This is a genomic window from Legionella waltersii, assembly GCF_001468085.1.
Lineage (GTDB): Bacteria > Pseudomonadota > Gammaproteobacteria > Legionellales > Legionellaceae > Legionella > Legionella waltersii.
The window spans coordinates 151,601-209,271 of sequence record NZ_LNZB01000060.1; the positions used below are offsets into that span (position 1 = coordinate 151,601).

Consider the following 57,671-nt stretch of genomic DNA (forward strand, 5'->3'; position numbering starts at 1 on the left):
AGCTAATGATGCACCTGTGATTATTTCTAGTGCAACAGTTTCTGTACCAGAAAACACCACTGGGGTGACAACGGTGGTGGCTACGGATCCTGATGCTGGTAGTGTCCTAACTTATTCGATAGTAGGTGGTGCCGATTTAGGTAAATTTTCAATTAATTCTTCTACAGGAGCTTTAAGTTTTATTGCTGCTCCAAATTTTGAAATCCCAACTGATGTTGGAGCCAATAACATCTATGATGTGATTGTTCAAGCCAGTGATGGCACCTTAACCACGAGCCAAGCCATTGCTGTAAGAGTAACAAACGTTAATGAGGCACCTGTGAACACTGTTCCTGGGGCACAAACTACGAATGAAGATATATCGAAAGTAATTACTGGACTGAGTATTTCTGATGTTGATGCGTTAGCTGGTATTATGACCGTCACTTTAGGTGTGACCAATGGTACTTTAGCGGTGAGTGGTGGTAGTGCGGCTATTTCTGGTAGTGGTACTAGTACAGTGACTTTAACTGGAACTGTAGCACAGATTAATTCAACTCTGAGTGCAGCAAATTCAGTTACCTATGTACCAACAAATAATTACAGTGGTACGGCTACTTTGACCATGACTACTAATGACAATGGCAATACTGGTAGTGGTGGTGCACAATCTGATACTGACACCGTAACAATAAATATTACAGCTGTTGCAGATACACCAATTTTATCACTTCCAGCCTCAGTTTCAGTGGTTAATCCAGGTAATTTTACTATAAGTAATACTGCAGCGATTTCTCAAGCAGGTTTAGAGACTGATTTAGGGTTAAGTTCTGGCTTTTTAGATGGTTTTGATCCACTTGCGGGATCTGTAGCGAGTAGTGATCCTGGTAATGTAAATGTAATTGATGGTGCACTAGCCAATTCAAGTTACCGTTTAAGCAATGGAGCGCAAATAGCATTTGATTGGCAATTTACAAATGCTGAAAATATTCAATCTGAAATTAATGGCGGTTATAACGACATGGTTTTCTTGGTGGTCACTTTACCAAATGGTACGCAGCAAACGTTTCAGATTACATCTTCTGAACAAGCAGGTGCTGGAGTAAACACCACCGGCACTTACACTTATACTGCAAGTCAGTCTGGTAATTATCAATTTTCTTGGTTGGTTGTTAACGGGCTTGATAATCAAAAGGATTCCTCGCTCTCAATAACTAATACAAAGACTATTATTAGTTCCACAAATTATGGTAAGCCAATTTCTATCCCAGTAATAAATGCTGCTCTTAAAGATACAGATGGTTCAGAATCCTTAAAAGTTAGAATTAGCGGAGTACCCTCAGGTGGAATATTATCAGCAGGAACCGCTATAGGAGGAGGGGTATGGGAATTCACAAATATTTCGGATCTAACAGGACTTATCTATTATCCCCCCACATCATTTACTACTGGAAACATCAATTTAACAGTGACAGCCACTGCGACAGAGGCTTCTAACGGCAGTACCGCAACTACCTCTTCAACATTGACCATAAGTGTTGACCAAGCAAGCACTGTGACGTATGGCGCAGAAACTGGTACTACGACTACAGGTACAGCTGGTAATGATTGGATTCATGCACTTCCAGGAAATGATACAGTTAATGCTGCAGGGGGTAATGATTTAGTATATGGAGGAGCTGGTGATGATACCTCCTTAAGTGGTGGAGCAGGTAATGATACTATTTATGGAGGACTAGGTAATGATACGATCTCTGGTGGAGATGGTAATGATTTACTCTTTGGTGAAGCTGGTGATGATAATATAACCGGTGGAACAGGTAATGATATGCTTTATGGAGGTGTTGGGGACGACAAATTAGATGGTGAATTAGGAAATGATATTTTAGTAGGTGGTCAAGGTTCTGATACATTGACTGGCGGTGGCGGTATAGATACTTTTGTTTGGTTAAGTGGTGATAATACTGGTGGAACACTTGCAAATCCAATACAGGATAAAATCACTGATTTTAAGGCCAATCCCGTAGGTGGGCCTTCTCCAGATGTGAGTATATTAAATTTATCTGCATTATTAGGTGGTGAGCATTTAAATGCTGATAGTTTGGATAATTATTTGAATATATCTAAATCAGGCACTGGTGATACGCTTATAAAAATTGATCCGTCTGGAACTGATCCTGTTACAAACGCCACTCAAACAATCCTTTTGCAAGGAGTTGATTTAACAAATGTCTTTGCAACAACAAATTCGCATGAGATTATTACTAATTTAATTGCTAACGGTAACCTGATTACTGATGCATAATTGAGGCCTGGTTTAAGTGAATCAGGCTTAGTTCAGCTGTTCAAGAATAAAATCTTCTAGCTATTGTGGTGATTTATTTGCAATAATCAATCCGGTTATTAATAAGCTCTGATCTGTACGCTGTGCACAAAATGCAGCGGGTAAATGCGGAGTAATTTATTAGAATCCCCAATATTTAATACCTATCTGAAGGAGCAAAGCCAATGAGAGATCCTTATGTGCTGGTTTTATATTATTCCCGTTCTGGTGCTACAGCACAGTTAGCGCAGTACATTGCTCGAGGGGTCGAGAGTATTTCAGGACTTGAAGCAAAATTGCGAACAGTTCCCCCTGTGTCAACGACTATTGAGGCGGTTGATAAGCCAGTGCCCGATGAAGGTGCTCCTTATGCCACTTTAGATGACTTGCGGCATTGCAGTGGTTTGGCTTTAGGTAGCCCGACACGTTTTGGTAACATGGCTGCTCCCATGAAATATTTTTTAGACGGAACATCGTCTTTATGGTTAGGTGGTGATCTAGCGAATAAGCCGGCATGTGTGTTTTCTTCTTCAGCGAGTATGCACGGTGGTCAGGAAACGACCTTGATTTCCATGATGTTGCCTTTGTTGCATCATGGAATGCTTTTATTGGGAGTTCCATACACGGAGCCTGCGCTAACTACGACGGTTTCTGGGGGCACTCCTTATGGGGTCACTCATGTGGCCGGACCATCCAGTGATAAGCCATTGACTGAGGATGAGATAACTCTAGCTAAGCGTATGGGTGAGCGATTGGGTAGGGTTGTTAGAGGATTGAGTTTATAAGATGAGAGTCATTACTTTTAATGCGAATGGCATTCGTGCTTCTGCACGTAATGGATTTTATGATTGGTTGGCTCTTCAAGATGCGGATTTTGTTTGCATCCAGGAGACAAAATCGCAAGTGGATCAGTTGCTACCAGAAGAGCTGTATTATCCACGTGATTACTTCTGTGATTATTATGATGCTCAGAAAAAAGGCTATAGTGGAGTCGCGATTTATTCACGCAAAAAACCTCAGCGCATCGTGAAAGGCCTTGGTTTTGGTTATTGTGATGATGAAGGTCGTTATATTCAATTTGATTATCCAAAATTAAGCGTGGTTTCTTTATACTTGCCTTCAGGCACAAGCGGAGATGGTCGCCAGGAAGTGAAGTATGAGTTCTTGGAGCGCTTTGCAAAGCATTTAATGCAATTAAAGCAAGAGGGTAGAGAGCTGATAATCTGTGGCGACTATAACATCGCCCATAAAACCATTGATTTAAAAAACTGGAAGGGCAACCAGAAAAACTCTGGATTTTTACCTGAAGAACGTGCATGGATGGATGAGCTATTCGGCAACATGGGCTTCGTGGATGCATTTCGAGTGCATAACCAAGCTGAAGAGCAATACACTTGGTGGTCTTACCGTGCTCGAGCTTGGGAGAAAAATGTAGGGTGGAGAATCGATTATCAGGTCATAACACCAGGATTGCGGGATGCAGTTTCTAACACACAAATCTTTCGCGAACCTAGATTTTCTGACCATGCGCCATTATTGATTGAATATACCGGAGACTGGAGTGTTTAAACTTGCTAGTTGGAATGTCAATTCTTTAAAAGTTCGTTTAGACCAAGTATTGCAATGGCTCGACACCAGTCAAGTTGATGTGTTGGCGATGCAAGAGACGAAGTTAACGGATGAGAATTTTCCAAGCGCTGTATTTACTGAGCTGGGTTATCACGTCGTCTATTCCGGACAAAAAACATACAATGGTGTTGCTGTTGTTAGCAAACACCCAATCTCTGATGTGTTAACTGATATTCCAAATCTTGATGATCCCCAGAGAAGAATCCTTGGCGTTACAATTAATGGGTTAAGGTTGATTGATCTCTATGTGCCAAATGGCAGTGAGCCTAGTTCGGATAAATATCAATACAAGCTGGACTGGTTGCAAAAAGTAACTCAATTTCTAAAGCAGCAGTTAAGTCAATATTCAAAGGTGGCCGTTGTAGGTGATTTTAACATTGCACCTGAGGACAGAGATGTGCATGATCCAAAGGAATGGGAGGGTTGTGTTTTAGTGAGCCAGCCTGAAAGAGATGCATTTTCCTCGATATTGCAGTTGGGTTTTCATGATAGTTTTCGAAATTTTGAACAGGAAGCGAAGAGCTATAGCTGGTGGGATTATCGGGAAGCCGCATTCAGACGTAATAGAGGTTTGAGAATTGATCATGTGTTATTAAGTCATGAGCTGAACCAGTTATGTAAGCAATCAGTGATTGATAGAGAGCCCCGCAAAACTGAAAGACCATCTGATCATGCCCCTGTTTGGGTAGAGTTGGATTTATGAATTGCAAAGTATTCATAAATCTGGTATTGTTTTGCCTCATTTGGGTAGAGTATGGTGCTTGACAAAGAGTTCAGGTGGCGATGCTCAGTTAAACTATAGAGAGCCGTAATATGAAAGAGTCAGTTCATCCAGAGTATAAAACAATAAAAGTAACTTGTAGTTGTGGTGAAGTGTTTGAAACACGTTCTTCAATATGCAAGGACTTAAGCATTGAAGTTTGTTCACAATGCCATCCATTTTATACGGGTAAACAAAAATTAGTGGATACTGGAGGACGAGTTCAGAAATTCCGTGATAGATACGGCAAGCGAACCGCTTAATATTTATCCATTTTGGATTATAAAAGTTAATTAAAGGCACAAAAATTTTGTGCCTTTTCTATAATGGTGTTGTAAATTTCATATAACTAAAACAGAGCTTACAAAAAACGCCAAGGTCTAGGCAAAAGCAGAGTTCATGAGAGGAACTTTACACATTGAACTCTGACAAGAATTACAAAATAGGGGTTTTGTGTGATTACTGTTGAATATAGAGAGCGAACACATTGGACAATGAAGTTATAAATCAGCAGGCATTGGATTATCACGAATTTCCAGCCCCCGGGAAATTAAGTGTTCACCTCACAAAACCGACCAATTCACAATACGATCTTTCTTTAGCTTATACCCCTGGAGTTGCTGCTCCCGTTGTGGCCATTGATGAAGATGCTGAGAACGTATACCGTTACACAAATAAAGGAAATTTAGTCGCTGTCATTACAAACGGTACGGCTGTTTTGGGCTTAGGAGATGTAGGCCCATTAGCGAGTAAACCAGTCATGGAAGGCAAAGCTGTATTATTTAAGCGGTTTGCTGATTTAGATGTGTTTGATATAGAAATCGACGCGGATGAACCACAAGCATTTATATCCACGGTTAAGCGCATAGCGCCTACCTTTGGTGGTATCAATCTTGAGGACATTAAAGCACCTGAATGTTTTGAAGTAGAGCAGGCTCTTATCGAGCAATTAAATATCCCTGTTTTTCATGATGATCAGCATGGCACAGCCATTGTGGTGGCTGCTGGCTTATTAAATGCACTGGATTTACAGCAAAAAAAATTGTCTGAAGTAAAAATCGTTTGTATAGGTGCTGGTGCAGCTGGCATTGCTTCGATGAGGCTTTTAGTTGCATTAGGGGCTGATAAAAAGAATTTGTTATTGTTAGATACCAAGGGTGTTATTCACTCTGGAAGAGATGATTTAAACCCTTATAAGTTTGCTTTTGCAAGAACTACAGATTGCCGTACTTTAGAAGATGCTTTGGTTGGTGCTGATGTTTTTATAGGTGTGGCGAAACCTGATTTGTTAGACGCACGTTTATTGAAATTAATGGCGCCTAAACCAGTTATTTTTGCTTTATCAAATCCCGATCCAGAAATACGACCTGAGCTTGCTCATAAGGTTCGAGATGATTTAGTCATAGCAACTGGGCGAAGTGATTACCCCAATCAGGTCAACAATGTGTTGTGCTTCCCCTATATATTTCGAGGCGCGCTGGATGTGCGTGCTCAGTGTATTAATCAAGCCATGCAAATTGCTGCTGTTGAAGCAATTCGTAAGCTTGTTCATGAAGAAGTCCCACAGGTAGTAAAGGATAATTACCCAGGAGTAGTACATTGGGAGTTTGGTCCTGACTACATCATTCCAAAACCCATAGATCCTCGCTTACGGGAGCGTGTATCTAAAGCAGTGGCTTATGCAGCTATAGCTAGTGGTGTTAGTCAGTTTAAACATTTGAAGTAGTAATAAAAGGTTTAACTCACTGAATTTCAAAGTGGTTAATTGTACCTCACCTTATTTTTGAGGAGATGATCTTGCGTGCAGAAAAACGTTCTAATTATGCATTACTTGGGTGGCTGTTTTGTGGATTAGGAGCCATTTTTTATAGCTACGAATACTTGTTACGAATCGCACCAAGTGTGATGGAAAACTCGTTGCGAACGCACTTTAATTTGTCTGCTACTGGATTTGGAAACTTATCTTCAATTTATTATCTTGCTTATGTGCCAATGCAATTGCCAGTAGGTGTCCTATTGGACAGATATGGCCCCAAGCGCTTATTGACTATAGCCTGCCTAATTTGTGTTATTGGAACATACATGTTTACGGGAACTAATCTTTTCGCGGTGGCTGCAGCAGGACGATTTTTAGTCGGTTTTGGATCAGCATTCGCATTTGTTGGCGTACTAAAGCTTGCAACATTATGGTTGCCTGAGAATCGGCTAGCTATGATCTCTGGTATGACTTCAGCTCTAGGACCAATTGGAGCCATGATTGGTGATAATTTTCTAGAGCATTTCATTAATAACTATGGCTGGATACACACCTTAAATTCAACAGCAATATTTGGAATTATTTTAACCTTAATTTTGTATTTTGGAATCCAAGATGTAAAAGGTCATCCAGAGGAACATGGAACTGTACAGAGCCTTAAGAGAGGATTGGTTGATTTGGGTATTATTATAACCAATCGACAAATATGGGTTAATGGAATGTATGGGTGCTTAGTCTATTTACCAACATCGGTGTTTGCCGAGTTATGGGGGATTCCTTATTTGCATCATGCGCATGGACTATCAATACAAGCCGCAGGATTAGCCAACTCAATACTCTTTCTAGGCTTTATTTTAGGGGCTCCATTAATGGGATATATTTCCGATAAAATATATCGTCGAAAATTCCCAATGTTCTTTGGAGCTGGAGGCGCAGCCATCGTGATGACGATGATTCTCTATCTTCCAGGGTTAAAAGAGTCGAATATACAAGCACTAATGTTTTTGTTAGGTTTGTTCTATAGCGCTCAAGCGATAGTGTTTGCTGTTGGTAGGGAAGTAAGTCCTGGTGAAGCCGCAGGGACTGCAATGGCAGTAACAAACATGATCGTGATGTTAGGAGCCATGTTTTTACAACCTTTGGTGGGTCATTTATTAGACTATAGTCTATCGACTCATAGCACTGCTGCTGTGGCTGTAACGGGTACGGTTGTTGAAAATGTACAAAAATTATATACTGTTGATGACTATCAGTTTGCGCTAGCGATTATACCTATAGGTATCTTAATTGCAGCTTTATTAACGTTCTTTTTAAAAGAAACTCATGCCAATGCGCCTAAATAATATGATTACTAGAAAACAAATTTTATATGGGATGCTCGTCTGTTTCGTAGGGGCTGTATTTTATTGCTACGAATTCATATTGAGAATTGTTCCTGGGGCTCTACAAACTGAGCTAAGTACAGCTCTGGGCCATATTTCAGCAACGACTTTTGGGCAAATTTCTGCATTGTACTATTTTGCTTATTCACCAATGCAAATGCCTGTAGGAATGTTGATGGATAGGTTTGGCCCCAGGCGACTGCTGACATTCGCTTGTTTATGTTGCACGTTGGGGTCCTGGATGTTTACTTTAACATGGTCCATGCCTTTAGTGTGTGTGGGTCGTTTTTTGATGGGTTTTGGTTCATCATTCGCATTTGTCGGAGTATTGTCTCTTGCCTTGCATTGGTTGCCACGTAGGTACTTCTCATTAGTGGCTGGCCTAATAACAACGCTTGGTATGTTAGGCCTGATATACGGTGAAGTTAAAATCACTGAATGGTCTGAAGTTGTTGGTTGGGATCATGTGCTCCTGTTTATTGCTGTGATTGGATCGGCTTTGTGCATTCTCATGTTCTTTGTGGTTAGAGATGGCCCAGAAGGGTACCAACCCAATAAATACCCACTTCCAGAGTTTTTTCACAATGTTCTCAAAGTACTAATGTCTCATGAAGTATGGTTAATCGGGATTGTTGGTGCTTGTTTATACACTTCATTGTCGGTTTTTGGTGAGCTTTGGGGTAAAACTTACCTAGAGCAAGCACATCATCTAACAAAAGTAGAGGCAGCAAAAACGGTGTCGGCAGTATTTCTTGGATGGGCTGTTGGTGCACCTGTTGCAGGTTACATATCAGATACAACAGGACGAAGATTAATGCTCTTAGTCATTGGAGCAATCTTGTCGTTGGCTTGTATTAGCATAGTCATCTATTGTCCTGGGTTGTCCTATGTCAGTTTAAATGTATTACTCTTTCTTTATGGCCTATTTAGTGCAACTGAAATTATTGTGTTTATTATGGCAAAAGAATACAGTGGCGCGAAATTATCAGGAACCGTATTCGCTGCAACAAACATGATTGTTTGTTTGGGCGGTGTTGTATTCCAGCCTCTGGTAGGTAAATTACTGGATACCTTTGGTGATAGCGGTATAGTAGGCGGTGAACATATCTACACGGTAGACGATTACCAAGTTGCTTTGGCAATACTTCCCATTTCACTGTTATTAGTGACTATTTTGGCCTTCTTTATAAAGGACAATCCAGGGAGTCAGTCGTAAAAACAGCAATCAGCTCATTCACTGGCTGCCTCTTACTCGAAAGGCAGCTAATCCAACGAGATACTGGAAAGCTTCTTATTAGGGCTTTTCGATAGTGATATCGAGTAAATTCAGTATCATGATTTGATATAATAACAGGAATCCCTTTTTTAGCAGCCTTCAGAGCGAGTTCGACCAACTCTATTTGATCTAAGTTGGTAAAGGACTTCTGGTTGTATCGAATTGAACCAGACGTTTGTAACAAGGGAACATAAGGTGGATCACAGTAGATGACATCACCTGGCCTTGCAAGCGCAAAAGTTTTTCTGAAATCTTGATGTACAAATTGAGTATTTTTGCTCTTTTGGTGAAACATCTGCATTTCTTGACCAGGAAAATAAGGATTAGCGTATAATCCAAAAGGAACGTTGTATTTACCCTTTGAGTTGTATCTACATAGGCCATTATATCCATGTCGATTCAGATAGAGAAATATCGCTGATTTCTTCTTCGAATTTGGCATGCTATTAAATTCATTTCTTAATTCGTAATAGGTGTCTTTGCGATTGTTCTCCTTCTGAAAATACTGCCGGCAGTATTCAATGAATGAATCTCCATGGTTTTGTAATTTTGTATAGATATTAATTAAGTCCAAATTGCTTTCAGCAAGTAGATACGAGGAGTAATTAGTATTCATGAAAACGACTCCCGAGCCAGTAAAGGGTTCGAGCAGTCTCTGGCCTTGAGGAAGAGATTGCAGTATTTCCTGGATGCAATTGTATTTACTACCTGCCCATTTGAGAAAGGGCCTTATTTTTGTCATGTGGATTTTTAGTTTGGTTTTGGAGCGAGTATCGCTTATTTTAGTCTTAAAATACAATAGTTGTTAAGTAGAACTATGGGGTGGTAATAGGGCAATCCCTAATACAATTATACTGTGGTCGGACGTTCTAAAAAAAGTCATGTCAGGCAGGACAATTAGCCTTGGAAATTTTGTTAGTAAATTAGGGGGAAGGGAGGTGTTTGCCCAGCTATCCAAATCCCAGGCATAATTGTGTCCTTTATCCCAAATAAATAAGCCGCCATGACGATTTAACGATGACTCATGAATCCATGGACTGCTGGTTTGACTCCAGTTTAAATAAGGCAATGGTTTATCGGTGATGTAGGGCGTCACTCCCGAAACCAAATAATTTGATCCGGCTAAAAAATGAAGTTTAGTGTGATAGTGGTCATGCCATAGTTTTGTAATGAATTGAGCAATATCTTGATTAGGAAGATAAGCATCGCTGGATACTCTAGGGAGTAAACTCATTGAGATCATTCTTGTTGAGAAGAGAAACAGGCTAAATAAAATCAAGGTTAGGGAAAACTGTTTCAATTGGCTGACAGTGATCCTGGGATTAATCCAAGCAATGATCAAGATTCCTAGGGCAAAAAAATAAGGAGTTGCCCAGCGTGGCGGAAAATAATCACCTGTTAACGCATTTATCAGTAAGGTTAAAATTGCTGGTCCTAGACCAATTAAAAGAACAAACTGCTTATTAAAATCATTTAATGAATGAGCATTGGATTTTGACTTATACAATGGCCATAGCAGGAACAAGAGCCCTATACTACTTATAAAGTAATTGATGAACATGCGTAGTGGAAAGACAATATGGTTTAAGGTATTTTTAGTTTGGGTGTAGAATTCAGAGACGTGTTCTGCGTATTTCAGGGTAATAAATTGGTGATTAAACAACCAAATCAAATGGGGCAATATAAGAAGGAAAAAGACAATCGCAGCAATATATAGTCCTGGTTTCCTAAAACTGGATCTTGCAGTAGGATTGATGCAGCAAAACACAATCATGGAGCAGAATAAAATCATGATTTGGTATTTTGTTAGAAAACCTAAAGCTGCAAATAGGCCTGTTAAAATCCAGTAGTTGATTCGTTGCGTTAGGAGTGCTTTGTAAAAAAATAAGCTTAGCAATGCCCATAGTGGGGATTGAAGAGTATCGGGAGTCAGGTTAAAGGAGTTAATGTTATAAAAAAGCACTCCCTCCAACGCTAATGAAGCTAATAAAGCTTGAACAGGCGAAAGAAATTGTTTAGCTAACTGCCAAGCAGCAATAAACGTTATTGAAACAACGACCTGAGCCAATAAATAAACGGGCCAACCAACTGTTCCGAAAAGACTTGTCACGCCAGCGCATAACCAAGCGGTTAAGAAGGGGTGTTTATTGTATCCAAGTTGCCATTGCATACCCCAGGTAATTCCCTCTAGGGTATCGTGTGGGAGCGTATTTCTGAACATTGCTGGACCGATAGTCCAAATTAAGGTGTGAATAATAATGAATAGCCAAAAATAGCGGCTTAAACTTGAAGGTGTTGGAAGTGAGACAGAGATTGTTGAAGACATTTGAGTTAATCTTGGTATTTCATGTTTGGCTAATTATTGAACTTTTTGTATTATCTGATAATTTATACAGGGTTTCAAGGGGTAGGGTAGAGATATAGGAACTGGATTAAACCCAGATAGTTCCTTATCCGCTTTCACGAATAACGCTGCTTAAGGCAGCGCTATTGGGCGAAGCGCCGGACCTACGCTTACTGACCATCAGAGAAGAGATTAGCCGAGGGACTATAAAATGAGTCGATACCTCAGCCCTGACGGTCATTGGCTCGTATTGATCGGGAAAAACCGAGTCGCGATTATGAGGAAGCGGAGAAACTACTCACGATTAATACCTAATTGCAATATACAACAACCCAATAGCGATCACACTAATAAGGGTCAATGTAGGGTTTCCTCCTGGCACAAGATGTGATTCATTCGTGATCAATTGGCCTAATTTTCGACTTTGCCATGCCATCACTGAAGGTAATAAAAGCAATAAGATAACACAGCATACCCCTGCATAACTGAGTGCGTGAAGGTAAATTCCAGGCTTAAATAAGACTACTGCTAGTGGTGGTAGGAAGGTTAACGCTAAGGTGTAGTTTCCTTGCTTACCTGTTTTTTTAAGGTTCAAACCATCTGCTAGAAAATCAAACAGTCCTAAGGATACGCCCAAAAACGCTGTTACCATGCATATAGAAGTAAAAAAGCCGAAGAAACCGCTAATCCACTGATTTTGAACGGATTGGTTAAGGGCATCGGTTAAACCACTGGTTGCATGTTCTGAATTCATCAATGCCAGCAGACCATTACTCCCTTCTCTGGAAATTACACCCATGATGACTGCATCCCAGACTATATAGCAAACCAATGGAATTAAAGAGCCAAATAAAATCACTTTACGCAAGGTCTGGATATCGTCTTCGAAATAATCACGGAGGCTAGGAACTATGGATGCAAATCCGAATGATGTCACTAGAATCATTAAAGTCCCTGTAAATGCTTTTGCGGATCCGCCTACTAAGCCCGTTGAAGAGACATGTGGACTAATGATAACAACCAATAAAATGTAAACGCCCAATTTACCAAACATAAGTCCACGATTGACGTAATCGACCGAGCGGATCCCGTTGTAAACAATCAGGCTAAAAATAGCAGTAAATATAACTGCTGTAATTGAATTAGGTAAGTCTATGTTAACTTTAGCTAATAAGCTGTTAAATACATCGCTTCCACCAGAAATGTATGCGGCTAATAGGTTATATAACAAAAAGAGATAAGTTATCCAAGCTATGATTTGGCCTGGAAGACCAAGCGTTGATTTGGCCATTGAAATCATGTTGCTACCAATCGGGAGCCGCATATTGACTTCTAGTATTAATAACGCTCCAGAAGTCATGATAAACCAACAAAACACTAGAAAAAATAGTGAGTTAGTGAAACCCACTTCTGCAGTAGATACTGGTAGAGCAAGCATCCCTCCGCCAATTGAAGTTCCTACAATAAGTAGGATACCACCTATTAGTTTTGAATTTAGCACTTATTTTATCGTCCAAAAAAGTACAAATATAGAGCAAAATGATAAATTGTTCCCCAGGAAAAGTCAATAGTCTTCTATTTCATAAGGTCAAAAAACTCATGGATTAAAAGCCCAATAGACACCAGAATTACAGCATATTGAGATAATCTTCCTCCAGGGACCATAAAACTGGATTTATAATGCTTTCTACCAAAATAACACATTAATGCCGGTAATAGGAGTAATAAAATAATGCAAAAAACACCCGCATATCGCAGTGCGTAGAGATATGCTCCTGGATAATAGATCACGATAAGCAATGGTGGCAAAAAGGTTAATAGGAATAATCCAAAACCATGATGACCTGTTTCGCGCATTTTTAAACCATCTGCCAAGAAGCTAAATAAACAAAGTGATACTCCTAAAAAAGCGGTGAGCATACAAATGGAAGTAAAAAAGTTAAAAAGCGCGCTGATGATTGGGTTTTGGATTTTATCGGTTAATAACCCTGCGAGAGCACTTGTTGTATGTGGGTTTGTCATTAAACTCTTGAGTCCATTATCCCCTGAGGAGGGCAAAGAACCAATGATTACAGCATCCCAAGCAATGTAACAAATTAAAGGAATTAGTGATCCTATAAAAATGACCTTTCTTAGCGTTTTGATGTCATCATCAAAATAATCTCTAAGATTAGGAACTATGATAGCAAATCCAAATGAGGTGATGAGTATCATAATAGCTCCACCTATGTACTGATAATCACCTTGCTGAAAATAATGAACATCAATGTGTGGGGTTATTAATACAACTAAAATCAAATACACAGCTAGTTTGCCAAACATCAGGGCGCGATTTGCCATGTCTACCCAATGGATTCCACCATAAACAACAAGACCAAATAACAAGGTAAATAGAGAGCTGGCTTGCCAATCTGCTAAGTGAAGGTTGATCTTAGACAACAAACCGTTTAAAACATCTGCTCCACCAGATATGTATGCAGAAAGTAAGGTATATAATAGAAACAGGTAACTAATCCAGGCGGCGAGTAAACCATAATCACCAAGAGTGGCTTTAGCCATCGATACCATGTGTTTGCCGCGAGGCAGGTACAAATTAGCCTCGAGTATAAAAAATGCCCCAAAAGTCATAAATGCCCAGCAAACTAATAGGAATAAGCTAGATTGCCAAAATCCTGTAGCAGCATTTGCTACAGGCAATGCAAGCATTCCTCCACCGATGGAGGTTCCAACGATTAATAAAATTCCGCCAATGACTCTTGATAACATTTCAACACCTTATTTCACATAGGCAACTTCCGTTTGTCTTGGTTTAGGAGGGCTATTAAACCACTCGATTTCAATGCGACGATTTTGTGCACTACCATGAATAATGGAATTGTCAGATATGGGATTCTTATCACCGTATCCTTCAGCTTTTAACCGGGTATCAGCAATTCCATTAGACCATAAATACGTCATAATAGTTTCAGCTTGTGCTTGAGATATTTTATTTTTATGACGTTTAGAGCCTACATTATCAGTAAACCCTGCAACATAAATAGTACTGTAAGGATAGAATTTTAGCAATCTGACTATATTTGTTAATCCTGGGTAACACAGTTCATTAAGACGAGGGCTTAAAAACATGAAGTATTTGTCGGTGGGGATAATCAACAGATTGGTGTCACCGTATTGGACGTATTGGATGTCTTGTTTTTTAAGTTCTTTAACAATATGTTTTTTGCTGTCTCTGCTGAAGCTAGCCGCTAGACCAACAGTGCCACCAATTCCTCCACCCAGTAAAGTCCCAACTGTAGTGCCTGCAATCACTGCTCCAGCGACTGCACCTACTCCAGAATCTACTGCTACCCGTTTACCTGCTCTGTTGTATGTTTTGAAGTTATTATAGGGTGGGCGAAAACAACTCGCGAGCAAACAAATGATGAATGTATAACTCAGAATTTTTGCAATCGTCAATTTGAGTGACATGTTCATTCCTTTAATCAATGATTTACTCATTATTAAGCATCTGGTTGAATTTCGCAATCCGGTCTCAGATTAACTGCAGAGCTTTGGAAGGATTTTGTAGCTAAAGGGACTAAATACAGTTCGTCCTCAAATTGTTTCTTATTGATCGGGTTTTGTAAGATGCCTATGTATTTATCGGGTCTTACTAGAACCAGAGAGGGCTTTTTGAAACCAAAATCCTCCTGGATAGTATGAGAGTCTACCCAGGTAGTGAGGTGATTGTTGCTATGCTGTAGCTGTTTTTGATTAAGAACTAAATGAATCTGTAGCAAATTTCCATATTTGTGTTGAAGTGCATTGGCATAAGTCATTAATTCAGAATAGTCATTGGTTTTTGTACCAGCAAATAGAAACAAATGATGAGAAATACCTCGTGTAATTTTAATGCTATCTAAAATCTCTTGGGTATTAGCATTCGTTAACTCAAATGTGGGTAAAAATTTCCCTGCTTTAAGTCCCTTAGCTTTACCTAATTGATTTACTATAGGACTTTTAGCGTAGCTTATTGTTAATTCGGCAATGTCTTTCATGATGGCGCGTTTAATTTTGCTAAAAGAGGTCATCAATTGAATAAAATGATTGCGTAGATTGACCAACACAGGATTTTTTAACAAGATCATCTTCGTCATCACATCAGTCTTTCTCAGGACTTGATGACCTATTGGGTACCTCTCTTCATGATAAGAATCTAGTAAAGAAGGGTTTGCCTTACCCCGCTCAACAAGTGCTATCTTCCAGGCTAAATTATAAGCATCTTGCATTCCTGTGTTTAAGCCTTGGCCACCCATAGGGCTATGAATATGTGCCGCATCACCTGCAAAGAAGATACGTTCATAACGGTACTGCTGAATTTGTCGATGGTGGATAGTGAATTGGCTTAGCCAGATTGGGTCAGATAAAGTGGCTGGATCGGAGCTTCGCTGCTTAAATTCTTTATCAATATCCAAAAGTTGAGGTTCTGTTTGCACATCATCAGGGGCAGTCATCACTAAGCGATAGCGTTTATTTCCCATGGGGAAGCAAGCCAAAGGTCCTCTTTTATTGATGTATATGGCCATTCGATTTTCTGGTACTGACCAGTCAACGTGCAAATCGGCTAACCACCAAGTGTTTTTATAAGGTGATCCTTTAAATTCTGCTCCTAACTCATGGCACACTGTACTGTGAGCGCCATCACAAGCGACAAGCCAATTTACACTAAACAACTCGATCTTATTGTTCGGCTTTTTGATAGTGGCAGTTATGTCTTGTGGGCTTTGATTTAAGTGGGTTAACTCGGTGTCCCATTCGACTTGCACTCCTTTTTTTAGTAGAGCCTCATAAAGAATTGCTTCAGTTTGATTCTGAGGCAAATCAATAATGCAATGCCTGCTGGCTTCTATACCATCTAAGGTCGCATTCACCAGTGTTTTACCACAGGATTTGAAGACAACACCATCAACTTGATGCCCTTGCTTCAATACTTCATCAATTAATCCACAGTCCTCAAGCACGTCTAGAGTGCGAATATGTATACCTAGTGCTTTGGATTTATCACTCAAGGTTGATTTTTTATCGATAATGCGACAAGTTAGCCCATGCCTTGTAAGCTCGTTTGCGCAAAATAATCCAACAGGGCCTGCTCCTATGATCAGTACGTCTATGTTTTTCTGTGCCAAGATAATTATTCCTTTAGTTGTTAACTCAAGCTTCCCGGGGCCTACTAGGGGTTAGTGGTAGCTCAGATACTTCAAGTCGCCCCATACATAGCATGTTGAAGTATCTTTTGTATAAATTAATTCGTGCATCATATTGGTGTTAAAAATTTACTTAAGTTAGGTTTTTGGTTCAAACGATATTGATACACCACGCAAAAAGCCATAATGTTTTTTAAATAGTTTCTTGTTTCTTGCCACGGTAAGGTTTCAACCCAAATATCCATTTCTTTAGGTGGATGATTTTTCATCCAATACACGACCTGTCTTGGCCCAGCATTATAGGCAGCTGCCATCAGTATGGGGTGATCGCTGAAACGCTTGGCAAGTTGCCTTAGGTAAGCGATACCAATATTGATGTTTTTCTGCGAAGTAAATAACTGATTTTTATCCGAATAGGGAATTTTATCGGCTTTCGAAACAACACTAGCTGTAAGAGGCATCACTTGCATTAAGCCCCTAGCACCAGCAACAGAGGTAACGTCCTCTCTAAATCCACTTTCTTGGCGAATAATAGCGTAGACGAATTCTTGAGGTACCCCATATTTTGAAGTGTAGGTTTTAATGGTGTTGTTATAGGCTAATGGGAATCTCAGTGCCAATTGGTTATTAAGATTATCTCTGTTGCTTAGGTAAACTGATTTTCCATGCCATTTTAAATCAGTCGCAATCCAATAGACCAAGGCGCTTGCTTCTTCTTTCGGTAACTCGCTAATAAAGTCATTCAATAAGCGAGAAGCTTGTAGGATTTGTTTAGATTGATAGAGTGTTTTGACTTGATCAATGATGGGTTGGTATGGTTTTAATGCATCAAAATTTGTAGTTGGTTTTTCGTTGGCAAAAGTAGGGGTCTTTTTTAGTCTTATGCTCGCTAAGAAGCCATAATAATGCCTATTTTTTGATAGGGTCTCAAAGATTGCAACTGCTTCTGGCTTTTTGCCTTGAGCCTCTAGGGAGCGAGCAAGCCAGTATTGCCAGCAAGGCTCTTGTTTGCTTTTTGAATGATTGATTAGTTGTTCAACTTGCTTCCAGTGTTTTTTCTTTAACGCTAAACGTATCTGCCAATCGATGAGAACATCAGTATAGTATTTGGGTTTCACTTTGGAGAACCATTGCATGGCATCGTCATGGTTGCGCATCGCTTTGTATAAGGCCACATAGGATATAAAGGCTTGCTGCTCGGGCTCATTCATGATTTTTTTCTTTTTTACTTGTTCCCAAACAACGAGGGCTTTTTCCATGTTCATCGAAACCAATCGTTTTAGGCCATATAAACAAAAATAGTGGTTAAATTTACTGGGGGTTAATTGAGTAACACTGTTCGGATTTTGATACACCTTATTCAAAGCTTCAACGTCATGATCTTTGGATAGATCATGCTGCTTTAACAGATATCTGGCAAGGGATACATTTCTCTTATCCAAAGCCAGCGCCATGCGCTGAATAATTAATGATTGATCCAAATCTTCCTGGCTTAAAAACAAGTTAAATAGTGTGTCGCAGGATTTAGGGCGGGAATCTCCACTTAGCCATATGGGTATTGTTCCTGCCATTGCTTCTATATGCATGCCTAAATTAAATTTGGCAATTTGAGCATAGCAAACTAGGTTGATGTCATTTGTTGTTTGATAATATTCGTTATACTTTGACCAGTCTTTGATGCGCGCTAACTCATACAACCATTTGTCTCGAAGTTTATTGGATAGTGGGGTCGTGCCTTTTACAAACTCCAAAAATTCTGGGGTAGGATTGAGTGGTAACTGAGCATACCAAGCTTGAAAAGTGTTAAACCTATCCATATAGGCTTGCCCGGAGAGGGCATGCACATGGAAAGAACAAATGATCCCACACAAAAGTAACACAATTCGATTTAACATGTTTTTAATTCCATGGTTCCATTATGGTCATTGTTGAATTTTTAAATGGTAGTTAATTGCTCACGCATTTTCTTGATGGTCATATTATAGTCAGTGCTATTGAATATAGCAGATCCTGCAACAAATTGTTTTGCACCTGAACGAGCTAGGGTAGCAATATTGTTTGCAGTCACGCCGCCATCCACGCATATGCCAAGATCAGGGTATAATTGATGTATATCAGATATTTTAGGGATTGCTTCAGGGATGAGTTTCTGGCCACCAAAACCGGGATTAACGGTCATAACAAGTACAAAAGAAAGCCTGTGAGCACACCATTTTAGCACGTCAATTGGTGTGGCTGGGTTAAAAACCAAACCAGCTTCACAACCTAAGTCATTAATCAGTTGTAAACTTCTATCCAAATGAATGGTTGCATCAGGATGAATGCTAATACGTTTTGCTCCAGCTTTAGCAAACGCCTCTATGAGTGAGTCCACTGGTGTTGTCATTAGATGGACGTCAACAGGAAGGTTTGGAATTCGCTTAATCAGAGCTTCGCAAAATGCTGCGCCAAAGGTTAGATTGGGCACATAATGATTATCCATAACATCAAAATGAATGTAGTCTGCACCTGCTTGCATGACTGCTTCAACTTCTTCTCCCAATCGAGTCATATCCGCTGAGAGTAAGGAAGGTAAGATTTGAAAGGTCATGGTGTATTACTTCTTGTTATTGTTAAATATGCTCAAGATACTTCAAAACGCAGTTTTTAGTCCATTGATTTCTTAATAGTAGGCAAAAAATTACCTACAAAGAATTTTTATGAGGTTTTGGCTTATAATGAATATATTAAAGGATTAATTAAGAGGAGTCATTGGATGGCCAAAACATCTAAAATGCTTAATCTTGCGTTGCAAGGAGGCGGAGCGCATGGGGCTCTGGCCTGGGGAATTTTAGATAAACTTCTAGAAGATGGAAGAATCCATATTGACTCGATATCCGCGACCAGTGCTGGAGCAATGAATGCGGTCATTCTTGCTCATGGTTTGGCTACTGGTGGCCATGAAGGTGCCCGTAAGTCCCTGTTTGAGTTTTGGAGAAAGGTGAGTGAGTCTGGAGACATTTTTAGCCCACTCAAACGAAACCCTTTTGAAGAATTGCTTGGTGTGCATCTCGAAAATACGTTGTCCTATCACTTTTTCGGTTTAATGAGTAAATTGTTGTCTCCTTATCAGTTTAATCCATTTAATTTCAACCCATTAAAGGACATTGTTGAACAAATGGTTGACTTTGAGAGCATTCGCTGCTGTAACAGCGTGCAACTGTTTGTTTCTGCAACCAATGTGAAAACAGGCAAAATTAAAGTATTTGATAATAAGAACATGTCTATTGAAGCAGTTATGGCTTCGGCGTGCTTGCCTTTTATGTTTCAAGCTCAGCAAATTGATGATGAATACTTCTGGGATGGGGGCTACATGGGTAATCCAGCCATTTTCCCATTGATTTACAATTCAAATTGTCGGGACATATTAATTGTCCATATCAATCCAATCTATCGTGATGCTGTTCCCGAAACGGCTGCAGATATATTAAACCGAGTGAATGAAATTAGTTTTAATTCCTCTTTAATGCGTGAGATGAGAGCAATAGCATTTGTGACTGACTTGATTGAAAATGGTTGGATTAAAGATGAATATATTCCAAACTTAAGAAAAATGAATCTTCATGCGATTCGAGCTGATACGACAATGGAGTCCTATTCAGTAGCTAGTAAACTGGACCCAAGCTGGGACTTTATCGAACACTTATTCGAAGTTGGGCGTGAAAAGGGTGACGAGTGGTTGAAGTTAAACTTTAAGACTATCGGAAAAAATTCCAGTATCAATATTCGTGAGTATTTGTAAACAAGTGAATAGACTGTAATTGTTCAGGTTCTCACATCAACAATGTATAAACTGCTACAGAGGGAGAGGCAATTCATGGAAAAGAAACATACAGAAAGTACATTTGATTTTTTAAACAATGAGTTTAGCATGCCTGTCCCTAGATGGATTAACACTTATCCAGCAGGCCCTTATCGCTTTATCAATCGAGAGTTTTTCATCGTTACTTATGAAACAGACCCTGATCTTCTAAAATCAATTTTACCACCAGAAATGGAGTTATTAAGACCTGAAGTGAAGTTCGAATTTATTCGTATGCCCGATTCCACCGGATTTGGGGATTACACGGAGTCTGGCCAAGTGATTCCAGTGCGCTATAAAGGAGAAGAGGGTGGCTTTACTATATCCATGTTTCTGGATTGCCACGCGCCCATCGCTGGAGGGCGAGAAATTTGGGGCTTTCCAAAGAAATTAGCTAAACCAAAGTTGTTTGTTGAAGAAGATACTTTAATTGGGTTTTTAGATTATGGAAGTATTCGAATTGCAACTGCAACAATGGGTTATAAACACCATCCATTACCTACTGACAAGGTATTAAATTCTATGAAACAGCCTGTATTTTTGTTAAAGAATATTCCCGATGTTGATGGCAAGCCTCTTGTTAATCAGTTAACTAAAACTTATTTGACGGATATTACTGTCAAAGGCGCTTGGACAGGTCCAGCGAGTATAGAGTTGCATGCCCACGCGTTGGCTCCAATCGCCAAATTGCGGGTTAAAAAAATTGTTTCCGCATCACACTTTATTACCGATTTAACCTTGCCTTACGGGGAAGTAGTGGCGGATTATATGGCTAAAAAATAAACTCCATATTGAGTATTTGTCCATTTTATGAGATAATAAGATATTGCTTCAGAGGTCTGTATTTCATAAAATGGCCTGTCTATTATTGAAGTAAAATCAGTCTTGCTCATGCGTTTACGGAGTTTATTATGAGTCAAAGTTGGCCTACCAGAGAAAAAGATTTGCAAACCGCGCGATTCATTATGGAAGAGTATGCTAATGAACGTGAAAGTGACTCGCTAGGCTTATTTGAAATTGTAGTAGACCAAGTTGAGAAGCGCATGAATTTTCGATTATCCGGATGGGTGGTTATCTTGGCAAAGCATTTTGCATCTTTATATGGTGCGAGCCAAGGAGATTATGTCACTCGTCAAGTGATTAGCCGTTGTATTACTCAGGGCCAAACCCTGCATTAGGGATTTTTGACAATCTAATTGTCAATAACCTCCCAGGCCTATGTTTAGAAGCTAGACAAATACTTCTGATAAGCTTGCTTATAGGAGTCACTATTCTGGAATTTCAATAAAGCTTGGTTGAGTTGGCTTAGCAGGGCGGTGTTTTCGCGATTGACTGCTACACCGAAACCATAGCCATACATAAAGGCATTCCCATACGTTTTAAATGAATTACCTGAATTGGCGGCCCAATAGACTGCTGAAGGGCTATCCATCAAAATAAAATCAATTGAATTGTCTCTAAGTGCTTCAAGCATGCTCTCGTATTTATCGAACTCGACTATCGTAGGATTAGCAATTCCCATGTCTTTAATTTGAGCACTAAATACAGTTTTAGAGGCAATTCCAAATCGCTTATTGTTTAATGCTTCTAGGCTAAAGGGTGTTTTATCTGCTGTTGACTGGAGAGTAAGAAATCTTGAGTAACTGAGTAAATAGGGTAGGCTAAATGCAACTATATTGGCACGCTCAGCTGTTATGGTAATTGAACCGACAGCCATATCTATTCTTTTGCTCGCAACAGCCGGTAAAAGCTCTTCAAACCGTAATATTTCAAAGTTACATTTACGATTCATTATCTTACAAACATTGATCATCATGTCGATGTCGAATCCAAACAACTCATTATTTGCAGTACGCATGACAAAGGGTGGGTTAAAATTCGTTGTGCCAATAGTCAATGGCTCATTCTGGGCATACAGAGTGGAAATCGATATCAAGAGTGTTAACAATAGTCCTTTAATGAATCTCATTAGTTGCCATCATCAAATAAATTAGATAGATAAATTAGATTATATCTATAATAATGAATTTTGTACCAGTTTATTAAAAAATATCTCTACTATGAGTAAAACCTTCCATATCCCTGAACAATTTGAGTCAAAAGCATGGTTTATTGAAAAACACCTTGCTCATTTGCATCATCCGTTACTTCATCATGCAGTACAGTTAGTGCTTGTGAGTGATTATGCGTGTCGGCAAATTCATATATTAGTTGACTTACTGAAGGAGAATGAGCATCTGGAAATTCCTACTCGAGAGGATTATTTTTCAGCTATTACTAAACTAAGTGTTGAGATCCCTCAAGCAAGCTATATGGTTGCTCTTAGGCAGTTTCGTCACCGTCAATTTTTACAGTTATTGGTTTTAGAAATGGCTGGTTTAGCCAGCACGGATCAAGTGATAGCTGCTTGGTCTGATTGTGCTGATTCTATTGTGTTACATACTTTAGAATACATTCGATCTTCTCTTAAACAACGCTATGGATATGCAAGTGATGAAGTGGGTGCTGAAGTTTTTCTTTTCACGTTAGCGATGGGAAAACTAGGAGGTAGAGAGCTCAATTATTCATCGGATATTGACTTAATTTTTACCTATAGTCGTGAAGGGTGTACGAGTGGAGAGGAAAAAATAAGCAACCAACACTATTTTAGCAAGGTGGTTCAGCAATTTATTCATATCCTACAGTCTGTCACCTCAGAAGGTTTGGTGTTTAGAGTGGATCTAAGATTGCGCCCCAATGGAGACAGTGGCCCTCTTGTTTCAAGCTTTGCAGCCATAGAAACGTACTATCAAGAACAGGGTCGGGATTGGGAGCGTTATGCCATGGTCAAAGCTCGAGTCATTTCAAAAGCTATTGATGAACCTCACGAATGGTATAAAAATATAATTATTCCATTTGTTTACCGCAGATATGTCGATTTTAGTGTCATTGAGTCCTTACGTAGTATGAAAGCAATGATTGAACGAGAGGTACAGTTGAATCCTTTGTTGAATGACATTAAACGAGGGCAGGGGGGAATTCGAGAAATTGAGTTCATTATTCAGAGCTTTCAGCTAATACGTGGCGGTCGATTACCTTTATTACAAACTCAAAATGCAATGTCTGCATTGACCGTATTAAAACAAGAGCAACTTATTCCCCGTACTGAAGCGTTAAAGCAAGCTTATCTATTCCTTCGAAAATTAGAAAACACACTTCAGAGTCTTAATGATCAGCAAACACATACGCTGCCTGAAGATACACACAAACAAGCACAAGTTATTTTAGCGATGGGTTTTGCGAATTGGGATCAACTTCTAGAGAAGTTGCATCAATATCAACGTATAGTAGGCCATATGTTTCACTCAGTACTCGGCAAAGCGGATACTTATGAGGATGAGAAAAGACTTCTTGCCAATCAATTATCCAGCCTTTGGCAAGGCCATGTTGAAAGCACAATGGCTATTAATTTGTTAATCAGTTTAGGCTATGAAAATGCGTCTCATTGTTATCAAATGATTCATACCTTCAGGCACAGTCCCAAATGCAGACGATTACCTCATGCGGCAAGAATGCGTCTGGATCGCTTTATGGTTTTGCTGCTGACTGAATTAACCTTGTGCTCAAATACCGATGAAATCCTCTTAAAAGTCATTCACTTGCTTGAGAGCATTGTTGGGCGTAGTGCTTATTTAGCTTTGCTGTCTGAAAACCCTCCTGCTCTTAGAGAGTTATTGTTTTGGTTTGCTAATAGTCCTTTTATTTCTGACTTGTTTGTCAACCAACCGTTTTTGTTGGAAATTTTATTGGATCAAGACACAAAGTGGCATCCAACTTCATTACAAGAGTTAGAAACAATAATCAATGAACAGTTAAGTCACACAGACGACACAGAGCTTCAAGAAGAGTTGCTGCGTCAATTTAAATTGTCCAATTGGGTCATGGCAGCTCGAGCCGAGCTGTATAAATCAAGTAACGCCGTTCGCATTGGACAATTTTTATCGGATGTTGCACAAGTTATTGTGAATCAATTGGTCAAAATCGCCTCTAATCAGTTAATCCCGAGGTACCCTGAAATAGTTAACATTCTTCCTCGATTCGCTATCATTGCTTATGGAAAGTTAGGCAGTAGAGAAATGAATTATGCGTCGGATTTGGATCTGGTGTTTTTGCATACGGCAAAGAAGTCTGAAGAAGGATTAGTGAATCGATTGACCCAAAAAATTCTGCATACGCTAACCACAAGAACACAATCAGGACTGTTGTATCAAGTTGACACTCGATTAAGGCCATCTGGTTCAGCAGGGCTATTAGTGAGTCATTTAGATGCATTTATTCAATACCAACAATCAAGCGCCTGGACCTGGGAGCATCAGGCTTTGTTGAAGGCGAGGATTGTCTCTGGCTCGCCTTCAATTCAGAGTCGTTTTAGAAAGCTAAAACAGAAGATATCAACTATTCAGAGGGATAAACTATCTCTCAGAAAAGATGTTTTGGATATGCGAGCTAAAATAGATCAATATCAAGAGCCGGATCCAATAAAACACAATAAAGGAGGATTATTGGATCTAGAGTTTTTGGTGCAGTATCTAGTATTAAAGAGTGGTAAACCGGAGTTTGCTCGATATACCCATACAATAAGTCAAATAGAGCATTTGTATGTGTTAAACGCATTGACTCACGAGCAATATCTTGTTTTGAAAAAAGCGTATAGATATTTCCATCGAGCGATTCATCAGAACATTTTACGATCTGAAACACAAATGGTTGAGACGCGTATGATAGACGTTGTAAGCGTTTGTGAGGAGCTTTATTTATAAATGCTTTACTCATTTCGCAATGACGCTAATCCTCTTCATACAGGACGAAAAATCATTGATGGAAGTAACAATTAACGTTAAACTTCCAGATCCACGTATAGGGATGTATGGCCACTTGTTAAGTGGTCATCTGTATCCAGAAGATAAGAAAAAAGGACGATTTTCTATGCAAAATAATTTAGCTCAATTTTCATTTTCTGCAAAAGGCCTGTTAGCTCGCTTTATCCTTTGCATCTTTAACTACGAATGCAGGAACTATGGCTGATCCAGCATAACATGATACTGATTGGACAGGGTATTATTTCGGGCTTGATTACATGGTAGGAGGTGAAACAACAAAGAAGAATTTTTCTGGTACTAACATAAACCCTAATACTGGGGCAACAAATGCAATTTTTTCAGGGAGTGTAAATCAGTCGTCTGGTGGATCCCTGGCTAATTTATTCCTTGGTTATAACTTTCAGCCTCAAACTTCAAGATTTGTATATGGGTTGGAACTAGAAGGTGCGATATTCAGGGATTTGCAATTTGCTAATGAAATTTTCATTAATGCTATTCCTGTTAACAATTCCTCTTTTGCTGTTCTAAATGACTCAATAAACTCTCTATTTTCGATTGTGGGACATGTTGGTTTTCTTGTTCAACCTAATACTCAAGTTTATGGGGTAATTGGCGGAACTGGAGCAAGGTTTCTAAATGCAACGTCCAATTCTCCGGTTTATCCTGAAATTCTTGAAGAGAAATGGGTGGCTGGATTAGGTGCTGGAATTGGTGTTGAGCATATGTTTTCTAACAATTGGTCAGTGATTGCTGAATATCGACGTACGAATTTTAATTTTGATCGCATTGCAAATGCAAAAAGGGTCAATATCAATGCGACAACCAATGCGATAACCAACGTAAAGATTGACTTGGATATGGCTAGAGTGGGTATCGCTTATCGTCCATCAGTCGCTTAATGTATTACACTCCCCTTACTTCTCAATGAAGTGAGGGGTTAAGTAAACAAAAACAGCTTTATTTCTGCTGATAGTGTCTTTTTATTTAAACTCCCCATATAAATCATAATCATCGCTGTCCTTAATTATCACTTCAACAAATGCACCAGCTTTAATGTTTTGATTGGGAGGTAAGTACACTAGACCATCAATTTCAGGTGCATCACCTTTACTTCGAGCAATAATTTGTTCATCGTTAACTTCATCAACAAGTACAGTTTGTTCACTACCAATTTTATTTTGAAGTTTCTTACGGCTAATCTCTGCTTGTAATTCCATGAAGCGTGCATACCGTTCTTCTTTTACTTCTTCTGGAATGGGGTTTTCAAGCTCATTGGCTTTGGCCCCTTCAACGGGGGAGTATTTAAAACAACCCACTCTGTCCAATTGAGCCGTTTCCAAAAAGTCGAGTAATTCTTCAAATTCCTCTTCGGTTTCACCTGGAAAACCCACAATAAAGGTGGAGCGAATAGTGATGTCAGGGCAAACTTCTCTCCAAGACGCAATTCGCAACAAGGTGTTTTCACTGCTAGCTGGTCTTTTCATTGCCTTTAATACGCGGGAATTGGCATGCTGGAGGGGTATATCTAAATACGGTAGTATCAATCCATCACGCATTAATGGAATGATGTTATCCACATGAGGATACGGATAAACGTAATGCAATCTCACCCATATTCCTAGTTCCCCTAATTGCTCACATAAATCATAGAATTGGGTCTTGATGGTTTTACCTTGCCATTCAACGGATTGAAACTTGGTATCTACTCCATAGGCACTTGTGTCTTGTGAGATAACCAGAATTTCATTGACGCCTGCTTGCTTCAGCTTTTTAGCCTCAGTGAGTACTTGAGTTATTGGGTAACTTTGAAGTTTGCCACGCATAGTGGGAATGATGCAGAAAGTACATTTCTGATTGCAGCCTTCTGATATTTTGAGATAGGCGTAATGTCGAGGGGTTAGCTTAATTCCTTGTGGCGGGATCAGTTGCGTAAATGGATCGCTAGGAGGAGGTAGATGTTGATGAACAGCGTTAACTACCTCTTCATAGGCATGGGCACCACTGATGTGCAATACATCTGGACATGCTTCTTTAATAATATCTGCTTTTGCTCCAAGACAACCAGTGACTATGACCCGACCATTCTCCGCCATCGCCTCTTGAATAGTATCCAATGATTCTTTCACGGCACTGTCTATAAAACCACAGGTGTTAATCACAACTACGCCAGCGTCTTGATACGTTGGAACTAATTCATAACCTTGTGCTTTAAGTTGGGTGATAATCCGTTCCGAATCAACGAGAGCTTTGGGGCAGCCCAAACTCACAAATCCTACTTTATGATTCATAAAATTCTTACTGTAAAAAAAGTGAGCTAATTATACTCTCTTGGAGGTTGATTTGTCGACTCTTAATCGAGGCCAATTTGGCTTACTGTTTTTAAAAACTCTTCGGCAGATAGGTCTCCAACCAGTTTTAACTCCTTGAGTTCCTGACCTTGGGCGTTATAAAAAACAAAGGTTGGTGGAGCCACCACCTTGAAGTGTTGCATCAATTTCTGATTTGCCTTTGAGTTTTCGGTGACATCGACTTTAATGACTTTTAGCAAATTTAAGATTCTAACAACACGAGGGTCTTTAAACGTCGTATTTTCAATGATTTTGCAGGATGCGCACCAATCCGCGTAAAAATCAAGCATGACAGGTCTACCATAGGCAAGTTTTATGGACTCATCAACGGATTGAACCGTTTGAGATTTGTTGGGTGTAGGTTCGGATATTGCTCTGTTTTCCATCTGTAAGCGTGCTAATGGTTGCAAAGGATTTGTCGCACCCATTGCGGCTCCAACTAGTATTAATAATCCATAACTAAAAAGAACGATTCCAATTCCTTGCATGAATTTTTCTGAATTGCTATTTGTCGCTGTTAAAGCGCCCGCATAGATACCTGAAAAAATGAGTAGGCAAGCCCAAAGTCCCATGCTTAGGCCGATTGGAATAATTCGTTCTAAAAGATAAATGGCCACCGCTAAGAGTAGTATCCCAAAAAATGCTTTGACGGCATTCATCCAACTACCTGATTCAGGAAGCCACTTGCCTGCAGACGTTCCTATTACTAAGAGGGGGGTCCCCATTCCTAAACTTAAAATGAATAAAGTGATACTCCCCATAAGCACGTTGCCAGTTTGTGCTATGTAGGTGAGTACACCGATCAATGGTGCGGTAACACAAGGTGATAGGATCAAGGTGGATAAACAACCCATAATGGCTGCACCTAGATAATGACCGCCTCTTTGTTCACGGCTTGAGCCAGCTATTTTTGTTTGCCAGGAATCTGGCAGTTTGAATTCATAAAAACCAAACATGGAAATAGCGAGTAAGACAAATAACAGGCTAAAGGCACCAATAGCCCATGGAGATTGCATGCTGATTTGTAGATTTGCGCCCAGTAACGCAACGACTGCCCCAATAATGGCATAAGTGACAGACATGCTTAGCACATAGCTTAAGGAAAGAAAGAAAGCGCGTTTGGTTGTGGCATTTTTACCATGCCCGACGATTATTCCAGATAAAACAGGCACCATTGGTAAGATACAAGGCGTGAATGAAAGAAGTAAGCCAAACCCGTAAAAAATCAGGAGGATCATGAGCCAGCCGTGATTGATAAACACATCCGCTATCGATTCGCTTTCCGTTTTGTTTTGAAATGACTCAGGTTCAGCGCTCGGTGTTTCAATACTCACCTGGCTTATCGAGAGTTTGTTGTTAATCGCTACTTTTATTTGTTTGATTTCTGGTGGGTAACAAAAACCATCGTCCGAACATCCTTGAAAGCGTAAATTGAGTAAGGTTTCCCCTGGATCTATTCCAAGAATTCCTACTGGAAGTACTAATTGGTTGCGATAAATGGTATAGGTTTTACCTAATTTATCTGTTTTTGTAAGGGTTGGTGGGAATCTTAAGTTTCCAAGCTGAACATTGCTCTCTGGAGCTGCACTCAGCTTAATTCGATCGCTGTAGAGAAAGTAATTTGGCAAAACATCCCAATGAATGGAAATAGTATTTGGATCAACTTTTTGAACATTGACTTTGAATACTTCTGAGGCTGGTAAAGGGTCTGCCTTAGCAATGAAGGAAAAAAAGCCAAGTAATATTACAAGAAGCCATTGTTTCATTTTAACCCTTTTTACCATTTGCGATCGTTGTATTGTACAGGACTACAAGAAAACTTAAAAATAGATTCAAAATAAGTTTGATGAGCTCTATCCTAATGAACAATAGAAGGGGAGGGACCCACTGGAGTCCATCCCCAGTAGCCGCTAAAAAGGAACATCGATTTTATCCGCCCCCTAACGGTCACGACTCGGACGTGTACGATGCTAACCGAACCGAAACTGTGAGAGCTGATTAATCGACTCATTTTTAAATGGGGCCTATACACCTAAGGTCGGGTTCTTCGCCTAATGGCGCTGCCTTAAGCGGTGTCATTAGGTTCATCTATCCGGCTTGCATCGCTCCGCTTGCTGACGCGCGCAGCTCGGTTTCTTCTTTGCTGTCTGAATCAATCCTAGTCACAACAGGGAGTGAACCGAGCCGCGCGCGTCAGCAAGCGGATACGGAACTATCCGCTTTCACGAATGAGGCTGCTTAAGGCAGCGCCATTCGGCGAAGCACCGGACCTACGCTTATAGACCATTCGAGAAGAGATTAGTGGGGGCACTATAATAGGAGTCGATTCCTCAGCCGTCAGGGCGTGGAAAATACACCACTCAAAGATCTATAAATCAATAAAACAAAAAAAATTTCAAATACACCCTTGAAAGTTCTTATTTTGTCCCCATATGCCAGTCATCGGTATTGTTGGTCTAGATCAAGACAATACTATTTTGATTTAGAGTTTAATTTAATCAGGAGATCATAGTATGAAAATTCGTCCTTTACACGATCGCGTTGTTGTTCGTCGTATGGAAGAAGAGCGTACCACAGCAGGTGGTATTGTTATTCCAGACAGTGCTACTGAAAAGCCTATGCGTGGTGAAGTAATGGCGGTTGGTGTAGGTAAGTTTTTGGATAACGGTGATGTTCGCGCATTATCAGTAAAAGTGGGTGATGTAGTTCTGTTCGGTAAGTACTCCGGCACTGAAGTTAAAATCGATGGCAAAGAATTAGTTGTGATGCGCGAAGACGACATCATGGGTGTAATTGAGAAGTAATCTAAACGTTTAAGGAGACAGAGATAATGGCTAAAGAATTACGTTTTGGAGACGATGCACGTCTACAAATGCTTGCTGGTGTGAATGCATTAGCTGATGCTGTACAAGTAACAATGGGCCCACGTGGTCGTAACGTTGTATTAGAGAAGTCTTATGGCGCTCCTACTGTGACTAAAGACGGTGTGTCTGTTGCTAAAGAAATTGAGTTTGAACACCGTTTCATGAACATGGGTGCTCAAATGGTTAAAGAAGTTGCTTCTAAGACCTCTGATACTGCAGGTGATGGTACTACTACTGCTACTGTATTGGCACGTTCTATTCTTGTTGAAGGTCATAAAGCAGTTGCTGCTGGTATGAACCCAATGGATCTAAAACGTGGTATCGACAAAGCAGTATTAGCAGTCACTAAGAAACTGCAATCCATGTCTAAGCCATGCAAAGACAACAAAGCAATTGCTCAAGTGGGCACTATTTCTGCTAACTCTGATGAAGCGGTTGGAGCAATCATTGCTGAAGCAATGGAGAAAGTAGGTAAAGAAGGCGTCATTACTGTTGAAGACGGTAATGGTCTTGAAAATGAATTGTCGGTTGTTGAAGGTATGCAATTTGACCGTGGATACATTTCTCCATACTTCATTAACAACCAACAAAACATGTCTTGTGAACTTGAACACCCATTCGTGTTATTGGTTGATAAAAAAGTATCAAGCATTCGTGAGATGTTGTCTGTATTGGAAGGCGTTGCTAAATCTGGTCGTCCATTGTTGATCATCGCAGAAGACATTGAAGGCGAAGCCTTAGCAACTCTAGTTGTTAACAACATGCGTGGTATTGTCAAAGTATGTGCTGTTAAAGCTCCTGGTTTCGGTGATCGCCGTAAAGCAATGCTTCAAGATATTGCTATCCTAACCAAAGGCCAAGTGATTACTGAAGAAATTGGTAAGAGTTTAGAAGCTGCTACTCTTGAAGATCTTGGCGCTGCTAAGAGAATCGTAGTCACTAAAGAAAACACCACAATCATTGACGGTGAGGGTAAGGCTACTGAAATCAATGCTCGTATTACGCAAATCCGTGCACAAATGGAAGAAACAACTTCTGATTACGACAGAGAGAAGTTACAAGAGCGTGTTGCTAAATTGGCGGGTGGTGTTGCTGTAATTAAAGTGGGTGCTGCTACTGAAGTAGAAATGAAAGAGAAGAAAGCTCGTGTAGAAGACGCTCTTCATGCTACTCGTGCTGCGGTTGAAGAAGGTATCGTAGCTGGTGGTGGTGTTGCTTTGATCCGTGCTCAAAAAGCACTTGATGCATTGAAAGGCGATAATGACGATCAAACGATGGGCATTAATATTTTACGTCGTGCAATCGAATCTCCAATGCGTCAGATCGTAACAAATGCTGGATATGAAGCATCAGTAATTGTTAACAAAGTGGCTGAACATAAAGACAATTATGGCTTTAACGCGTCAACTGGCGAGTTTGGTGATATGGTTGATATGGGTATTTTGGATCCTACCAAAGTAACTCGTATGGCTTTACAAAACGCTGCTTCTGTAGCAAGCCTGATGTTAACCACTGAGTGCATGGTTGCCGAACTACCTAAGAAAGATGAAGGTGTAGGCGCTGGTGACATGGGTGGCATGGGTGGTATGGGAGGCATGGGTGGAATGATGTAATTCCCTCTCCTACCCAATAAAAAACCCGCCTGTTGGCGGGTTTTTTATTGTCCAGAGCTAATCCAAGCTGCGACCCTGAGGGCTGATGAATCGACTCATTTTTTAAAAGGGGCATTGATACCAAAGGTCGGGTGCTTCGCCTAATGGGGCTGCCTTAAGCGGTGTCATTAACTTCATCATCCGGCCAGCATCGGTCCGCTTGCTGACGCGCGGCTCGGTTCCTTCTTTGCTGTCTGAATCAAATCCTAGTCACAGCAGGAAGTGAACCGAGCCGCGCGCGTCAGCAAGCGGATACTGTGAGGGAGTGGATAAATACTTTGTAGAGATGTGCTAAAGTTAAATTTTAAGCTATCCTTAAAGACAAGAATAATACAGGGAATAAAAATGAGTAAAATAGTCAAAAGTTTAGAAGTAGCGTTAGCTGACACTTATGCTTTGTATCTTAAAACTCAAAACTATCATTGGCACGTTACAGGACCACAATTCAAGAGTTTGCATGAGTTATTTGAGATGCAATATACCGATTTGGCAGAAGCAGTCGATCAAATCGCAGAAAGACTACGTATATTAGGCCATAAAGCGCCCGCAACCTTTAGTGAATTTATTAAGTTAACTTCGATAAAGGAAGGGGATTCCAGCCTAAATGCAAACAGTATGGTTGGTGAATTAGCAAAAGACAATATGCTGCTTATAAAAGACTTATCTCAGGCCATTAAATTAGCCCAGGACAGTGGTGATGAGGGAACTGCTGCTGTATTAAGCGAAAGGGTGGCTGCACATGAAAAAGCACATTGGATGTTGGCTGTTTCTAAGGAAACAAAATAATCTGAACTAATGTTGGAGTCCGTTGACAAAGTCACCATATTGGCCAAAATGGATACTTTCTCTCTCCCATCGCTAAATCTGGGAGAGAGTTTAAGAGTTTCTGTATTGAAGAAACAACTGAATGTCTAGTCAGTAAATTCTCACAAAACAATTGTTAGAAATACCCAGTCACTCTACAATAATGTGACTAAATCTAATGCCAAGGACAGCATGTTTCTGCGCAAATTATTTCCAATCGGTTTGTTTTTAAGTGCCGTTTTACTATTCAGTATTCAACCCATGGTCGCTCGAGTTATTCTTCCAGCATATGGAGGGACTCCAGCCGTTTGGACGGTTTGTGTGCTGTTTTTCCAACTTATTTTATTGCTCTCTTATGGTTATGTTTGGCTCTTAAGTCAGATAAGAAGTGCTAAAGTTTGGCGTTTACTGCATGTTTTAGTTGCGGTATTCAGTTTGACAGCACTCCCTCTATTTTACCAACCTGGGATCATGAATGAACAGCCAGAGTGGGCTATTTTAAGCAGCTTGCTGCTTCAATTAGGACTTCCACTTTTAGTGATTGGTGCATCAGCGCCTTTGTTGCAATTTGCTTATAGCCTCACTCAGGATAAACAGGCTTCAGATCCCTATTATTTATACATCTCAAGCAATTTAGGAAGTTTGTTAGCCCTTTTGCTTTATCCTTGGGTTATAGAGCGGTTTATTCCTATAAAGAATCAAATGTTTTTATGGTCAATGGGATATGTGCTCTATTTGCTCCTTCTGACACTCGTTTTATTTTGTAATTCCTTCAAACAAGAGGAAAGTTCTGTTCATCTCCAAGAAACCTTTCCCTGGAGAGAGGTAGTTTATTGGGTGTTATTAAGTTTTATACCCTGCAGCTTAATGCTTGGAGTAACGTTGTATATATCAACCGATATTGCAGCTACCCCCTTGTTTTGGGTTGTTCCTCTGAGTCTGTATTTGTTGTCTTTTGTATTTACATTTACACAAAAACCGTTAATTCCTCAAAGATGGATCATTAGAAATTGTTTAATTTTTCTCGTGTTTATTCTTCTAGGATTCATTATGGGGATCGCCACGATTCCTGCCAGGATAATAATAGTTTTCAATTTGGCAGGCTTCTTTATACTTGCTTTACTTTGTCATGGTCTGCTTTACGAGAGAAGACCCCAAACCCAAAGATTGACCTTGTTCTATTTTTGTTTGGCTGTTGGAGGCGCGCTTGCTGGTATCTTCAATGGGATAATAGCGCCTAGAGTTTTCAACAATGTTTATGAATATCCGCTCGCAATCCTATTGGTTTTACTAGTAATTCCTTTGCCCAATTCTAGAAAAGGAGGGTGGGTGCCATTTGCTGTAGTTGGATTAATTGTTGTCGATTACTTTCTTTTAATCACCTGTGGGTGGGAGCAAAGCAACTTAATTTATCAATTAATTCTTGTATGCGCCTTAGGTATTATCATGATTTGGCATCATAACCGAATCCATTTAGTGGTCTCTATTTTGATTTTATTCGCTTATTTATATTCTCCGCTGTTTGGTAACAAAAATATCTTACTCCAAGAAAGGAATTTTTTTGGTGTTAAACAAGTTCTGATTCGTGATGATGTGCATGTATTAATCAGCAACTCTACTGTTCATGGGCTACAACAAGTAGGGCAAACCATGAAAGGAGCTTCTAGCTATTATGGGCCAATTAAAACGGTGGTTTCTGCAGTAAAAGAGCAATTCAATCCCGTAACAGCAACTATAGTGGGCTTAGGTGTTGGGACATTGATCTGTCAGTTTAGTCATTTAGATACCTTGAAAATTGTGGAGATAGATCAACAAATGATTTCTTTGGCTAAAAATCCAGAATTGTTTAGCTATATGCGCGATTGCCCCGCTAAAAAGGAAGTCATCAAAGACGATGGTCGTTTGGCTTTGGAAAAATTTCCAGCAAGATCACAACAGATTATTATAGTGGATGCCTTTAATTCGGATGCTGTTCCTGTACACCTTATGACCTTAGAAGCGTTTTCTATCTATAAAGAAAAACTAGCAGACAGTGGGGTGATACTCATAAACTTGTCCAATCGACATCTGCAATTACTCCCTGTCATTAGTGCAATTGGACGCTCATTAGATATGATGGTCTTGCATCTACTGTACAAAGGAGAACCTAAATTAGGGCAATTTGATTCTGAGTGGGCCTTGCTTACTTCCAACCAACCCTTAGCGCTTAATCTGATGAGAGGTGCTGGCTGGAGTTTTGTGGCTGATGACAAGCAAATGCTATGGACAGATGATTACTCGAACATTGTTCCATTGTTTAGGTAATCCTTTATAAATCTGCCAGATTACCTTTGGATTCCAACCAAATTTTTCGGTCTGAAGCTCTTTTTTTGTTCAGCATCATGTCCATAATGGATTCGGTTTGCTCTTCATCTTCAAGAGAAAGTTCAATGAGTCGCCTTGTATTGGGATCCATGGTTGTTTCACGAAGTTGTATAGGATTCATTTCCCCCAAGCCTTTAAATCGTTGAACATTCACTTTTGAACGTGTGGTTTCAGTTAAATGTTGGACTATACGATTTTTTTCTTCATCATCTAATGCATATTGGACGATTTTTCCGGCATCAACTCGGTATAGGGGGGGCATGGCTACGAAGACATGGCCTTCTTTTACCAGCGGTTTAAAATGACGTACGAATAAAGCACAAATCAAGGTGGCTATATGAGCACCGTCTGAATCGGCATCAGCAAGTATGCATATTTTACCGTATCGAAGACCACTCAAATCGTCCGAGCCAGGGTCTACCCCAATAGCAACAGAAATATCATGTATTTCTTGCGATGCTAATACTTGAGTTGATTCAATTTCCCAGGAGTTAAGAATCTTTCCTCGAAGAGGCAAAATGGCTTGAAAATCTTTGTTTCTAGCCTGTTTGGCAGATCCACCCGCAGAATCTCCCTCAACTAAAAACAACTCAGCTTGACTCAAGTCTGTTTGCAGGCAATCTGCTAATTTTCCTGGGAGCGCGGGTCCTTGACTAATTCTTTTTCTAGCAACTTGTTTGGCTTGTTTTAGTCTTTTTTGTGCTCTTTCAATGGCTAGAGATGCGATGGCTTCGCCTTGGTTACGATGTTGATTAAGCCAGAGGGCAAAAGCGTCTTTGACGACGTTGCTTACAAAGCTTGCCGTTTGTCTTGAACTCAGTCTCTCTTTGGTTTGACCAGCAAATTGTGGTTCTTTCATTTTAACGGATAACACATATTGGCAAGGATCCCAAAGATCATCAGCAGTAAGTTTTACCCCTCTAGGCAATAAATTTCTTAACTCGCAAAACTCATTCATGGCATCAAATAAACCAGAGCGTAAGCCATTAACATGCGTTCCACCTTGTATGGTAGGAATTAAGTTCACATAGCTTTCATTGAGGCTACTGTTGGCAGAGTCAGACCAGACTAAAGCCCAATCAACAGTCGCTTCATCGTTTTTAAACTCACCAGTAAAGGGCTCTTCGGGTAGGTATTCTGATGGCAAGGTTTGCTTTAAATAATCAGCTAAGCCATGTTCGTAGCACCAGTTGATTTCTTCATTGCTGGTTTTATTAATAAATGTCATTGATAAGCCGCTGCAAAGCACGGCTTTTGCTCTTAAAACATGGGTAAGGTGTTTTACGGATATTTTGGTAGTATCAAAATACTTGCTATTGGGCCAAAAGCGAATGAGGGTACCTGTGTTTCGCTTAGCAGTGATCCCTGTTTCATTGAGCTCACATAATTTATCGCCATTTGCAAAAGACATCTGATAAATGATTCCATTACGTTTTATCGTAACATCAAGGCGTTCAGAAAGCGCATTCACCACTGAAACCCCAACTCCGTGCAACCCCCCTGAAAAACTGTAGTTTTTATCGGAAAACTTTCCACCTGCATGGAGTCTCGTCATGATGACCTCAACACCGCTGAGACCTAACTGTGGATGTATATCTACTGGCATGCCACGGCCATCATCTTCTACTTCAATAGAGCCGTCTTCATGAAGTGTTACACGAATATGACTGGCAAAACCTGCCAATACTTCGTCAACGCTGTTGTCTATCACTTCCTGAGCTAGGTGATTCGGACGTGTTGTGTCAGTATACATGCCTGGGCGTCGTTGAACGGGTTCAAGGCCACTTAGGACTTCAATCGCTTCAGCTGTGTAGTTTTCAGACATGGTTTTCTACTCAATTATAAATTCATAGTATTTTAACATAATTTCAAGCATTGCGAATGAAATGTCCTCGTTTAGAGTAACGCCAGTATCCGCTCCCTCGCAGTCGCAGGTGGATTAGCACTGTGAGGGAGCGGATACTGGCATTCTCACTAACCGAAATATTGATTACAGGACTTACGAAAAACCCCAAGGTTGAGGCAAAGGAACTTTTTAATGAGGGAGTTTAGATGGACTAAATGACCGAATTAAAAAATTCTTTTAACAAAGAGATTGGGGTTTTTCGTAAGTCCTGTTATTGCTAGCCAACTAGGCTCTTGGTAGAGTGTATATTAATTCCGATAGCGATCCCTATCCATGCAAACTATTGCTGAAATTAATGAATTAACCGTTGCATTCCAAAATCCAAAAAAAACAATCATTGCTTTGGATAAGGTAAGCTTCACGTTAAATCCCGGAGAGACTTTGGTGCTCTTGGGTGAATCTGGTTGTGGTAAATCGCTTACTTCCTTAGCACTGATGCGTTTACTGCCAAGATTCGCAGTGTATGGCGAAAACAGTCAAATTATTGTTCATGGAAACGATATTTTAAATCTGCCAGAAAATAAGATGCGAGAGTTACGTGGCAAAAAGATGGCGATGATTTTTCAGGAGCCTATGGCTGCATTAAATCCAGTGCTAACTATCGGAGAGCAAATTGCTGAAGTGATAAAACGTCATCATTTTGCAATTCCTTCTGATATTCAAGGCATGGTTCTATCTCTTTTAAATGAAGTAGAAATGCCGCATCCTGACCTGCGTATACACCAGTATCCTCACCAACTCTCTGGGGGACAAAAGCAACGGGTTGTTATTGCGATGGCATTGGCTTGTAAGCCAGATGTTTTAATCGCTGATGAACCAACTACTGCCTTAGATGTGACCATTCAAGCACAAATATTAGCGTTATTAAAAAAGTTACAAACAGCTCGCCAAATGAGTATGTTACTGATTACCCATGATCTAGGAGTTGCCCAAGTCATGGCAGATCATTTATGTGTCATGTACGCGGGGCAGGTGGTAGAAAAGGCAAGTAAAAACGATTTTTTTAATCAGGTTGGGCATCCTTATGTTCAGCAGCTATTGGCCTCTTTGCCATCATTTAGTAAGAGAAATGAAAAACTACCGATTATCAGTGGATCTGTCCCAACCTTAGAATCAATGCCTAAAGGATGTAGGTTTCATGCACGATGTATCTATGCTTTTGACCGTTGTTTCCATGAGGAGCCACAACTACAAACAATAAATAATCGCATTCTGCGTTGTCACTTATACCCAGAGATTAAAGAACTTCCTCCGTTAAACAATAAAACGGCACTTTGGGAGAAATCGGATGTTCAGGGTAAAGTCATTCTAAGGGTTAATGAATTATCTGTTCATTTTGAACATAGAAAGAGGTTTATGAGCCCAACCACTCCGCCTTTTAAAGCAGTTGATCAGCTTTCATTTTCATTATCAGAAGGCAAAACGTTAGCATTAGTCGGGGAATCTGGTTGTGGGAAAACCACTGCAAGTAGGGCTCTATTAAGATTAATACCGGTAGCTGGAGGGGAGGTTTACTACAAAGATCAAAATATTTTATCCCTTGTTGGGATTGAATTAAGGCGCTACCGTAAAAAAGTGCAAATCATATTTCAAGACCCTTTTTCTTCTTTGAATCCAAGAATGACCGTTGAAGACCTTATTTCTGAAGGCATGTTGGCCCAAGGTATGAAAAGAGACTGTATCAAAAAAAATCTGAAAATGCTGATCGATCAGGTCAATTTACCCCTAAATTCTCTTGATCGATACCCACACCAATTTTCTGGAGGTCAAAGACAGAGAATTTGCATTGCTAGAGCATTAGCCACTGAACCAGAGGTTTTAATTTGTGATGAACCAACAAGTGCTCTTGATATTTCTGTTCAAGCGCAAATTCTTAATTTATTAAAAGAATTACAAAAAGAGAGAAACATTTCCTATTTATTTATTACCCATAATATGGGAGTAGTTTCTTATGTCGCAGATGATGTATTAGTCATGAAAGATGGGAAACGAGTAGAATTTGGGCCTTGTGAAACCATCTTAAATCACCCTCAACATCCCTATACAAAACAATTATTAAATGCAGTTCTAGAAGTAGAGTGATCTCTTCATATTTACTTAAGAAAAAATGTGGTATATTTATGCATTTTAATAATAATTAGATCATATCTTAACGCTGTGAGGGAATCGTTGCATGAAAATTACTATAGGCGAAGCTTCTTTTAGTACGACCCAGGAATTAACAGATTTCATCGTTGAAAAATACAACTATAAATGCGCTACAGATAGATCAAAAGACTTTTTAGATGCATTCATCAAGATGTTGGTTAAAGTGAAAGAAGGGGTAGAGGATAAGCTACTTCAGAAAGTAATCAATGCCAACCTGCAAATCATAGAATCAAATAATAGTTTATCCGCAGAACAACTTTCTCTGATAACACTGCTTCTAAGCTCATTCACTGAGTCCTCTTCGGATGAATTAATGCACTATGATATTGCTAGTGATCAACTAAAAACCATCTCTAAGGAAGATATTGCTAAATGGCATAAAATTCTTTCAGCCTTGAGGACAAATGCAGAACCAAAAGACCATGGTTTGCTGCTGAAGGTTGCCGCGAATTTAGGAAAGTGTGGACACTTACTTAATGACTTAGTTAAAATGTTTGATTTTCCTCCATTTCCTAGCCTATCCGAGTTTGCTGAAAACACCGCAAAAAACCTTCATCAAATACCTATTTATATCTCCCAATACGACAAGGATCCCAGCGGTGAAAGGTTACCTAAGGAGAGTGACTTTGAAGAGGGTATTACAAGATCAACGCTCATTGAGAACCACTTTTCGCTGACCGAATTTAAACATGAATTACAAGGGATTCACTCTTTAGTGGGTGATACTGTATTGTCAATCGAAGAGCAATATGATTTAGCCCAACAAGTTGTGTATGTCAATGCTATAGGCAAGGATCAACCCTTCAACGTTGGAAAAAAAACCTATGAAGGATTAACCGAACAAAGCAGGGAAACCTTAAAGCAACTCTTTACTGAATTGCTTGTTGAGCTTAGAAATCCAGCCATTAGCGAATCCAATCGTTTGCAAGCCGAATTAAAATTGCTCGCGGTGATTCGAGAGCAGTATTTCCGAACAACAGGACAGCAAGTTGCAGCAAAGGTATTAGCGTCTGTCTTATTGGCATTACACCATCAAGCAGAAAATCCTTTGCTGGAAATTGCCAATGAAGAAGACCAATGCCATACAGCAAAGATGATTGCTGTAATGCAATGGGCGCATACTGGCGGAGATACGGTTGATGTTTGTTTTAAGAGCAAGAACTTACTTCAAAAAGTAATTCATAGCCCTAGTACACGATATTTTTACGACTCCTTGGGTATTCCCTTTTCTACTGTTCTTGCAGAGTCAGCTAAAGGGACTTATCAAGTCGGTGGTATTAACTTTTCCAGCATCTCAGATTTGAGCTCCTATAAGGAGCGTGCGCATTCAGAAGGTGAGAGTTTGACTATAAACAAAGGTGGGCACCTCCTATCTGGTCGTATGATTTTGGTTGAACCAGACTTTTCTACCTTAAATTACGACACCTATTCGACTCAAGAACTATTGAAATACTATCAAGAAAACGGACCTATCATTAGTTTATCTGGTCCTCAAAGCGCTAAGAAAAAGTTGAACGAGCAATGCGCTAAGTTAGGCATAGAGTTCGCTTACAGAATTCCAGCATTTAAACAAAATCATCAGCAACAAATGGGCGCAGACTCTGATCTATTTATCCAAGTTCAACATGCAATTCATACTGCTAAACCAGGGCAGCCAATACTTCTGATAGCAAAAGATGAGACTCAAGCCATCGAACTCTCTGAGCTTTTAAAAGAGTCTTTAGAAAAGGATAAGTCAAACTATGTAATACCTACTGCAATTGCGCACAGAACCAGTGAAGAGAGTAATAAAGGGGCTCAAGATAAATCGGGTGTAAAAAATCACATTACTATTATTACTCCAAAATGTGGATTAGGAAGAGATTACGTCACTGATCATCCAGATGGTTTTTTAGCCATACAAACCTATTTAGATACTCCTGCAACTACTTTGAAAACACTTAGTGACTTAGCTCAACAAGGAAAGCCAGGTGAATACCTGGCAATCTACGAGCAGGCCGGCACCATAAAATCCCGATCATGGTGTTTTAAAACAAAAGAAGATAAGCAGATAATTGTCCAAGAATTAAAGAAAATTCAAACAGAGATTAACGAGGAAAATGCATTAAGGAAGTACATCACACAAGCTGTATCTGCTACCAATAAAGTATTAATGAAGCAATTTGAAGATTGGAAGGCATTTTTGCATATTATCTATCCTGAATCAGAATGGAAACAATTAGACAAAGATCTGGGAATGCATGGTGAGCAATTGTTATTAGCATTAACTGCTGCCTGGCATGAGGTTCTTGAAGAATTAGCTATTCAGAGTGAATCAGGTGATTTACTCATTCAACGAGATAAGCATGGGAAAATTTCAACGAATATCGTTAACAAGGCACTCAAGCTCTACGAAGCAAAAGCAGAAATGATTTGGAATGCTAAAAGACATCAGTTTCTAGAGAAAACAGAAGCTCTTGTTGAGCCAGGATCATTAAACCATTTGCGCCGTAACTATTTAATGGGGGTTTCCTTTGTTGATCAATTAAACCTAAATAAGATTGAGATACGACAACAAGAACAACAACATAAAAAAGAAGCAAAAAGTAATTTTCTTTCTTTGGAATCAGGATTTGATGTGAATGGTGCAATGATAAAATACTCTGATTCTAGTATAGGAAACAGATATAAAGTACCCTTTATACAGAAACATCTTAAGCTACTTTCAAATGAAATCATTAAACAAATCAATAAATCGAGCTTATCGTCAACACAGAAAAAATCACTGATAAGCCGAGTAGAAAATGCACCAAATTTATTGGCTCTTGTTTTGGTGTTGGAAGATCTAGTCAACTATTTGCCAACATCTCGTTTTTCTGAAAAATATCCCCTACAACCTGTAATCAAAGAAATGTTAAGAGTCTATGAATCAGCTGGTTTTTCGTCAAATGAGTTAAAGAATTTAAAACAGATTTATCTTGATAATGCTCTAGAGGATATTACCACTGATTTGGAAACAACTTTAGCTTGGGCTAAACCAGAAAGTAGAGGACTTGGGTATTGGCTTGAGCGCTCTGCTGTTAAAGATGCTGCCCATGAAATTTTAGCGATAGTTTCGGAGCTAAAACGCGCATCAAATGGTTCAGACAATCGAGCTAAACAAGACTTGATAAAAAAATTGTATAAAGCATTAGCGAGTAATCAGTCTAAATTAGCTGATTTATGGATTTTTTCTCTGGGCCATAAAAATACACGAACTTTAATTAATCAAACCTTAACTACCCTAAATGATTTGACTGCTCTAGGAGGTAGTGAGTTGATAACCGCTGAATTGTTGGAGAAATGCCAGTCCGAACTTCATTATGAAGCAATTCAAAAACAAATTAATTCTCTTATTACTGAACTTGAAAAAACTTATGGAATACCATTAAGTACTAATCCAACTTGGCAACGTGTAAAAGGAAAAATACAAGAAGTGCAACAACACAAAATACAAGAAGTGCAACAACACCAGAAGAGTATTTATTCTTTACACGAAATGCAATTCATTTTGGCAAATACAGATCCAAGCATAGCGGTTTTTCCTACGCCTTTATCTGAAGCGTTGGAACAATTAAGTTCAAGCATCGATAAATTAAAGACTAACTTTGAGAAAAAATTTCCAAACTCAACCCAGCATACTGCTTATTTGAAATCTCGGGCTTCTGATATTCAAAGTGGACTTGAGGGAATTAAAGGCTATACAGTAAGAAATGTTAAGATTCAAGAAGGACTTGGGACCAAAGGGTCTTTTGATTTAGTGATCGAGGGTTCAGGAACAATCCCCCCTTTGAACGATTTTGTTCGTTACCAATCAAGACTACCAGAGTTATCCAAAGAACAAGAGAGTTTAACGAGACTATTAAAGACTTGCCAAGTTCAAATAAGAGCCGTTCAGGAGCAACTTAACATTGTAGAGCAGTTGCGGACTAAGCCGGAAACTGTACTGTTCGATATCAAACAATTCTCAGAGAGTCATCAGCTCAAACTCAGTAAAATTCTATTATTGAAACGCTATAGACAAGAAAAAGTGATGCCAGAAGATTTAAGAGGGTTTCCTAAGCAAGTGAAAAAAGATTTTTATGATAGGCAAACCATGCAATCCATCGAAATGGAAACGTTGTCTAAGGAGCATATTCAACAAATTAGAGATCAGGCCTTAAAAAATGATTTGCTTGAATTATTCAATAAAATACAGGCTTCAAAGCAACCTAAGAATGAAAAATGGTACTCATTTGCGGGAGTGAAAAATGCGATAAGTAGTCTGTTTACCTTTCAAGAATCAGAAGAAGATTGGCATTACCATTTTGCTGAACTAAAAAATCGCTCTGATTTGAGGTTAAGCGAGTATTTAAATAATGAAATTCCACCAAAGTGCGCTGAGATCGCGAGTGATTTAAGCGCAACACAAACTGAATTGTTGGTAAGAGAAAAATCACTTACATCACAGCTGCAATTTATACAAGAAAAAATAAATGATGAGATGAAAAAACCAACTACGGTATATAAGCCATTTGAATCTTTAGAAGCGTTGTATCAATTTGAAGTCGATGTTTGTAAATACAAGGCTCATAATCCTGTTTTGAGCGATGCACAACCTGAAAAAGTTGATGAGGCTAGCAATAGCCAACTCAAGGTCTAGTTGTTTAGGAAAATACATGTTATGGACTATTCCGACAAAGAAGAGTCGTATTTGTAACAAAGTGTTCAAAGTATAGATTTGTATGTGTAATTATTCTATACTTTAATTTAAAATTGGTCATTAGGTTTATTGTATGTCTAAAAACAAAAAAAGAAATTTTTCAGATACAGCTGTTACCTTCCTAAAAATTAACTCTGAGGGAGCAACAGGAATTGCAAAAAAGGGTAAAGACATCAGTAATCTTAGTTCTAGCATCAATGCATCTAAAACTAAACCAAAAGCAACTTCTTATGGTTCTGTTAAAACTCCTGGTGCGACAATACCAACCTCGGGAACGATACCAGAGGCTCCACCTCAGGGTGGAAGTGTAATCAATGACAATGTTAAAAAAGCATTGCAGCGTTTAAATGATAATGGCTTAATCAAAGACACTAGAGTGGTTAAACTGGTGTTGGAGAATATTGGTTATGTGAATAGGCTAATAACTCTATTTGTTAAATTAAGAGAGCTATCCATTGAGCCCTCCAGTGATGAATTTAATTTATTAGCGCAAAATGTAGCTATTTCAGGGCAATTAGCTGACCTATTAGGAACGATGAATGAATTTAAAATCGATGTGCACCTCTTTAGCCTAACTCAATTTGTGAAAGCAGCTGAATCAAGTATGCAATTTAAAATGGGGCTAGAACAATTGCATAGAGATCGAAGTATAACTTTGGCATCGTTGAGATTAATGATGGAATTTCCTGCTAATGCATCGGAGCTTGCTGATTTAAAGATTAAGCTGAAGCAACGTGGCTACGGCATGAAAGCTATAGAAAAAACCTTTTACTTATTTGAGAAGGATAATATCTCAAAAGTTATCAATACATTAATTTTTGCGGTTGATAATAATGTGTATTACCCTGATATGATTAAACAACTCTTTATTGGTAAGAAAGAGCTTGATTCCATTTTAGAGGGTGCCGAGAAATTAGCAAATGCACATTTATTATCTGAAAACTATTTCAAGGGGATTTTAAATAAGCCAGAAAATGCCAATATTACTGCCAAGATGATGATTTTATTGAAAGAATCAGAAGTAGTACCTATTTTTGGAGTTCCAGAGATCCAGACTATCAATCGTTTGGGCAAAGCAGCTTATTTCTTAATGGAACAGTTGCAAGATCACAATTTATTGAGTCCCTATAATTATGCTCTATTATGTGAGGATAATGGGGCTCTATTGCAGTCCCCTGTAATCATAGAAGCCTTTTCACGTCTTCCATTGTTTGAGCGTCTAACTGCAGCCGAGATAAGCACTATTTTGAATTCTATCGAGAATAATTCAGATACCCCAGGGCATAGGATCAAGCAAATTCAAGAGATTCTTGATGGCCATGGTTTTATGGATAACCCATCAATCGGTAGTAGATGCTTATAAACCCGCTTTAGTCTAGGTAGTGTGTAATCAGTATTTATAAAGACTACTTGGACTTTAATCCCCATATCCGATTCCTCACGGCTGAGGAATCGACTCATTTTTTAAAATGGGGAATTTATACCAAAGGTCGGGTGCTTCGCCTAATGGCGCTGCCTTAAGCGGTGTCATTAGGGTCCAGCATCGCTCCGCTTGCTTACGCGCGCGGCTCGGTTATTTCTTTGCTGTCTGAATCAAATCCTAGTCACAGCAGGGAGTGAACCGAGACGCGCGCGTAAGCAAGCCGAAACGGAACTATCCGCTTTCACGAATGACACTGCTTAAGGCAGCGCCATTAGGCGAAGCGCCGGACCTACGCTTACTGACCATCAGAGAAGAGATTAGTTGGGGCACTATAATATAAGTCGATTCCTCAGCCCTCACGGTCGCAGCAAAGATTGTAAAACGTCAACCGAGCCGCGACCGTGAGGGAGCGGATAACAGTCTATTCAGAACAATTGGAAGCTAAAATTATTTTAGTTCAAATGCAAATGGAGATGAGCCTCAGGCCCATCTCCATTTTCTAAGGATATCTAGTCCGCACAGTTAGGCGCGGCTTCGATTTATTGATTAGCTGCTCGTTGTTGGGATGGAGCAGTTCTGATTTTATCAAGAAGCATATCTCTTTCTTCTACTAATGATTTTAATTTTTCTTGATTATGCCGCATAGCTGTTTCAACGTGTTTATTGGTCGCTTCTATTTGGCCTACTAATCTAGGTAGAAGTTTTCTTTGCGTCCAAAGATGAACAACTTCTGGGTTATTGCGGTATTTTGGAGGAACTCCACCCTTTTTATCTTTTCTCTTATCGGAGCTGTCCAAAATACGATCTAATTCCACTTCACTGTTATGCAGTTTCTGTTTTGTAGTTAACAGATATTTTTTGCCATCAACAAGCTTGTCGTGTTGACGAACTATAGCCGCTTCAAATTGTGTAATTTGTTCAGCAAGTTCTTTCAACCTGGGCTTGTGTTCTTGGAACATTCCTTTAGTTGTATTAGCACGACGGATTGTTTGTAAAGTCGTAGCCGCCTTGGTTTCTTTTTTGGCTTGAGCATCCCTTGTCATCATCACATCTTTAGTCTTTTGTGCAGAGTTTTTGGGATCGATCATTTCATCAACAGTGAGAACCAGCTTCGTGCCTTTGTATCTATTATCCACATATTGTTGCACACGAGCCTCGCTATCTGTATGACGAACACATCGTCCAGCAGCTTGAGGCCCTGATAAGGTTCCATTGATTACATTACGGTCGGACTCAACCACTGGTGAGTAGGTATTTACGATCTGAACGTTGAGCACGTCTTTCAAGCTAACACCAGTAGCCACTGTTTGGTCTGATACCACATGTCCCACAATTCCTGCATCCAGCATTGCAATAATTTCTTTTTTGTTCTGCTCTGAAGTGCTTGAGTCAATTGTGGCGGTATAATGACCATTAACCTGTAAATCTTTGAGATCTCTCGCGGTTAATGGCGCATCAATGACACTGGAGATGGCATTTGAAAATCTTATGCAACTTGTAAGGTCTTCCGCACGATCTAATATTAACCCAATCATCGCTTCACGTTGCCTGGGTGGTAAATCACCAAGTGTAGATTCTATAGCTAATAACTTTTCACGTAGAGTTTCTCTTGTTAGGTTATCGCAAGCTTTAAACTTAGCCAATAAATGATCTGGTATATCTTTATTGGTTTTGTATAAGTCAGAGGGGTGGTACTTTACTATTTCTTTATCATAACCCTCAACATGAGCTTTCAACTTTCCAGTTCTATCTTTTTCACCAATACTAGCAGGTTTGTCTCCGAGGACTAAAGCCAAGGCAAAACTGTTCACTGTTCGTTGTAAGCTTTTTTGTTGCTCTTTTTGAATATCTTTAACAAGATCAACAGGCTTAGCAGGAGTGCCACGATCAATTTTTTGGCGTTGTTCAGCAATTTTTTGTACATTTTTCTCTTTAGTAAACAACAGCGTCATTTGAAGACGAGCATCCACTTCCGAGTCATGTCTTAGGGTAGCTATTGCACCTTTGTATTTATCGATTGTAGTAGCATCACCCTCAGCTATTTTCTTATAGACTTCTGCTACAGTATCCCTGGTTTTCTTGTCATCTGAAAACGCCATATTACGTTGGCAGCGAACACGATTTTGCTCTATGGCCATGTCGATTGCTTTACTCTGAGCCTCTTCATCGCTCAAACTGGAATCGGCTTTCATAAGCGCTTCTTTTATTTTGACCGGGTCAGCATATCCACTCATGCCGGCCGTAAGGTAGTAATCGTCGAAATAATGAATGACAGCTTGATCAATCAGATCTTTTGCATCATGGAATGCTACTTCTGGTTTAATGGGTCTAACAGTACCTATTCCTATTGCTTCCCCTAGGTTTAAATCGGTAAGTGGTCCGCCGCCAAATTGCTGATACAACTCGGGTGTGGGGGTTGCAGTAAATGCAAGCATAGAATTATGGCTCTGCATTTCTTGTAATAATGCGATAGATTCTCTACTAAATGTCTGAGTGTGGGCCTCGTCGATAAGAATCATTTGATTATTTAACATACTTGCAATGACAGGAAACATCGGGTGTGTTGATTGTAAGACCATTTGGTCGAATTTCGTTTTTGAAGTACCGTCAAGAACAGTGCGGAAGAATTCACGAACTTGTTCAGGATCCGTTGGGTCATCAACAGACGTTTTCAATACATCGAGTGTAAATACAGTTGGCTTTTTACTCACCCCGTTTACTTTTCCGGCACCTAGCATTGATTGAACTTCTTTCGTTTGCTGGCTTACTAATAACGCATCAGGTACGATCATTACGCATGGACCAAGTGTTTGTAAGGCTTGAGCTAATCCAGCCATCAGAATACTCTTACCACTTCCTGTGCCAGCAATTGCAAGTTGTACGTCATGTCCTTTGCTTAGTTCATCTGCGTATTTAGCAAGTATTTCTGTTTGGTATGGATAATTTGAAAATGAAGTGGCACTGACTTCTAATCCTCTTTTAGTGATTGCATACAGATCACCATCCGGCTTAACTCTTAAGTCAACGGTTGCTTTATGTCCGATGTCGAAGAATAGTTTTCCCCTGGTAGGTAACGCTGCGTCATGTGCAGCCAACTTACTTTCAATTTTTACAGTGTAGGCTTGTTCTCCCTTAACTACACCTTCCTGAATGAATTCTACGGTGTATACGGCGCCACCAATTGTAATAGCTGCTTCTAAATGCCATTTTTGATCGTGGGGATCTTTTTTCCATTGGCTCCCTGCAAGTCCGGGCGTCCCTGCTAGTGCCAGAAGTTCTTTGACCACGTTGCCAATTTTTGGTTCTTTCTTGAGGTTTTCATTCGCAACTACTTTATCAGCGACTTGAAGGCTTACCATAGGTCCACCAGTTAAGGCTTCTTTAAGTAAGTGAATTGCTGCTGTTGTATCTGTATAATCTCTTAGGTCTGCTGCAAATCTTTGTCTAGTTTCAACTGAAGCGCCCATTATATTGTCCTCACATTAGATTCTAAAAAAACTACATTTTGATTGCCTGACAGCCATTATTTTTAAAATATAGTCCATAAATGTAAAAAGTAAAAAACTGATTCAGTTCGTTGAAAATAATGGTGATAGGTTATATTATAAACATTTGACCTTAAGTGAGTATTAATAGAATAAATAGACACAACATTGCGCACTTGGTACAATTATTATAAGGTGGTTCAATGAAGAGAGCACATGTGAGCGAAGGATCAAAGCATTCAACATTAAAAATAATGCTTGCTGTCACCGATAAAGCTAAAGAAAAGTTACAGCAGGCTATTATTGAATTAAAAGGTTTAAAACTTGCTCAAGAAAAAAGAGCTATAGCTCTTCTGGAACAAAATCCTCAGTCCATTAACCGACTATTGACCCTGTTTAAAAATGTAAATAAATACGACATTCAGTTAAATGAAGAAGTCTATTCCTATATAGAAAAAAATGTGGACTCAGTAGCAAAGCTATCAAATGTTATCGAGTTGCTTTCTCAAACTAATATTCCTCCAAAATCCATTCCTTTTAAATTACTGTGTAATGGATCCAATGGAAGTGATGAGCTTTCCTTAAGCTTTAATTTGTTTATTAACAAACAACAAATCGATTTACCAAGTATTATTTTATTATTGTCATTTCCCGAACAATCCTTAGAATTAGCATCATTGATTATTTCGCTGCAAAACAGGGCCTATTCAATTGAAGCTATACAACCATCACTGGTCGCTGCCCGTAAAGAATCAGCATCCGATGTGATTGAGCTACTAACCCTAGTCCTAAAATCGGGATTATTCTATCCCGATTTTGTAAATGTTGTTGTGGCTATGGGAGGCGGAGTTAAAAGTGTTCTTGAAGGAGCAAAACGTCTTGCCTCAAGGGATATTCTCAATGCAGGTTATTTTGACATAGCCAAATCAAATCCAGAGAATGCTTCGATGTTTGCAAAACACATCGAGTTATTGGTTGACTCCGAATTAATCGATATGAGAAATAAACGTCAGTTATCTCAACTCAGTGACTGTGGAGTAGGCGTACTTTGTTTTCTGCAACAATTGAAAAAAGCTGGCAAGTTAAATGCTGAAGCTTTTTCAATAGTTATACAACACAAAGCAATTCTCAACGATAAGGGAATTGAGAAGCAATTCAGTGAATTGCCTTTACTGACACAATTTAGTGGGGCTGAGATTGATTCAATATTGAATTGGATGCAAGAGAAGACAAGTCAAAATGCTACAGAATCGATTATTGCACTTATCGACTCGTACCAATTAGAGCGAAATGAATCCAGTCAAAGTTCCTCATTATAAGTGATCATAATCGGTTGTCGCAAATCAGACAACCGATAAGTTTTGTTCTTTACTTGATTTTATTTAAGATAAAATCAACCACGTTATCGAATGGTACTAATTCTGACTCTTTTGATGTTCTAGCCTTATATTCAATATTTCCTTGCTCTAGGTTTCTTTCACTCACAACAAGTCGGTGGGGTACACCAATTAAATCACTGTCAGCAAATAAGACACCAGGTCGTTCATTACGATCATCCAGTAAAACGTCTACTCCAATAGACAGTAATTTTTGATAGAGTGTGTTTGCTTTTTCTTTAACGAGTTCGGATCGTGCCGCATTGATTGGAATTATATTTAACACAAAAGGGGCTATCGCTTGAGGCCAAACAATGCCATGCTCATCATGATGTTGTTCAATAGCTGCTGCAACTACCCGAGAAATTCCTAATCCATAGCAACCCATCATCATCGTTTGTAATTGACCTTGTTCATTAATTACTGAAGCATTCATTGCTTCAGAGTATTTATCGCCCAACTGAAAAACATGTCCAACTTCGATACCACGACAGGAATGAAGTGTGCCCTGGCCATCCGGACTAGGATCTCCATTTTTAACATTGCGAAGATCATAAACGCTGTCGTATTTCCCGTCCCTTTCCCAGCATGCATTGATGTAATGTTTACCTTCTTGATTTGCTCCGCAAATAAACGAAGACATAGCCAATGCTTTGTGATCCACAACAACGGGTATCCCAAGATCTACTGGACCCAATGAGCCTGTAGAGCATTTTAAGGTTTTAACGATATGTTCTTCATCGACAAAGGTCAGTGGTGCATGTATCAAAGGATGTTTGATGGCTTTAACTTCATTTAATTCATCATCCCCTCGTAACACTAAGGCAATCATAGAGTGTTCTCGTCCTTTGACAATAAGGGTTTTAATCGTTTGCTTTGCTTCAACCTTTAGAAATTGGGCTACTTCGTTAATGGTTTTCTGATTCGGAGTATCAACAAGTTGCATTAACTCACTTGTTGTCTTAACCATTGTATCAGGTTTTAAGTAAGTGGCTTGTTCAATATTGGCTGCGTAGGAACTAGAGTCACTGTAAAATATCAAATCCTCCCCAGAATCAGCCAGCACTTGGAATTCATGGGAAGCTGAGCCACCAATTGCACCGGTATCGGCTTCTACAGCTCGATATTTTAGACCCATTCTATCAAAGATCTTGCAATAAGCATTGTACATATCTTGATAAGTTGCCTGTAAGCTTTCAAGGCTGAGGTGAAAGGAGTAGGCATCTTTCATAATAAATTCACGGGCACGCATCACTCCAAAGCGTGGTCTTATTTCATCACGAAACTTGGTTTGAATCTGATAGAAGTTTAAAGGCAATTGCTTATAGGATTGCAGCTCAGTTCGCATAATGTCTGTTATGACTTCTTCATGAGTTGGACCAAAGCAATATTCTCTGTCATTGCTGTCTTTCATTGTTAGCAATTGACCGCCAAAAGTATCCCATCTTCCAGTTTCTTGCCAAAGCTCGGCTGGTTGCACAGCGGGCATAAGTAGTTCCATGGCATTTGTTTTGTTCATTTCTTCACGAACAATGGTTTCTACTTTTCTAAGAACTCGCAGCCCAAGAGGCATCCAAGTGTATAGACCTGAACCAAGTTTGCGAATCATGCCCGCTCTCAGCATGAGCTGATGTGAGGCAATTTCCGCATCGTTAGGAGTTTCTTTTTGGGTGACTAAAAACCATTGTGACGCACGCATCTATGCTCCTAGAATTGATAGATTTTAGATGCGTTATTATATACTCAAGATACTTCAAAATGCTATTTCTGGTAGGATACAAAGGCTTTAAGATTCAAGCTTTGCTTCAATCAGTACCTGCTGAAATTTCTTTGCTAATTGGCTTGCCTCTTCACCATCAAGGGCCTTCATTTCATTTGCATAATTTTTCCAGGTTACCTTTCCACTGTTCACATCATAGATAGCCCCAACAATACCGATCGTATCCTGATCGATCATTGTTCTTAGGATCTCACTTCTTTTGTGTATATTTTGTAAAGTGTTGGCAATATTGATTTCAGTGACCCTGCCCACAAATTGCGCATTTTGTCCATCTCTGTTTTTAGTCACTTGCTTTTCAGCGTCTACTGCGGGTTTAATTTTATCCAAAAGTTGAGTGATATGCCCCTTCTTAATCCCATCACAGGCTGATTGAATTGCACCACACCTTGTATGGCCTAATACTACAATGAGTTTTGCACCGACAACATTACAGGCATATTCAATACTGGCTAAAATATCATCATTGACTACATTGCCTGCAATTCGAATACAAAAAATATCACCAAAACTCATATCAAAAATGGTTTCAACTGGAACCCTAGAGTCAATGCACGCTAAGACAACTGCTATAGGGTGTTGCATTTTAGCGGTGTACTTAATGTCAATTTGGTTTGAACGGTGTATGCGGCTGTCATTAAGGAAACGTTGGTTTCCTTCATGGAGGATGTTTAACACTTGTGCCGGGCTTAGATTTGATTGCACATCGTAGGTGGTTACATTGATGAAATCAACGTAATTATGGATTTGATAATTATCCTGGAATCCAGCCAAATTCAATGCAATTCCTTTACTTGGAGCCTGCTCTTCTTTGAACTCATTTAAAAACTCTAGAATTTCTTTATCAATGTATTGAGTGTAACGTGCATCAATGATTAATTGAGCATGTCTGGGAATAGAATCTAACTCCGCAACTAATGCTGCTTTGTTAAGGAAGGTCATTTGTTGTGGTAGTACCAAACGATAGGTTGCTCCCTTAGGGTATAACTCTTTGATAATGTCAATTCGTGCTTGACTGTTTGATTTCAAAATATAAAACAAGCTTATGGATAAGCCGATTAAAATACCAGCCAATAGATTGAATACGATAATACTGAGTACTGTGACGATAAATGGAATAAAGCGATCCATACCCTGGTGATAAATGTTGGTATAAATGGACGGTTTGTTTAACTTATAGCCGGTGTAGATTAAAATTGCTGCCAAAGAGGATAAAGGAATTTTATTCAAGGCGTTAGGGATAAGCATCACAGCAAAAAATATGAATAAGCCATGTAAAATGGATGAGTTTCTAGTCTTGGAACCCGCTTGTATATTGATAGAAGTTCTGACAATTACTGAAGTAATTGGAATGCCTCCGACTAATCCAGATAAGGTATTTCCAAGACCTTGTGCCACTAATTCTTTGTTTGAGGAACTATGGCGCCTCTTTTTATCCAATCGTTCAGAGGCTTTTAAATTAAGCAGAGTTTCTAAAGAAGCCACGATACATAGTACTAAAGCGTATAAATAGACACGAGGATTGCTCCACGAAGACCAATCTGGAAATTGAAGTTGGCTAAAGAAATCTCTAAATCCCGTTGTATCAGGAATATTAACTAACTGGGGTGAATTTTGAATTAACGGAGAGTCAGTCCATTGATAAAGTTCATTGAGCATTACCCCAAGGATAACAACCACAATAGGTCCAGGAATTTCTTTTAGAATTTTATTCTTTGTTTTGTCAAAATAAATCAAAGTCATCAATGATAAAACGGTAATGATTAAAGCACCTTCATTGATATGCTGAGATAACGCTAAAATAGGGCTTAAAGTGAGTCCCTCAGTGGTTTCTAATAAATGGGTCTTTAACTCATTAAAATCAGCAGAAAGGGTAAAAGCCAAAGGCAATTGTTTGACAATGAGCAATATTCCGATGGCACATAATAAGCCTTGGACAACATTTGTAGGTACATAATCAGCAACAAACCCTGCTTTAATTAGTCCGATGATGATTTGTAAAATCCCTGCTAAAACAAGAGCCAATAAAAAGGTGTTGAAGTCTCCTAATTGCGCAATTGCAGTTAGAACTACAGCAGCCATACCAGCAGCAGGACCACTCACACTAACCTGAGAACCACTAAACAGACCTACAACGACTCCACCAATAATTCCACTTAAAATACCCGAAAAGAGGGGAGCTCCAGAAGCTAGCGCAATTCCAAGACATAAAGGTATCGCTACTAAAAAGACGACAATTGAGGCTACTAAATCATACTTGAAATAACGTTTAGAATAGATTCGAAATAGCCTCATATTCACAGTACTTCTATCAATCATCCAACTATTCCTCAATTTAATTATCAGTTAAATATAGGTATCTATTCACCCAACCAGCACTTGTACAAATAACAATTTAACAGGACTTAGGTAAAATCCCAATGATTTCATTTAAAACAGATTTCAATCTGGACAGTTCGTTTATCACTAAACGCCTTTTGTCGAATTCCTAGTTGCTTTAATCATTGGGTTTTATGCAAGTCCTGGCTAAAGGATGACGTCGAATTATTTCATTTTATTTCAAAAATGAAAAGAAAAATAAGTGCTAATTCATTTTTCAGTGTTTAGCTCAGGATTATTAAGTTGTCTACAGAAATAAGTATTAGCTCATTTCAGAATCTGTTGCAAACTCATCGGATTCAAAAAGTTCTTCTGGATTAATATCTCTACAATCTGTCAATCCATGCTCAAGGTTTTTAAAATTCCAATGATTCTGATCCATCAGTTGACTTGGTTTTAAGCTTTGTAATGCATGAAGCATATTGCTGGGGATTTTGGGATTTTCTTCAGCGAGCTGATTAATGAGAGATGCTACTTTTTTGCGCATTAGATTTTCTTGGGAGCCACAAAGATTGCATGGAATAATAGGAAACTCTTGTTCTGTAGCAAAGGTAATGATGTCCTTTTCTTGGACATAGCACATTGGACGAATGACAATGTGCTTTTTATTGTCACTTAGAAGTTTGGGAGGCATCGAGCGAATATCGCCATTGTATAAGATAGACATCATTAAAGTGCGGATTAAATCGTCTCTATGATGTCCTAAAGCGATTTTATTATAACCATGTTCTTCAGCATATCTATAAATAATGCCTCGTCTGAGTCTTGAGCAGAGAGAGCAATAGGTTTTGCCCTCAGGAATTTTTTCTTTGACAATGGTATAAGTATCCCTGGTGAGAATTTCATGAGGAATTGCTCGATCTGCCAACCAAGCGCGTAAAGTTGAATCATCCCAGCCTGGTTGTGCTTGGTCTAATGTAAAAGCAAACAATTCAAATTTTTTCCCTGAGCGTATTCTCAATTTATCCAATATGGTGAGCATAGTGAAGGAATCTTTTCCACCGGATAAGCAAACCATGACTCGGTCACCTCGCTGAATCATATTAAAATCTGCGATGGCTTTGCCCGTGTAGTGAAGTAATTTTTTTTCTACTGCTGAAGGTATGGACGACATAATACAACCTATAAGTGTTATTTGGAGGCTACGCTGCCTACGGTGGAGTAGCCATTGACACGAGTTGTGGCTAACCAGGAGTTTACCAGTTGAATATCATTAACATTTAAAGTACCTGATAGATATTTTAAAGTTAACATTGCATTGATCAAATCATATTGGTCTTTAGCCAATTGCTCTTGGGCTTCGAATAATTTTTGTTGGGCATTCACAACATCCACCATAGTCCGAGTACCTACTTCAAATTGCGCTTCAGTACTATCCAATGAGTTTTTTTGAGAAATTACCGTTTGTCGGTCTGCCTTAACTTTACTGATTCCATCATTGATGGTATTGAATGCAATGCGACTGTTTACGACGACATCACGGTAGGTTGATTCCATTTGTTCACTGCTTGATTGAAAATCGTACTGAGCCTGCCTTGTTTGAGACTGTACAAGGCCTCCTTGGAAAACAGGGAAGTTCATCGCTAGAGCAACATTGGCTTGTGTTTGTCTCGAAGGAACAAAAAAAGTTGCGCCAGTTGAATTATTGTGTATTTGGGTAGCATTACTCTGTATGGAGAAAACAGGCCAATTTCCAGCAGACAGGGCTTTCACATTTTCTTTCGCTACTTCTAAAGCATACTTTGCTGCAAGAAGCTTATAGTTTTGGTTTATCCCAGTATCAATCCATTGGTTAACGTCATCTGGTTCAGGTTTTACTAAAGGTATTTTACTATCCCTTAATGGTGCAAGGGTGTCATACACATGATTGGTAAGCTTACGCAAATTTTCATTTTGATTCACTTGATTATTACGAGCAGCAATCACTGTTGCAATGGATTGATCATAAGCTGCTTTTGCTTCATAGACGGATGTAATTGCATCAAGTCCAACCTGAAATCGTTGGGTCGCTTGATCATATTGTCGTTTGTTAGCACGCTTCTTTGCTTCAGCAAAATCAAGGGTGTCTTTGGCAAAGAGAACATCAAAGTAAGCTTTTGCAGTACGTAAAATGAGATTTTGTGCCCCATCATTAAAAGTAGCTTGGGCAGATTTGACCGATGCTTTTGCTTGAGCAATTTTGGCCCAAGCTTGATAGTTGAAAATGGCTTGAGAAGCACTAACTTGCCATAAGGTATTGCCGTAATATAAATTCACACTAAATGGGCCAGCACTTGAATCTTGGTAGTTGCGACCTGTTTGTGCATTAAGACCAACTTGAGGAAATAGAGCTGCCCTTGCTTGAGGAACTGCTTCAGTACTGGACATGTAAGTATCGTAGGCCAGTTTGAACGTTGTGTCGTTTTCAAGGGCATGCTGATAAATATCCATGAGGTCTGTTGCATAGGAACATGCGGAAAAACCTAACATTATGATGCAAGACAGCAGCGATTTTCTCATGCAAGCTTTCCCTAGAATATAAATTCTTTTGGTTTTAATCTATCGGTTAAAAGAGGTATGTCGGTCTCAAACAGCATTGACTCAGTCCAAACATTATTGTGATCTAAAGAGAATAAACTCGCTTTCATTACTGGAGATTTTCCTAAAATTGCAAATAATTTGCCACCTGGTAACACTTGTAGTTTGTGGGTATCTGTCAAGTGGTCTAATGCTCCAGTAAACAAAACAACGTCGTAGGGGGCATTATCTAACCAGCCGCGACAACCATCTCCAGTTATTAATTCAACGTTTGAACAATTGTTTGCTTGTAACTTAGTCTTAGCTGAGTTGGTAAAGTCAGGGTATAAATCAACGCTTATAATCTTTTTACATAGCTTACTAAGCATTGCTGTCATAAACCCTGTTCCGGTCCCTATTTCTAAGACGGTTTCAGTCCCGTGAAGGTTGAGTGATTGTAGAATCGTTCCCTCTTCTAAGGGTGTTAGCATCCTTTGTCCATGAGCTAGTGGAATTTGCATGTCTGAATAAGCGAAATGAGCATATTGTTCTGGAACAAATTCTTCTCTAGAAATGGTTTCATATAAGTTCAGAATC

Annotated in this window: 40 protein-coding genes (1 of these 40 cut by a window edge); 22 read left to right on the forward strand and 18 right to left on the reverse strand. The window is 39.4% G+C overall.

Translation table 11 applies throughout. The features are described from left to right. The 8 genes from Lwal_RS13845 to Lwal_RS13880 all read left to right on the forward strand — a co-directional run. Window positions 1-2,284: type I secretion C-terminal target domain-containing protein (locus Lwal_RS13845; protein ID WP_193787235.1), on the forward strand; the 2,284-nt coding region annotated here is incomplete at its 5' end. A 203-nt stretch (window positions 2,285-2,487) separates the two neighbouring features. After that, entirely contained in the window at window positions 2,488-3,087 is a 600-nt protein-coding gene (gene wrbA / locus Lwal_RS13850; protein ID WP_058481399.1) for an NAD(P)H:quinone oxidoreductase, read from the forward strand. A 1-nt stretch (window position 3,088) separates the two neighbouring features. Beyond that, window positions 3,089-3,871: an exodeoxyribonuclease III gene (locus Lwal_RS13855; RefSeq protein WP_058481400.1), complete on the forward strand. Its 783-nt coding sequence runs from the start codon at window positions 3,089-3,091 to the stop codon at window positions 3,869-3,871. After that, window positions 3,864-4,634, forward strand: coding sequence for an exodeoxyribonuclease III (xth, locus tag Lwal_RS13860; protein WP_058481401.1), 771 nt, complete (start codon window positions 3,864-3,866; stop codon window positions 4,632-4,634). The genes Lwal_RS13855 and xth overlap by 8 nt, the downstream gene beginning before the upstream one ends. A 110-nt stretch (window positions 4,635-4,744) precedes the next feature. Continuing rightward, entirely contained in the window at window positions 4,745-4,954 is a 210-nt protein-coding gene (gene rpmE / locus Lwal_RS13865) for a 50S ribosomal protein L31 (RefSeq protein ID WP_058481402.1), read from the forward strand. Between the two features lie 224 nt (window positions 4,955-5,178). Then, window positions 5,179-6,417, forward strand: a complete 1,239-nt coding sequence (locus tag Lwal_RS13870) for a malic enzyme-like NAD(P)-binding protein (protein ID WP_058481403.1) — start codon at window positions 5,179-5,181, stop codon at window positions 6,415-6,417. A gap of 65 nt (window positions 6,418-6,482) precedes the next feature. Further along, window positions 6,483-7,790, forward strand: a complete 1,308-nt coding sequence (locus tag Lwal_RS13875) for an MFS transporter (RefSeq protein ID WP_231951020.1) — start codon at window positions 6,483-6,485, stop codon at window positions 7,788-7,790. Then, on the forward strand, window positions 7,771-9,045 hold the full coding sequence (locus Lwal_RS13880) for an MFS transporter (protein WP_095197497.1): 1,275 nt from the start codon (window positions 7,771-7,773) through the stop codon (window positions 9,043-9,045). Before Lwal_RS13875 ends, Lwal_RS13880 begins: the two co-directional genes overlap by 20 nt. Here Lwal_RS13880 and Lwal_RS13885 read toward each other — a convergent pair. From Lwal_RS13885 to rpe, 8 genes are all read right to left on the reverse strand, one after another. Next, complete coding sequence (locus Lwal_RS13885; RefSeq protein ID WP_058481404.1) at window positions 9,014-9,847, reverse strand: Dam family site-specific DNA-(adenine-N6)-methyltransferase; 834 nt, start codon at window positions 9,845-9,847, stop codon at window positions 9,014-9,016. The genes Lwal_RS13880 and Lwal_RS13885 overlap by 32 nt on opposite strands. 63 nt (window positions 9,848-9,910) lie before the next feature. Further along, a complete protein-coding gene (locus Lwal_RS13890; protein WP_058481405.1) occupies window positions 9,911-11,431 on the reverse strand; it encodes a glycosyltransferase family 39 protein in 1,521 nt (506 codons plus the stop codon). A 322-nt stretch (window positions 11,432-11,753) separates the two neighbouring features. Beyond that, window positions 11,754-12,950, reverse strand: a complete 1,197-nt coding sequence (locus tag Lwal_RS13895) for an amino acid permease (protein WP_058481406.1) — start codon at window positions 12,948-12,950, stop codon at window positions 11,754-11,756. Window positions 12,951-13,024: 74 nt separating this feature from the next. Next, a complete protein-coding gene (locus tag Lwal_RS13900; RefSeq protein ID WP_058481407.1) occupies window positions 13,025-14,215 on the reverse strand; it encodes an amino acid permease in 1,191 nt (396 codons plus the stop codon). A 9-nt stretch (window positions 14,216-14,224) separates the two neighbouring features. After that, window positions 14,225-14,917, reverse strand: a complete 693-nt coding sequence (gene cmpA / locus Lwal_RS13905; RefSeq protein ID WP_058481408.1) for a C-OmpA-like family protein CmpA — start codon at window positions 14,915-14,917, stop codon at window positions 14,225-14,227. Between the two features lie 32 nt (window positions 14,918-14,949). Next, on the reverse strand, window positions 14,950-16,614 hold the full coding sequence (locus Lwal_RS13910; RefSeq protein ID WP_065235671.1) for an FAD-dependent monooxygenase: 1,665 nt from the start codon (window positions 16,612-16,614) through the stop codon (window positions 14,950-14,952). Between the two features lie 128 nt (window positions 16,615-16,742). Continuing rightward, window positions 16,743-18,527: a transglycosylase SLT domain-containing protein gene (locus tag Lwal_RS13915; RefSeq protein ID WP_058481409.1), complete on the reverse strand. Its 1,785-nt coding sequence runs from the start codon at window positions 18,525-18,527 to the stop codon at window positions 16,743-16,745. 41 nt (window positions 18,528-18,568) lie between these two features. Continuing rightward, complete coding sequence (gene rpe / locus Lwal_RS13920) at window positions 18,569-19,222, reverse strand: ribulose-phosphate 3-epimerase (RefSeq protein WP_058481410.1); 654 nt, start codon at window positions 19,220-19,222, stop codon at window positions 18,569-18,571. Between the two features lie 165 nt (window positions 19,223-19,387). Here rpe and Lwal_RS13925 point away from each other — a divergent pair, with 165 nt between their 5' ends. The 3 genes from Lwal_RS13925 to Lwal_RS13935 all read left to right on the forward strand — a co-directional run bounded on the left by Lwal_RS13925 (window position 19,388) and on the right by Lwal_RS13935 (window position 21,651). Then, window positions 19,388-20,413, forward strand: a complete 1,026-nt coding sequence (locus tag Lwal_RS13925) for a patatin-like phospholipase family protein (RefSeq protein ID WP_058481411.1) — start codon at window positions 19,388-19,390, stop codon at window positions 20,411-20,413. Window positions 20,414-20,488: 75 nt separating this feature from the next. Beyond that, window positions 20,489-21,256 (forward strand): acetoacetate decarboxylase, encoded by a 768-nt coding sequence (locus Lwal_RS13930; RefSeq protein ID WP_058481412.1) that lies wholly within the window; start codon window positions 20,489-20,491, stop codon window positions 21,254-21,256. Between the two features lie 128 nt (window positions 21,257-21,384). Beyond that, window positions 21,385-21,651 carry a hypothetical protein gene (locus Lwal_RS13935; protein ID WP_058481413.1) on the forward strand — a complete coding sequence of 89 codons (267 nt, stop codon included), beginning with the start codon at window positions 21,385-21,387 and terminating at the stop codon, window positions 21,649-21,651. 44 nt (window positions 21,652-21,695) lie between these two features. Here Lwal_RS13935 and Lwal_RS13940 read toward each other — a convergent pair whose 3' ends face one another. Continuing rightward, window positions 21,696-22,442 (reverse strand): transporter substrate-binding domain-containing protein, encoded by a 747-nt coding sequence (locus tag Lwal_RS13940; RefSeq protein WP_058481414.1) that lies wholly within the window; start codon window positions 22,440-22,442, stop codon window positions 21,696-21,698. A 91-nt stretch (window positions 22,443-22,533) separates the two neighbouring features. Here Lwal_RS13940 and glnE point away from each other — a divergent pair, with 91 nt between their 5' ends. Genes glnE through Lwal_RS13955 form a run of 3 tightly spaced genes read left to right on the forward strand, consistent with a single transcriptional unit; the run spans window position 22,534 to window position 26,231 of the window. Beyond that, entirely contained in the window at window positions 22,534-25,272 is a 2,739-nt protein-coding gene (gene glnE / locus Lwal_RS13945; RefSeq protein WP_058481415.1) for a bifunctional [glutamate--ammonia ligase]-adenylyl-L-tyrosine phosphorylase/[glutamate--ammonia-ligase] adenylyltransferase, read from the forward strand. A 58-nt stretch (window positions 25,273-25,330) separates the two neighbouring features. Next, a complete protein-coding gene (locus Lwal_RS13950) occupies window positions 25,331-25,537 on the forward strand; it encodes a hypothetical protein (RefSeq protein WP_058481416.1) in 207 nt (68 codons plus the stop codon). A 52-nt stretch (window positions 25,538-25,589) separates the two neighbouring features. After that, on the forward strand, window positions 25,590-26,231 hold the full coding sequence (locus tag Lwal_RS13955) for an outer membrane protein (RefSeq protein WP_058481417.1): 642 nt from the start codon (window positions 25,590-25,592) through the stop codon (window positions 26,229-26,231). Window positions 26,232-26,312: 81 nt separating this feature from the next. Here Lwal_RS13955 and rimO read toward each other — a convergent pair whose 3' ends face one another. Next, window positions 26,313-27,620, reverse strand: coding sequence for a 30S ribosomal protein S12 methylthiotransferase RimO (rimO, locus tag Lwal_RS13960; RefSeq protein WP_058481418.1), 1,308 nt, complete (start codon window positions 27,618-27,620; stop codon window positions 26,313-26,315). Window positions 27,621-27,682: 62 nt separating this feature from the next. Next, entirely contained in the window at window positions 27,683-29,446 is a 1,764-nt protein-coding gene (gene dsbD, locus Lwal_RS13965) for a protein-disulfide reductase DsbD (protein ID WP_058481419.1), read from the reverse strand. A gap of 747 nt (window positions 29,447-30,193) precedes the next feature. On the opposite strand from dsbD, the gene groES reads away from it, so the two are divergent. The 4 genes from groES to Lwal_RS13985 all read left to right on the forward strand — a co-directional run bounded on the left by groES (window position 30,194) and on the right by Lwal_RS13985 (window position 35,304). Next, window positions 30,194-30,484 carry a co-chaperone GroES gene (gene groES, locus Lwal_RS13970; protein WP_058481420.1) on the forward strand — a complete coding sequence of 97 codons (291 nt, stop codon included), beginning with the start codon at window positions 30,194-30,196 and terminating at the stop codon, window positions 30,482-30,484. A gap of 23 nt (window positions 30,485-30,507) precedes the next feature. Next, window positions 30,508-32,157: a chaperonin GroEL gene (gene groL, locus Lwal_RS13975; RefSeq protein ID WP_242602264.1), complete on the forward strand. Its 1,650-nt coding sequence runs from the start codon at window positions 30,508-30,510 to the stop codon at window positions 32,155-32,157. 384 nt (window positions 32,158-32,541) lie between these two features. Beyond that, complete coding sequence (locus Lwal_RS13980) at window positions 32,542-32,982, forward strand: Dps family protein (RefSeq protein WP_058481422.1); 441 nt, start codon at window positions 32,542-32,544, stop codon at window positions 32,980-32,982. Between the two features lie 210 nt (window positions 32,983-33,192). Further along, window positions 33,193-35,304, forward strand: a complete 2,112-nt coding sequence (locus Lwal_RS13985; protein WP_058481423.1) for a spermidine synthase — start codon at window positions 33,193-33,195, stop codon at window positions 35,302-35,304. A gap of 4 nt (window positions 35,305-35,308) precedes the next feature. Here Lwal_RS13985 and parE read toward each other — a convergent pair whose 3' ends face one another. Continuing rightward, window positions 35,309-37,189, reverse strand: coding sequence for a DNA topoisomerase IV subunit B (gene parE, locus Lwal_RS13990; protein WP_058481424.1), 1,881 nt, complete (start codon window positions 37,187-37,189; stop codon window positions 35,309-35,311). Between the two features lie 354 nt (window positions 37,190-37,543). Between parE and Lwal_RS13995 the strand changes: the two genes are divergently transcribed. The 3 genes from Lwal_RS13995 (at window position 37,544) to Lwal_RS14005 (ending at window position 45,501) form a co-directional block, all read left to right on the forward strand. Continuing rightward, window positions 37,544-39,352, forward strand: coding sequence for an ABC transporter ATP-binding protein (locus Lwal_RS13995; protein ID WP_058481425.1), 1,809 nt, complete (start codon window positions 37,544-37,546; stop codon window positions 39,350-39,352). A 91-nt stretch (window positions 39,353-39,443) separates the two neighbouring features. Next, window positions 39,444-44,078 (forward strand): hypothetical protein, encoded by a 4,635-nt coding sequence (locus tag Lwal_RS14000; RefSeq protein ID WP_058481426.1) that lies wholly within the window; start codon window positions 39,444-39,446, stop codon window positions 44,076-44,078. A gap of 133 nt (window positions 44,079-44,211) precedes the next feature. After that, entirely contained in the window at window positions 44,212-45,501 is a 1,290-nt protein-coding gene (locus Lwal_RS14005; RefSeq protein WP_058481427.1) for a hypothetical protein, read from the forward strand. A gap of 599 nt (window positions 45,502-46,100) precedes the next feature. Here Lwal_RS14005 and Lwal_RS14010 read toward each other — a convergent pair. Then, window positions 46,101-49,028, reverse strand: coding sequence for a DEAD/DEAH box helicase family protein (locus Lwal_RS14010; RefSeq protein WP_058481428.1), 2,928 nt, complete (start codon window positions 49,026-49,028; stop codon window positions 46,101-46,103). Between the two features lie 221 nt (window positions 49,029-49,249). Here Lwal_RS14010 and Lwal_RS14015 point away from each other — a divergent pair, with 221 nt between their 5' ends. Continuing rightward, entirely contained in the window at window positions 49,250-50,365 is a 1,116-nt protein-coding gene (locus tag Lwal_RS14015) for a hypothetical protein (RefSeq protein ID WP_058481429.1), read from the forward strand. A gap of 49 nt (window positions 50,366-50,414) precedes the next feature. Here the strand turns inward: Lwal_RS14015 and Lwal_RS14020 are convergent, their stop codons facing one another. The 5 genes from Lwal_RS14020 to Lwal_RS14040 all read right to left on the reverse strand — a co-directional run. Beyond that, a complete protein-coding gene (locus Lwal_RS14020) occupies window positions 50,415-52,121 on the reverse strand; it encodes a proline--tRNA ligase (RefSeq protein ID WP_058481430.1) in 1,707 nt (568 codons plus the stop codon). Between the two features lie 87 nt (window positions 52,122-52,208). Next, window positions 52,209-54,518, reverse strand: a complete 2,310-nt coding sequence (locus Lwal_RS14025; RefSeq protein ID WP_058481431.1) for a bifunctional SulP family inorganic anion transporter/carbonic anhydrase — start codon at window positions 54,516-54,518, stop codon at window positions 52,209-52,211. Window positions 54,519-54,840: 322 nt separating this feature from the next. Next, window positions 54,841-55,692 carry a tRNA 2-thiocytidine(32) synthetase TtcA gene (gene ttcA / locus Lwal_RS14030; RefSeq protein ID WP_058481432.1) on the reverse strand — a complete coding sequence of 284 codons (852 nt, stop codon included), beginning with the start codon at window positions 55,690-55,692 and terminating at the stop codon, window positions 54,841-54,843. Between the two features lie 17 nt (window positions 55,693-55,709). Continuing rightward, window positions 55,710-57,077 (reverse strand): TolC family outer membrane protein, encoded by a 1,368-nt coding sequence (locus Lwal_RS14035; protein WP_058481433.1) that lies wholly within the window; start codon window positions 57,075-57,077, stop codon window positions 55,710-55,712. Window positions 57,078-57,088: 11 nt separating this feature from the next. Continuing rightward, window positions 57,089-57,671: the 3' portion of a protein-L-isoaspartate O-methyltransferase family protein gene (locus Lwal_RS14040; protein ID WP_058481434.1), read on the reverse strand. The gene runs 71 nt beyond the window's last position; 583 of the gene's 654 nt are visible here — the last part of the coding sequence; its start codon lies off the right edge, out of view; the stop codon is at window positions 57,089-57,091.

Coding starts and splice junctions, on each gene's coding strand:
- wrbA (WP_058481399.1), top strand. CDS start 2,488: ATGAGAGATCCTTATGTGCTGGTTTTATATTATTCCCGTTCTGGTGCT.
- Lwal_RS13855 (WP_058481400.1), top strand. CDS start 3,089: ATGAGAGTCATTACTTTTAATGCGAATGGCATTCGTGCTTCTGCACGT.
- rpmE (WP_058481402.1), top strand. CDS start 4,745: ATGAAAGAGTCAGTTCATCCAGAGTATAAAACAATAAAAGTAACTTGT.
- Lwal_RS13875 (WP_231951020.1), top strand. CDS start 6,483: ATGATCTTGCGTGCAGAAAAACGTTCTAATTATGCATTACTTGGGTGG.
- Lwal_RS13880 (WP_095197497.1), top strand. CDS start 7,771: ATGCCAATGCGCCTAAATAATATGATTACTAGAAAACAAATTTTATAT.
- Lwal_RS13885 (WP_058481404.1), bottom strand. CDS start 9,847: ATGACAAAAATAAGGCCCTTTCTCAAATGGGCAGGTAGTAAATACAAT.
- Lwal_RS13890 (WP_058481405.1), bottom strand. CDS start 11,431: ATGTCTTCAACAATCTCTGTCTCACTTCCAACACCTTCAAGTTTAAGC.
- Lwal_RS13900 (WP_058481407.1), bottom strand. CDS start 14,215: ATGTTATCAAGAGTCATTGGCGGAATTTTATTAATCGTTGGAACCTCC.
- cmpA (WP_058481408.1), bottom strand. CDS start 14,917: ATGTCACTCAAATTGACGATTGCAAAAATTCTGAGTTATACATTCATC.
- Lwal_RS13915 (WP_058481409.1), bottom strand. CDS start 18,527: ATGTTAAATCGAATTGTGTTACTTTTGTGTGGGATCATTTGTTCTTTC.
- rpe (WP_058481410.1), bottom strand. CDS start 19,222: ATGACCTTTCAAATCTTACCTTCCTTACTCTCAGCGGATATGACTCGA.
- Lwal_RS13925 (WP_058481411.1), top strand. CDS start 19,388: ATGGCCAAAACATCTAAAATGCTTAATCTTGCGTTGCAAGGAGGCGGA.
- Lwal_RS13930 (WP_058481412.1), top strand. CDS start 20,489: ATGGAAAAGAAACATACAGAAAGTACATTTGATTTTTTAAACAATGAG.
- Lwal_RS13935 (WP_058481413.1), top strand. CDS start 21,385: ATGAGTCAAAGTTGGCCTACCAGAGAAAAAGATTTGCAAACCGCGCGA.
- Lwal_RS13940 (WP_058481414.1), bottom strand. CDS start 22,442: ATGAGATTCATTAAAGGACTATTGTTAACACTCTTGATATCGATTTCC.
- glnE (WP_058481415.1), top strand. CDS start 22,534: ATGAGTAAAACCTTCCATATCCCTGAACAATTTGAGTCAAAAGCATGG.
- Lwal_RS13950 (WP_058481416.1), top strand. CDS start 25,331: ATGGAAGTAACAATTAACGTTAAACTTCCAGATCCACGTATAGGGATG.
- Lwal_RS13955 (WP_058481417.1), top strand. CDS start 25,590: ATGGTAGGAGGTGAAACAACAAAGAAGAATTTTTCTGGTACTAACATA.
- rimO (WP_058481418.1), bottom strand. CDS start 27,620: ATGAATCATAAAGTAGGATTTGTGAGTTTGGGCTGCCCCAAAGCTCTC.
- dsbD (WP_058481419.1), bottom strand. CDS start 29,446: ATGAAACAATGGCTTCTTGTAATATTACTTGGCTTTTTTTCCTTCATT.
- groES (WP_058481420.1), top strand. CDS start 30,194: ATGAAAATTCGTCCTTTACACGATCGCGTTGTTGTTCGTCGTATGGAA.
- Lwal_RS13980 (WP_058481422.1), top strand. CDS start 32,542: ATGAGTAAAATAGTCAAAAGTTTAGAAGTAGCGTTAGCTGACACTTAT.
- Lwal_RS13985 (WP_058481423.1), top strand. CDS start 33,193: ATGTTTCTGCGCAAATTATTTCCAATCGGTTTGTTTTTAAGTGCCGTT.
- parE (WP_058481424.1), bottom strand. CDS start 37,189: ATGTCTGAAAACTACACAGCTGAAGCGATTGAAGTCCTAAGTGGCCTT.
- Lwal_RS13995 (WP_058481425.1), top strand. CDS start 37,544: ATGCAAACTATTGCTGAAATTAATGAATTAACCGTTGCATTCCAAAAT.
- Lwal_RS14000 (WP_058481426.1), top strand. CDS start 39,444: ATGAAAATTACTATAGGCGAAGCTTCTTTTAGTACGACCCAGGAATTA.
- Lwal_RS14005 (WP_058481427.1), top strand. CDS start 44,212: ATGTCTAAAAACAAAAAAAGAAATTTTTCAGATACAGCTGTTACCTTC.
- Lwal_RS14010 (WP_058481428.1), bottom strand. CDS start 49,028: ATGGGCGCTTCAGTTGAAACTAGACAAAGATTTGCAGCAGACCTAAGA.
- Lwal_RS14015 (WP_058481429.1), top strand. CDS start 49,250: ATGAAGAGAGCACATGTGAGCGAAGGATCAAAGCATTCAACATTAAAA.
- Lwal_RS14020 (WP_058481430.1), bottom strand. CDS start 52,121: ATGCGTGCGTCACAATGGTTTTTAGTCACCCAAAAAGAAACTCCTAAC.
- Lwal_RS14025 (WP_058481431.1), bottom strand. CDS start 54,518: ATGATTGATAGAAGTACTGTGAATATGAGGCTATTTCGAATCTATTCT.
- ttcA (WP_058481432.1), bottom strand. CDS start 55,692: ATGTCGTCCATACCTTCAGCAGTAGAAAAAAAATTACTTCACTACACG.
- Lwal_RS14035 (WP_058481433.1), bottom strand. CDS start 57,077: ATGAGAAAATCGCTGCTGTCTTGCATCATAATGTTAGGTTTTTCCGCA.